Genomic DNA, 55,787 nt, shown 5'->3' on the forward strand with positions numbered 1-55,787 from the left:
ACCAGCCCGAGCCCGACCGGGACCCCACAGGAGATCACGTCGAACAGGCTCCAGACCGGGATTTTACGCCGCCAGGCGAACAATATCATGGCAAGGATGGTCCCGAGCAGGCCGCCATGGAACGACATGCCGCCTTGCCACACCGCGATGATGTCCTGGGGGCGAGCTAGAAAACGCGGCAAATCATAGAAAAGGACGTAGCCCGTGCGACCGCCAAGGACGATGCCGATTGCTGCCCAAACAAGGAAATCGTCAATGTCCTCCGGCCGCATGGGGCTTCTGCCTTCCGGCCAAAGTCTCGTGTCGGCGACAAGGCGCTTCGAATACCACCAGCCGAAGAGAATACCGACGATGTAGCCGACGCCATACCAATGGATCGCGAGCGGCCCGATGCGGATCAGCACCGGGTCGATGTTCGGGAAGGGCAGCGCCGTCAACGGCAGCATCAAATCGGAAAGCAACGGGTCCTCCGCGCCAGACACGCGCGGACCATGCGGCAGCGGCTTGGCATGGTCAAGCCGGGTCAGGTGGCGACCCGCAACAGTCTCGCCTTGCATTCGGCATGGTCGCCTATTACTTCGAGTTCAAGCCCGCGGAGATTTCGCCATGCCGACATCAGGACCGAACCGCATCCTCGACGATTTCGCCAAGCTGCTGACCGACGCAGCGGGTGCGGCCCAGGGTGTGCGGCGCGAGGTCGAGCAGGCTTTCCGCGCGCAGGCGGAGCGGCTGCTGAACTCGATGGAAGTCGTGCAGCGCGAGGAGTTCGAGGCGGTGCGAGAAATCGCCATCAGGGCGCGCGCCGAGAACAAGGCGCTTGCCGCGCGTCTTGAGGCGCTGGAAGCCAGATTGTCGGAAAAAACCGACGGCGAGGCGGGCGAAGGCGCGTCTGAGGCTGCCTCGAAGGGGCGCGCCAAAAAATAATTCGCTGCCTTTTTCCACAAAGCGCCACCGCGAAAATCGCTTTTCGGTGAATCGCTTAACGGGCAACAATGAATCTTCGTGACAGTTGGTTAATGCCCGCTTAAGCCCCGTTGCAGAAAAAAGGGGCTGGTCACGCGACTCGTCATCAATACACTGAATTTGTTGAATGATTCGGGACGGCCGTTCTGGATCTGGCGCTGGATGTTGGGGTTCGGCGGGGGAGTAATAGCGCCAAGCCCAAAAGCCCGGCAGCCATAGTACCAAGTTTGTCACGCGTGCGATTCCGCGGGGCGCCGGACCGCGCTCCCAAAACGACAGGAAGCATTTCATGGAACTCGCTGAAATCGATCTCGTCCGCGAATCCCACCCGGTAGACGTGATCGAACAAGTCGCGCACACGAACGACTGGTCCTTCGAACGCAACGGGGATGACGAAATCTCGATCTCCGCGGCCGGCAACTGGACCGATTATCATATCTCCTTTTCGTGGATGGAGGATTTCGAGGCGCTGCATCTCGCCTGTGCCTTCGACATCAAGGTACCCGAGAACCGCACTCTGGAAGTGTTGCGGCTGCTGTCGCTCATCAACGAACAGATGCTGTTCGGCCATTTCGATCTGTGGGAGCAGGAGGGCGCGATCATGTTCCGCCAATCGCTCCTGCTTGCCGGCGGCGTTGAGCCGACCAGCCAGCAGGTCGAGGTGCTTCTCTCGAGCGCGCTCGAAGCCTGCGAATGCTATTTTCAGGCCTTCCAATTCGTCATCTGGTCGGGCGTCTCGGCGAAGGACGCGCTGGCGAGCGTGCTCTTCGAAACTTTCGGTACCGCTTGAGATCTCGCTCATGCAGGCTAGCAAGGGGCCACATCCCGAGATCGGCTATGCCGATTTCGAACGCGTCGACATCCGTGTCGGCACGATTGTCGAGGCGGAGCCCTTTCCCGAAGCACGCAAGCCCGCCATCAAGCTGAAGATCGATTTCGGCCCCGAAATCGGCGTCAAAAAATCGTCGGCTCAGGTCACCAAACACTATACGCCCGAGACGCTTATCGGCCGGCAGGTCATGGCTGTCGTGAACTTCCCGCCGCGCCAGATCGGCAAGTTTATGTCGGAAGTCCTGACGCTTGGCTTTCCCGACGCCGACGGAGACGTGGTGCTCGCCGCGGTCGAGCGAAAAGTCCCCAACGGCGGGAAACTGTTCTGATCCCACACTTCCGCCGGGCGGCCGGCCGTCAGGTGGGTCAGGAAGGCGGCGAACTCTCGGCCTCAGGGAAGAATTTCCAGATTCCGCTGTGCTTGCCGAACATAACGTCGTACTGCAGCAGACGAAAATCATTGATCGCGGGATCGATCGGCTTTTTCCTGGCCCAATCCGGAAAATCTTTCCCGTCGGCCGAAATCAGCATGTTGCGGTCGACGACATGGAACTGGCTGTGCATGCGGCCGAGGAAACCCGTGTAGTAGGGATGCATGATCCCGGCTGTCGTCAGAACGTGCAACGGAATGAAGGCCGGGCTCACCTCGCCGATGTCCTTGACCGCTCCGGCCCAATTCGACCAGATGACGAGCGGCGTGTCGTGCTCCCTGGCCATTTCGGCGGCCGGCGCATGACGGTTCGCCACCTTGTCCTTCATGAAACCCGTTTCGACGTAAACGGGGCCGAGCGGCGGCAGGTGGTCGCCGAAGAAGGCGACGATGGTCTTTCTCTTGCGCTTCGAGGCCCAGTCAAGCAGCCGCTTTAGACTGGCATCCGCATCCGAGGCCCCTTCCGCATAGGTGGTGATGGAGCCGCTCGACCAGGCACTCAGCTGCCCCTTGGCGACATGCATGGCATCCGGATAGCGGTTCGGCTCATAGGGGCCGTGGCCCTGCAGGGTTACGGCGAAGAAGAAGAGCGGCTCCCTGATCTGCTCAGCCTGGCGGATAATCTCGTCGGTGAAGGCCATATCTGACGCCAGCTGGCCGCGCTTCCTGAGCGGCGGCAGCTTCTCTTCCGAAAGGAAGCCATCGAAGCCCATGAACTGGTAGACGGGACTGCGGTTCCAGAACCATCCGCTGAAGGGATGTAGCGCGCGGGTCGCGTAGCCTTCACTTCGCAAGAACCTGGCGAGCGACGGCAGCGGCCGCCTGATATATTGCTGATACGGGATGCTGCCATACGGCAGGAAGGCGTTCGAGAAGCCGGTCAACGCCTCGAATTCGATGTTGGCCGTCATGCCGCCGAACTCCGGCGAGAACATCGAGCCGGAACGGAATTCGCGCACGGTCGGAAGCGGGTCGGGAGTGATCGTCACACCTGGCAGCTGCGTCGGGTCCCAGAAGGATTCGCTCATGACGATGATTATGTCGGGCTTGTCGTCCGGCACAGTTGCCGCGGGAAAGCCGGGGATCTTATCGATGGTCTCGGCGGAATAGCCCGCCGGCTTCGTGACTTCGGCCATCGGGAGATTGAGCGCGAAGGCCAGCGTGAAGCCGTTGACGGCATAGTTCTCCTTCTGATCCCACATGATCGGAACGATCCGCAGGCGGTCGCGGGCCCATGAGAAGGTCGCGTAATCCATCATCGAGACGAAGGCAGTCAGAGCCGGCACTGCCAGCACAAGCCGCATGAAACGGCCTTTACGCGAGAGCCTCGGTGCTCTGCGCCGCCAGGCGACGACGGCCGCCACGAACAGGATGACGCCGCATATGGCTGCCGCGGCAAGCGCGACAGCCGACTTGGGCCGCTCGGCGACGAGCAGCGGCAGAAGGTCGAAGATCTGCCGGGCGTAAAGGAAGTCGGTGGGGTAGAACGGATCGGAGAGATAGATTCCCTTCTGGCTGTTGATCCATGCCGGGATCAGGGCCAGCGGAGCAAGCAAGAGCAATCCGGCATGAGCCCGCCCGAGGAACGCGTCGATGGCCAACGCCGCCAACACGAACACGCCGACCGTCGCCAACGCAGGCCGGTGGATGTCGCTGAAGAAGGCAAGCGCGGCCGACAACGAGTCGCGCGCGATCAGCTCAACCCCGAACGCCAACCCGGCCGCGAGCACCAGAGTGATCATCAGCGAGATCGAAGCGCGGACCGGGGGCTTTGAGAACCAGTTCCTGAACCGGCCACGTGTGGAATCATCAATCCAGTGGTCGTCGTCTGCGGGGGCCGCGACGCTCAGCACCAACTCTGGCAACACTAAACTCCAACCCTGAAACGACTAAATGTCATTGTGCTGTCACTAAACTGTCATTGATACACTCGGTTGCGGTCCAAACAACGCGAGTGGGCCGCTTGGCGGTCACGCGCCGGACAAAATTTGTTGCAAAGTGAATCAGGAAAGGCGGGCAGCGTCGGTTTTATCGCCAGGCCGAGCTCGACCCTGCCGGGTGGCGGCCCCGCCTCATGCCGGAACCCGGATGATAGCCCTCAGGCCGCCCAGCGGGCTGGTGTCGAGTGTGATGTCGCCGCCATGGCTTCTGGCGATGTCGCGCGCGATCGAAAGGCCCAGTCCAGTGCCGCCGGAATCCTGGTTGCGCGCCGAATCCAGCCTGTAGAAGGGGCGGAAGACATCTTCGCGGTGCTCCGCCGGGATGCCCGGTCCGTCGTCATCGACCGTCACGGTGAGCTTGTCGCGGGAGTGCACGGCTTTGATGTCGACCTTTGGGGCGTAGCGGAAAGCGTTTCCGACGATGTTGCCCAGGAGCCGAGAGAAGGCATCCGGCCTGACTTGCACCTCGGGATCGCCGATGATCGATGTCTTGATCTTGCGGCCGCGTAGTTCGGCTTCCTCCTCGAGCTTCTCGAAGAAGGATTCCAGGTCGAAGCTGCCCGTGTCCTCCGCCGCTTCGCCCCGGGCGAAGGCCAAGTAAGCTTCAAGCATCGACTGCATATCGTCGACGTCCTGGTTCAACGTCTCGGCATGCTCCTTTCCTAGCAGCGCGAGTTGCAGTCTGAAGCGCGTCAGGATTGTTCTCAGATCATGGCTAACGCCTGAGAGCATCGCCGTGCGCTGTTCGATTTGCCGTTCGATGCGCTCTCGCATCTGGATGAAGGCAAGGCCGGCGCGCCGCACCTCTTCGGCGCCGCGCGGCCTGAAGTTCTCGGGCGGCGGGCGGCCCTTGCCGAAGCTCTCGGCAGCCGCGGCCAGCTGCAGGATCGGGCGGATCTGATTGCGCAGGAACGGAATCGCGATCATCAACAGCACCAGTGAGGTGCCGACCATCCACACTATGAATTGGTGGGAGTTCGACGGGTAGGCGCTGCTGCGGCGAGCGAAGACCCGCAGCACCTTGTCGTCCAGCTTGATGCGGATTTCGATCATGTTGGAATTGCCGACGGTGTCAAGCCAGAAGGGCCGGCCGATCCTGGTGGTGATCTGGTCGCTCAGCGCATCGTCGAGCACCGAGAAGAACGGCTTCTGGCCTGGCGGCGGCAGCGGGTCCGGCGGCAATATGTCGATCTTCAACCCCATCCGGTCCTGAGCGATCCGGATCGCGCTGCCGTAATCGTCGCCTTTGGGATAGGTCTCGACCATATCGACGATTGCAGCGATGTCACGGACCACCGACTCGGAGAGGCGCTGGGTCACGGTCTGCCACTGCCTCTCCATCCAGACGAGGGCGATGACCGATTGCAGCAAAACGATCGGTGCGATCACGATGATCAGCGAGCGCGCATAGAGCCGCTTCGGCATGTAACGGGCGACGAGCCGCCAGAACCAGGTCCAGTTCCTCTTGGCCTGCTGGTAGATCGGGTTGGTCCAGATCCGTTTGGCCAGTGCCGACACCATTACCCCGGCGCGCGAAACGCGCACGGCGTCAACGGCCTTCGCTGGCGAGAAAGCCTGTGAAAGCCGCGTGTAGAAGGTCGGCCTTGCGTCCTGGCTCGTATCGGAAGCGGCCATCTATCCTTTCCATCGCGCCACCCGGATCGCTCCGCAACTGGCGCATCATGCCGACCAGGCAACTGGACATGCATCCACCGGTTTCCGAAGGATGCTTGCCTGGTTCCTTTCTGCCCCGAGCAGATCCTTATCGCAAAGCCGTGGACCAGTTTTGCGGAACCTGCTTAGCCGTTTCCGACAACATAGTTTCTCGGGCGCCGCCAGAAAAGCTTTTGGGGCAGGGCTGCCCGCGGGAGCGGCTTCATGCCAGACCGACGCCTGACGCGAACGCCTACACCCTTATGCGTCTGCCTGCTATTCGACGCTCAGGCGGTAACCTATGCCGCGCACCGTCTGAAGCCAGACAGGGTTTGCCGGGTCACGCTCGATCTTGCGGCGAAGCCGGTTGATCTGCACATCGATCGTACGCTCGCCGACCTCGGAAGAGTTGCCGACCAGTTCATGGCGCGGGATGGTCTCGCCGGCGCGCTCGGCGAAGATCGCCAGAATCTCCTGCTCGCGGTCGGTGAGCTTCAACGGCTCGCCGCCCTTCTTGAGCTCTCGCCTTGCGATCTGGAAGGTATAGGGGCCGAAGACGATCTGCTCGACCTTGGGAACGGACTGGGGTCCGCCGCGGCGCAATATGTTGTTGATCCTCAGGATCAGCTCGCGCGGATCGAACGGCTTGGGCAGATAGTCGTCGGCGCCGGCTTCCAGCCCGCTGATGCGGCTCTCCACCTCCGACAGCGCCGTCAGCATCAGGATCGGCACCTGCTTCTCGGCCCGCAATGACTTGGTGAGGTCGACTCCATTCTCGCCCGGCATCATCACGTCGATCACAAGGAGATCGAAGTCGAGCCCCTCCAGCCTGCGCCGTGCCTCCGCTGCCGTGCCCGCCACCGTGACGCGGAAGCCGTTCTCGGTGAGATATTGCTTCAGCAGGTTGCGGATTCGGGTGTCGTCGTCGATGACGAGCAGATGCGGAGCGTCGTCGCCGGGCGACGCCGAACGGTTGGGAAGCTCACTCGTTTCCATGCCTCTCCCCATGCTCATTCGCGGGTAGACTATCTATCTGCGGCCTCAATTCCGGGTTGACCATCGCCTTCAGGAAATGCTCGATCCTATCACGCTCGGCCAGCCCTGTTTCCTCTAATGCACGACGGATACGGCGCGACTGTGGCCGCGCAAGTGCCAGCGCCAGCGCCCGCCCCTTTGCCGTCGGGTAGAGTTCGCGCTGGCGACGATCGCGCGGTCCCTGAACCTGGACTATGTGGCCTGTGTCGATCAGCTGCTTCAAGACCCGGGCCAGGCTTTGCTTGGTGATCTTGAGCACCTCCAGCAGCTCGGCCACGGTCAGCCCCGGCATACGGTTGACGAAATGCAGCACCCTGTGATGGGCGCGTCCGAACCCGTAGTCAGCCAGGATCTGATCAGGGTCTGAGGTGAAATCCCGATAGGCGAAGAACAGAAGCTCGATAATCGAGAAGTCGATCTCTTCGTCGCCCGTCAGCGCCGTGCGGATGGGCTTCACCGCGACTCCATTTCGTTCTGCCACCATCAGTTTCCGCTTCGCCCGAAAATGTCAGTCCTAATTTATGTCAGCCTTGTTGACTTAATTTATTGCGGCTGGTAATTTTCGACAAGCTTTTCGACCGATTGCGAACGAAAAGGCAAGGGAAAACCGATTTTTCGGAATTTCCTCCGAATTTGCGTTTGCCCGTTTGCAGCCCTACTTTGGTCTGCAAATGCGCCGTTTTTCGGCGGTTAGCTGCAACAACCAACGACATGCGGGCGGGCCGCCCGCGGGAGGTCACCATGGCATCTGTTCCCTTCGATCAGCTCGATGGCTTCATTTGGATGAACGGCCAGTTCGTCAAATGGGCGGACGCCAAGATTCACGTACTGACCCACGGGCTTCATTATGCGAGCGCAGTGTTCGAGGGCGAACGCGCCTATGGCGGCGAGATATTCAAGCTTACCGAACATACCGAGCGCCTGCACGAATCAGCCCGTATCCTTGGCTTCAAGATACCCTATAGCGTAGCCGAGATCGACGATGCCTGCCGCACCCTGTTGAAGAAGCAGGGCTTCACCGACGCCTATGTGCGGCCGATTGCCTGGCGCGGCAGCGAGCAGATGGGCGTCTCTGCGCAGAACAGCCGAATCAACTGCGCGATCGCCATCTGGCAGTGGCCGAGCTATTTCGATCCGGCGCAGAAGCTGAAAGGCATCCGACTGGACATCGCGGAGTACCGCCGACCCGATCCGAAGACGGCGCCATCGCGAGCGAAGGCGGCCGGACTCTACATGATCTGCACCATCTCCAAGCATGCTGCGGAAGCGAAGGGCTATGCCGATGCGCTGATGTTCGATTGGCGGGGGCAGGTCGCAGAGGCGACCGGTGCCAACGTCTTCTTCGTCAAGGACGGCAAGCTTCACACGCCCGCCGCCGACTGCTTCCTCGACGGCATTACGCGCAGGACGGTGATCGATCTCGCGCGCAACCGCGGCATCGAGGTGATCGAGAGGGCGATCATGCCGAACGAGCTGGAAGGATTCGAGCAGTGCTTCCTCACCGGCACGGCCGCAGAGGTGACGCCGGTTGCCGAGATCGGACCCTATCGCTTCGAAGTTGGCGAGATCACCCAGAAGCTGATGAGCGACTATTCGGCGGCAGTGCAGCCGAGTCACGCAATCGCAGCCGAATAGCACTTTCCACTATCGCAATTGTGACTGTGACGGGCGGCCTCGAGCCGCCCGTCACATTTGTATTCACGAACAGTAATATTTGACTTTCTCCGTATTCGGCGTCTCCATGTTCTTGACCGACTCGCAAAAGATGTCGGCCGATACGGAGGGAAAGACCAATGGACAGTAATGTGCTACTTCAGCTTGTGGTGCAGATTGTTACCGGTGTCATCGGTGGTCAGGCGGTCGGTGCTGCGATCAAGAATGCCGCGATGACGCAGCTGCCCAAGATCCTTGCTGGCGGCATTGGCGGCATTGCCGGGGGCCAGATTCTCACCAGCCTTGTCGGCGGCGGCGATCCGGCGACTGCCGGTGCCCTCGGCGGGATGCTCGGCGATGTGGTCGGCGGTGTCGGCGGCGGCGCCATACTCACGGCGATCGTCGGCGCAGTCATGAACAGCATGAAAAGAGCCTGAGCGCTGAATTGTCGTTCTAGCGGGCGGTGGCTAGGCCGCCCGCTTCTATTGGCGGGCAACCGGCTCCGGCATCACACTTGGTTGTCTAACGTCGGATTCATCTGAAAACCGGTTCGCCTTTTCGGTCCGATGCACTAGAAGTTCGGCATGGGTCAGTTGAATGCCGGCATAGTTCCCGTCACGCCGTTCCAGCAGAATTGCGCCATTCTGTTCGACACCGCGACCAGAGAGGGTGTGGTTGTCGATCCAGGCGGTGACATAGATCAGATCCTTGAAGCCGTTCGCGCCAGCAAGATCGACGTCCAGCAGATTTGGATCACGCACGGCCATATCGATCATGCGGGCGGAGCGATGGAACTCAAGGATGCGCTTGGCGTGGAGATCATCGGCCCGCACGAGGCAGACCTGCCGCTCCTGTCAAATCTGGAAAATCAGGCTCTGTACTTCGGGCTTAGCAACTCGGTCCGCAACTGCACGCCGGACCGCTTCCTGACCGAGGGCGAGACCGTTTCGTTCGGCGGCCATCAGTTCGAGGTTCTTCATTGCCCGGGTCATGCGCCGGGGCACGTCGTCTATTTCAACCGTGCCGCACGCTTCGCGCATGTCGGCGACGTTCTGTTCCGCGGCTCCGTCGGGCGGACCGACCTGCCGGGCGGCGATCATGCCGCGCTGATCCGCTCGATCAAGGAGAAACTCCTGCCTCTCGGCGACGACATCGGCTTCATCTGCGGTCACGGTCCTGGCAGCCGCTTTGGTGACGAGCGGCGCGACAATCCGTTCCTGGTTTAGAGCGTCGTAGGATCAAATGGATCGCCACACCGCTCTATCTCTCTGTTGAGCACTGGATCTGTCCGAAACCGCTACGCATCGGTCTGGCCGATGCGAAAAAAAGGGCGCCGCCATTGCTGACGGCGCCTCGCGCTGAACGGGAGGCAGGTTCAGTTCGCGACGCAGAAATGCTCGCGCCCATCGTAACCGACGAAGGTGCCCGAATTAGGATCGAAACTGCGGTAACGATCGCCGCAGTAGCGGTACCATTCGGGGCTCCATGGCTCGAGGCCCGCCCGATAATACGCGGCGCGCGGTTCAGCGTAATAGCGGCGGACCGGGGGCGGCGGCGGAGCAGCGTAGACCGGCCCATCATAGTAGTCGTAGACCGGCCGATAGGGAGGGCTCAGTGCGCCGGCCGCAAGCGCACCTACAGCGAGGCCGAGCACACCGGCCGCAACGACATTGCCGGAATTGTTGTGATGATGCCACCCGTCACCGGCTTCGGCTGGCGCCAGCGCCGTCAGCGTGGTCGCGGCAAGCGCAGCCGAAAGTATGGTGGACTTCAAAAAGCGGTTCATCTTGTTCTCCTTCACGCCAGACCGGCTCAAGGGGAGGGCCCGCCGGCATCGGCGCCAAGGAATAGCCCGGCTTCCCTGAACCCAACCTGAACGAAAAATGAGGCGGAAATCGCGCCAATTATGCTCGGACCAATGTTCCGCAGGCTAGTGTCGCGAAGCGCGAATTCCGCCAAATGGAAGGAATTGGAGCGGTTGATTGATCCCGCCCCAGCTCCCTGTTTTTGCAGATTGCGCTGTCCGAAAGGTCTGCAACTTTTCGGGATCATGCTCTATCATCCGCAAAGAGTCGCGCGAGCGACGAGCGATAGAGAGTTCCAGGGAAGCTTGGCGGGCATGGGCAAAGGCCTGACGACCATCGGCTTCGACGCCGACGATACGCTTTGGCAGAACGAGCAGTTCTACCGGATGACGGAAGCGCGTTTTGTCGAGCTTCTCGGGGAGCACCTGGATGCGCCAGGCATTTCGGCGCGACTGTTGGATGCCGCAAGGCGCAATCTCGGCGTCTACGGCTTCGGGATCAAAAGCTTCACGCTGTCGATGATCGAGACCGCGATCGAGGTGACCGGCGGTAAGGTCCAAGGCGATGCGATCGGCCGGATCATCGCCATGGGCCGAGAAATGCATTCGCATCCGATCGAGACGCTTCCGGAGGCGCGACAGGCAGTCGAGGCGCTGAAGGATCGCTATCGTATCGTGCTCGTCACCAAGGGAGATCTGTTCGATCAGGAACGAAAGCTCGCGCAGTCGGGGCTCGGCGAACTGTTCGACGCAGTCGAGATCGTCAGCGACAAGAATGCCGACACGTACCGGCGCGTCTTTTCACGCCACGGCGACGGACCGGAACAGGCGATGATGATCGGGAATTCGCTGAAATCGGACGTGATCCCAGCGATCGAGGCCGGCGGCTGGGGCATCTACGTCCCGCACGAGCTCACCTGGGCTGCAGAACATGCGGATGCTCCGGAGAGCCACCCTCGCTTCCGGCAGATCGAACGGCTCGGCGAACTCGAGCGGATGATTGCCGATATCGAGGGGCAGTGACTCCCCGGGACGACGAAGCGGTCGCGAACGGCCTCAGCCGAGCGTGAGATTGACCGCCTTCGGGCCCTTGCCGCGCTTGTCCGGCTCGGTCTCGAATTTCACTTTCTGCCCATCTTCGAGGCCCGGGAGGCCTGAGGCCTGGACGGCTGAAATGTGGACGAAGACGTCCTTCTGACCGTCGTCCGGCGTGATGAAGCCGAATCCCTTGGCATGGTTGAAGAATTTGACAGTGCCGGTCTGCGGCATGGGGAACTCCTTTTCTCCCATTGATTCATCTGCGCGAAAAGTTCCGGATCGCGCAGGTTCGGTCGTTTACTGGAGGAGAAGAAACAGTCTGAGATCGCAACGAGACGGCGCAGAGCCGTCTCTCGAGCGATCGCTCCAGGGCGCCTTTAGGTCTTGTCCCCGGCCTTGCTATTCCGGTCTCCGGGCCCGCAAATGCCCGAACCGACAGTTTGTCCTTTATTTTCTGCGAGCGGGCAAGAGAAACTTTTCGCTGCGCGGCAGTGACGGGAGAACAAACATCGCGCGAAAAAAGCGCCCCAAGTGGAAAAAGGGCGCTGCAAGTGACTGCAGCACCCTTTTGTGCATTGTACCTTCCGAACCGCCCCCCGACGGCAGCCGGTCAGACGACGCGGAGATTGACTGCCTTTGGGCCCTTGCCCATGCGATCCGGCTCGACGTCGAACGTCACCTTCTGGCCATCGACCAGCGTGCGCAATCCGGACTTCTCAATCGCCGAGATGTGGACGAACACGTCCTTCGCGCCGCCGTCGGGCGTGATGAATCCGAAGCCCTTGGTGGTATTGAAGAATTTCACGGTACCAGTCTGCGCCATTGGGGAAGCTCCTTCGCCCGATTAGTCTAAAAAGACCTTCGCCCGTTGGCGGCGTGCGGAGGTCCGGTGGTTTTTCTTGGCGGTCGTGCGTCGGATGCACGGTTATACCCCCCGCCAAAGCGGGGCCGTCAGATATTCACAGTGTCGGGGAAAGGTTCGTCCAAAACGTCCAGTCTCCGGGACAGCAAATGCCCGAACACAAAATTTATCGCATGGAAATGTGAAGGTTTCAAGTAAAGTGAGAGGGGGCTAAAATTCCGGCCGTTTTCAACGGATCCAAGCGCGCCGGCTGACGGCATCGGTCGCGTGGCTCAGTCCGGCATTCTTGCACCCGGAAAGATCGCAGCGAACCTGCGGCGCGCCTTGTTCGAAAGAGAGCCCGTCTTAGCCTCAAGCGGGACGAGCCTTTCGCGCCGGCCGAGGCGCTCACGCAGGAACGGCACAAACCGGTAAGCGGCGACACGGCCCCTTGTCGAAGGATCAAGGCTGACCTCGACGACGAGAACTGCCCCGAGCCGGGCGGGCCATGGGATACGGGGCAGGGCAGTGCCCAGAAAATCGCCGAGACCGTAAGCCGTCAGGGTCTGCCCAATTCGGTGCGCCGGTTGCAGCACATGTGCGTGGTGCCCTACGATCAAGCCGGCGCCGGCCTGAGTGAGGCTCCGTGCAAGCTTGCGCGTCGCGCGTTGCGGGAAGTGCCGGAACTCGCGATCCCAATGCGCGACGACGCATACGAGATCCGCCTTGGCCCCGCGCAGGGTCGCAAAGTCCCGCTCCGCGAGGTCGGCGAGCATCGTCACCCGGCCTGCAAAGGCTTCGCGACCGGTGTTGCGCCATTCGGTAAACGCCGCGAAGGCGACGGTCACGCCTCCGAGTTCGATCTCGCGCAACAGTCGATCCTCCGCCGCGCCGATCGTTGCGATGCCGGCGCTTGCCAATGCCTCGCGGGTCTCGGCATAGCCGTCTTGGTCCTGATCGAGCATGTGGTTGTTGGCGAGCGAGAGGAGTAGCTTTGATGGGGCCATCCCCGCAGCCGCCATCGTCTCGGCGAGAAAGAGAGGCGTCATGGCATGGCGCGTGCCTGCGGCGGTTCCGAGCGGCCGGCGTATCTTCTCGACGACCGGGCTTTCACAATTGCCGATCACCAGGTCGGCCGAAGAAATCACCCCCCTCAGCTGCCCTTCGATTTCCGGCGCCTCGCGATTGGCCACTGCCGAAATGTCGCCCAGGAAGACGAGCCGTCTCGTTCGAACGGGCATTGGCGACAGCAGCGTAGCTTGCGGCGGAAGGAAGCCCTGCCGATCGCCAGCGAGGGATGGCTTCAGGAGGCGAGGCAGCCAGGAAAGCTTGTAGGTAAGCGGGAAGTTGGACACGGAGCCTCGATGGCGACAAGTGCTAGGGCTGGTTCGATCACCGGATATTCCACCCATAGTAGGCTACCGGATCTCCGGTTCGGGGATGCACATCGTGGCGCAGAAAAACAAGCCCCGCTTTCTCGTAGAAGCGGCGAGCTCTCGTGTTCGCTGACCGTGTGAACAGCGTGAACCCGTTTGGCATTGCCGCCATTGCTTCCGAGAGAAGGGCCCGACCCAAACCATTGCCAATTGATCCGGGTCGTACAAACAATTGGTCGAGCACCGCTTGGCTACGCTTGATCGCTACAAAGCCGACGACATTGCCGCCGCGCACGCCAACCGTCACGCTCCAGCCGGCTGCGAACTCCAGATCAACCCATTTTCGCAGCTCGCCCAAGGTCGGCATGGTGGGTGGACCGACCCCCGGCAGGCTCGCGCTGCTATGCCAAACCTCGGCGATCGCATCATAGTCAGATTCGACTGACGGCCGCAGTTCATGTGCCTGAGTTCTTGTCTTCATGCTACTCGACGGACGTGCCAGAAAGCTTCGCTCGCATGTTAGTTGTGCCTTGCTCGACCGCTACTCCGCCAGTGCGGGGTAGACCCTGACTTGAAACGAGAACAGGCCGCTCCAATTCCCTTAAACAAATTCAACTTGTTTTCCGAGCGCTCCGATGGACGTCTCTTCCGGCAAGTCCGAATTTCTCCCGACCGGATTTCTTTCGCTGGCCTCGATAGCGATGGTTGTATGGGGGATGGTTGTCGGTCCGGGCACCGCGCGCGCCGAGCTTCTCGCCCGCATTCCGGGCGCGCGCCAAATGGCGGTCTGCGGCGACACCCTATTCGTGGGCACCCTAGGCTCCTCGGTCTATGCCGTGCCGGCGTCCGGCGGTCGCGCCAGGCGGGTCGCTTCCGGCTTCTCGGTTGCCAACGGGGTCGCATGCGCCGGGCGCCGTCTGTTTGTGGCTTCGAGCGATGGCGTAGCCGCTTTCGACATCGGGCAGGGGGGCGAACTCGGCGGCAGGCGCGAAATTCGCCGAGGGCTGCCCAATTCGGGAGTGCATAATCGGCGCTATATCGCGGTCGGCCCCGATTCCCGCCTCTATGTCTCATTGGGCTCGCCCTGCAACATCTGCTCTCCGCGCGGGCTGCAAGGCACCATCGTCAGCATGAACCAGGACGGCTCCGATCTGCGGCGCGTGGCCTGGGGCGTGCGCAATTCGGTCGGCTTCGACTGGCGCGGCGGCACCATGTTCTTCACCGACAATGGCGCCGACCGAATGGGCGACGATATCCCGCCCGACGAGCTGAACGAGCTTCAATCGGGCGGTTTCTACGGCTTTCCCTATTTCGGAGGGCGGATCAGGCTCAAAGGGTTCGAGAGGGCACAGCCGCCCGCGCAGCAGATCCCGCCCGTTTACGAATTCCAGGCCCATGTCGCAGTCCTCGGAATCCATTTCTTCCGCAGCCTGGGCGGCGATGCGCTGGTGGCCGAGCACGGCAGCTGGAACAGGACGGTTCCGGTCGGGCGCCAGGTCGTGCGCGTGCGCTTTCAGGGGGGCCGTCCGGTCTCGGCGATGACCTTCCTCAGAAACGTCGGTCGGCCCGTCGACGTCAAGGAGGCGCCGAATGGTTCTGTCCTCGTATCCGACGACACTGGCGGCGCGATTTACGTCTTCAAGCGATGATGCCTGAGACAGATGATGGCTCCCCATGCCGATATTGCTGACGCGAGTTGATAGGGTCCTTGCCTGGGCCGCTGCCATTCTCGTTCTGACGCTCGGAGGCCATCGGTGAACTCCGTAGCTCAGGAGAAGGATAAGCCGGGCAACCCGGTCACGGGCACACTCAGGAATGGTCTCGCGCGTCTCGGGCCAGGGTTCATCGCGGGCGCTTCAGACGACGACCCGTCAGGGATCGGGACATATAGCCAAGCGGGGGCGCAACTCGGGTTCGGCATCAGCTGGACGATGTTGCTGACATATCCCCTCATGGCCGCAATCCAGGAGATCAGTGCGAGAATCGGGCGGACCACAGGGCATGGCATTGCTGGAAATCTATGCCGCCATTATCCCAACTGGCTGCTGCAGTTCATCGTTCTCCTGCTGTTCATAGCCAACACGATCAATATCGGAGCAGATTTGAGCGCAATGGCAGATTCCGCAAGGCTTCTGGTCGGGGGGCCAAGCACCCTTTTCGTTATCGCTTTTGCATCGATCTGTGTGCTCGGGATTGTCTTCATGAACTACAGCCGTTATTCGCGGGTTTTGAAATGGATGACATTGAGTTTATTTTCGTACGTCGTCGTCGTATTTTTTGTGCAAGTCCCATGGCAGCAGGCAGTCGGCGGACTGTTGATTCCGCGCATCATCTGGAGCAGCGAGTTCTTCACGACGCTCCTTGCAATATTCGGCACCACGATCTCACCGTACCTTTTCTTCTGGCAAGCCTCGCAGGAGGTCGAGGACCTGCATTCCAATCACGGGAGAAGGCGGCTCTTGCGGGCACCGCGGCAGGCGCTCGATGCGTTTTCGCGGATCCGCGCCGACACCCTGATCGGGATGGCCGTCTCAAACGTGATTGCCCTGGCAATCATCGTTGCAACGGCGGCCACATTGCATCAGTCCGGCATCACCAACATCGAGACATCGGTACAGGCGGCCGACGCGCTGAGGCCGATCGCCGGTGATTTTGCCTTCGCCGTCTTCGCGTTAGGCATCGTCGGCACAGGTTTGCTGGCGGTGCCGGTTCTTGCCGCCTCTGCCGCCTATGCGATTGGCGAGGCAAGGCGATGGCCTGTCGGCCTGTCGCGGCAGCCGAGGGAGGCCGTCGCATTCTACTCTACCTTGGCAGCAGCGACAGGACTTGGGGTGGCGATCACGCTGAGCCCGATCGACCCGATCAAAGCGCTCTACTGGACTGCAGTCATCAACGGCGTCGTTGCCGTCCCAGTCATGACGGTGATGATGTTGATGACGGCACAGGCAAAGATTATGGGCGAGTTCACGATCAGAGGCTGGCTGCGGTGGTTGGGGTGGGCATCGACGGGCGCGATGGCCATTTGCCTCGTGGGGATGCTCATAGGCTGGATCTACTGACTAGCTTTCGATTCTGGTTAACCACACGCCAGCCCATCTGATGATGGGCCGGCGAGGCAGGCAACGAACCATGGCCAGCCGCGTTTGGAACGGTTGCGGAAACTCGGACGTGACGACAGCTCAGCTTCTTTCAGTCGGCATTATCACGCTGATGATGATCGCCTTGGTGTGGGGTCGGCTGCGGTACGATATGATCGCCGTGTGCGCGCTGCTCCTCGCGGTGGCTGCCGGTATCGTTCCCTTTGCCAAGGCCTCCGAGGGGCTTCAGCGATGACACCGTGATCATCGTCGGCAGCGCCTTGGTTGTTCGGCCGGTGTCGGACGTTCGGGAGTCATCGAGATGCTCCTGCAGCGCATACCGGGCGCTTCTACGATCCGGCGATCTGATTGATTTTGGCGGCCATGATGAAATCGTTCTCGTGCAGGCCCTTGATCTTGTGGGTCTGCAAGGAGACCGTCGCATAGCCCCAGCCGAAGCAGATGTCGGGGTGGTGGCCTTCTTCCTCAGCCAGCCGGCCGACCTCGTCGACGAAGGCCTGAGATCCACGGAAATCGGCAAATTTGAAATCGCGGCGCAGCCAGCGGGAGTCGTCCTGAAGCTCCCAGCCGGGGATTTGGGGAAGATAGGTCGCCGTTTCTTCCGGCGTTAGCGGCGGCACGCCGCCGCGGCAGGGCGTGCAGGTTTTCTGGGCAATGCTGTCGGTCATGAGAATCTCCCTTCATTTCACCCGATATTTGTTCGCATAATGTTTGGCGAGGAACTTACGGGTCTGCTCGGCAAGGCGCTTGTTGACGGCGGTCGCCGGCGTACTGTCGCCACGCCTGGGCGGCTTCGGTGGTGCGGGGCGCGGACCTGCTCTCGTGGGTTTGCGCATGGCGTCCTATCAACGCGCTGACGCGGGCTTTCGTTCAGCGGGCGAACTGCAATCAGCGATAATGGGAGGGCACAGGAAAGACGCATCTGATGCTTATACGACATCGCCTTCTGGAGGACCCCTCATCCGTCTCGGCGCTGCGCGCCGAGCCACCTTCTCCCACAAGGGGCGAAGGGGGAGCCTGGCATTCAGCTCGCCGCAAATCTCGAACGTCAGAGATTGGCGGAGACGCAAAAGCAACGCTCCCCCTTCGCCCCTTGTGGGAGAAGGTGGCTCGCTTCGCCTATGTCGCGGCTGTCAGGCCGCGACATAGGCGAGGCGAGACGGATGAGGGGTCCTTCAGAAGGCGATGTCGTATCAGTCCACCCCGACTCTAGTTTCCCGGCTTGCCTGTCTTCCTCGAGCGTCGGGAACGCTGGCGTTCATCAGCAGGTTCCTCGTAGGAGCCAAGGCCGATCTGCTCTCGCTTGACGGGCTTAACACCTTCTACGGGCTTTTCGGTGTGGCGCACCGTCATCTCGTCGAGCGTGTTCTTGCGGAATAGCGATTTGCTGGCGTCATCCGGCACGCCGAAATCCGAACCGTGGGCTTCCTGGTGCGTCTGCTTCTTGAACAGCGAGCGCGAGATTGCGCCGGCCGGCTTGGAGATGTCGGTGCCGGGGCCCATGTCGTCGAGCGACGGTTTCTGGAACAGCGGCTTGGACGGCGCCTTGGCCGGCTCGGCATAATCGCCGGCCCGTCCCATGTCGTCGAGCCGAGGCTTTGCGAAGAGCGAAGCTTTGCCGGACGTGCCATCATCTACGGTCCTGTGCCGCTCGCGGCCTTTGTTGTGGCGGCCCTTCTCGCGGCCGGAGGACGGGCTCTCGCGCTCCACCTCGCGCGCCAGCGGATCGTCCGAGATCGCGAGTTCCATCTCGGTGAGCCGCTTGATCTCGTCGCGCAGCCGCGCGGCCTCCTCGAAATTCAGGTCGGCGGCGGCGTCGCGCATCTTCTTCTGCAGGAACTCCAGATGCGCCTTGAGATTGTTGCCCATCATCTGGCCGGCATCGTCGACGAACTGCGAGATATCGGCGCGGACGTGATCCTTCTCGTAGACAGAGTCGAGGATGTCGGCGATACGCGACTTCACGCTTTCCGGCGTGATGCCGTTGGCGCTGTTGTATTCCAGCTGCTTCTCGCGACGGCGGTTTGTCTCGGCCATCGCCCGCTCCATCGAGCCGGTCACGTTGTCGGCGTAGAGGATCACCTTGCCGTCGACGTTGCGCGCGGCGCGGCCGATCGTCTGGATCAGCGATGTCTCCGAACGCAAGAAGCCTTCCTTGTCGGCGTCGAGGATGGCGACGAAGCCGCATTCGGGGATGTCGAGGCCCTCGCGCAGCAGGTTGATGCCGACCAGGCAATCGAATGCGCCAAGGCGGAGGTCCCGGATGATCTCTATGCGCTCCAGCGTGTCGATGTCGGAATGCATGTAGCGCACGCGGATGCCCTGCTCGTGCAGGTATTCGGTAAGGTCCTCCGCCATGCGCTTGGTGAGCACGGTGACCAGCGTGCGGTAGCCCTTGCGGGTCGTGTCGCGGATTTCGCCGAGCACGTCGTCGACCTGTGTCTTGGCAGGTCGCACCTCGACCGGCGGATCGATGAGGCCGGTCGGGCGGATCACCTGCTCGGCGAAGACGCCGCCGGACTGGTCGAGCTCCCAGCCGCCCGGCGTGGCCGAGACGGCGACGGTGAGCGGGCGCATCGCGTCCCACTCCTCGAAGCGCAGGGGCCGGTTGTCCATGCAGGACGGCAGGCGGAAGCCGTATTCGGCGAGCGTGGCCTTGCGGCGGAAGTCGCCGCGATACATGCCGCCGATCTGCGGTACGGTCACGTGGCTCTCGTCGATGAAGATCAGCGCATTGTCGGGGATGTATTCGAACAGCGTCGGTGGCGGTTCGCCGGGCTTGCGGCCAGTCAGGTAGCGCGAATAGTTCTCGATGCCGGCGCAGGAGCCGGTCGCCTCGAGCATCTCGAGATCGAAGCGCGTGCGCTGCTCGAGGCGCTGTGCCTCCAGCAGCCGGCCGGCGCGCTCAAGCTCCTCGAGGCGGAACTTCAGCTCCTCGCGGATCGACTTGATGGCCTGGTTGAGGGTAGGCCTCGGCGTCACATAGTGCGAGTTGGCGTAGATCTTCACGCTCTTCAGCTCGCCCGTCTTCTTGCCTGTCAGCGGGTCGAATTCGGTGATCGCCTCGATCTCGTCGCCGAACATGGAGATGCGCCAGGCGCGGTCCTCCAAGTGAGCGGGGAAGATCTCGATCGTGTCGCCGCGCACGCGGAACGAGCCGCGCACGAAGTTCACCTCCTGGCGCTTATATTGCTGGGCAACGAGGTCGGCGAGCAGCTGCCGCTGGTCGAGGTGGTCGCCGACCGTCATCTGGAAGGTCATCGCCGTATAGGTCTCGACCGAGCCGATACCGTAAATGCAGGAGACCGAGGCGACGATGACGACGTCGTCACGCTCCAGCAGCGAGCGCGTCGCCGAGTGGCGCATGCGGTCGATCTGCTCGTTAATGGAGGATTCCTTCTCGATATAGGTATCGGTGCGCGGGACGTAGGCTTCGGGCTGGTAATAGTCGTAATAGGAGACGAAATACTCGACCGCGTTTTCAGGGAAGAACTGCTTGAACTCGCCGTAGAGCTGGGCGGCGAGCGTCTTGTTGGGCGCAAGGATGAGGGCAGGGCGCTGCGTCGCCTCGATCACCTTGGCCATGGTGAAGGTCTTGCCCGAGCCGGTGACGCCGAGCAGCACCTGGGTGCGGTCGTTCTGGCCGACGCCTTCTACCAAATCCTTGATGGCGGTCGGCTGGTCGCCGGCCGGCTCGAATTCGCTGACCATCTTCAGCGCTATGCCGCCCTCGGACTTCTCGGGCCGCTCAGGCCGGTGCGGTGTCCAGATCTGGCCGTTCTTGTGGAGCGGGTTGCCGCTCTCGATCAACTTCGACAGCGCCTCGACGGTTGCGGTGACGCCGCCGCTGGGCAGTGCTTCGGCATCTTCAAGCCCGATGTCCAGCCCGGGAATCGGGTTGAGACCGGCCGCAGCACGTTCGCGCGCCGAGGCAGCGCCACCCATCGAAGTGCCGCGCGCAGTCTTGGTAGGTGCGGAGGAGCGCTCGGGAACCTTTTTGGGTCCCTTGGGCGGCTTTCGTCCCTCCTTCTCGGCCTCGCGCGTGATCTGCTCGGCCCAGCTCGAGACAGGTCCGCCGAACGGCGTGCCGGCGAACTCCGCCTGTGGGGCTTCGGAGAAGCCGCCAGGCTCGAGCGGCTCGGAGGCATCGAGGAAATCGGTCAGCGGGCTGCGCCGCTTGCGCGAGCCGAATGTCTGCTCGTCCGCCTTCTTCGTGGCGGTCTTTTTCGCGGGGGATTTGGCCATGGGGTCAATATGGGCGGAGTCCGCCCGGATGGAAAGGGTCGATGTGGAGCGGGTCCGGCGTGGCGACAGGCTGCTGACAGCAGGTTGTCAGGATCGGAGCGCTGGACGGCTCGACCGGCGAGCGTTCCTCCGATTACCAACGAGCTCGTTGAACGCCCCGAATGCGGGCAGCCGAACAAGGAGGAGCAAGGAGTGGCGATCGATCGGAAACAAGTTTCATGGCACTCCCCGATCATTGAATTGCGGCAATACGATCTGCTGCCCGGCATGCGTGAGACGCTGATCGATGTTTTCGACACGCATTTCATCGAGGGACAGGAGACCGAAGGCATGGCGGTCATCGGCCAATTCCGTGATCTCGACAACCCGGACAGCTTCGTCTGGCTGCGCGGCTTCGCCGACATGGACGCGCGCAAGAAGGCGCTGGAGGCTTTTTACAGCGGGCCTGTGTGGATGAGGCACCGGGATGCCGCGAACGCCACCATGACCCGCTTCGACAATGTGCTGCTGCTGCGCCCGGCCACGCCTGCCGGTGGCTTCGCGCTCGACGTCACGGACCGGCCAGTGCCAGGCGCGGCCGGTGAGGCAAAGAGCCTCATCACGATCAACATCATTGCCGTGCGCGGCGATGTGGCTGAATTCGCGGCCTGGCATCGCGACAACATGCTCCCGATCCTGAAGGATGCAGGGGCGGACGTGGTCGCGGTCTTGGTTACCGAAAATACGGAGAACAATTTTCCAGCCCTTCCTGTCCGGACGGACAAGCAGGTCCTCGTCATTCTCACGCGCTTTGCCGACGTGGCCGGGTTGGATCGATTCCGCGCCGACCTTGCCGGGACGGCCGGGTGGATAGCGGCGTCCAAAGCGGCCGCCGCTTATGTCGAAGGGCCGCCGCACACGCTCAGGCTGACGCCGACGGCCCGGTCGCTGCTGCGGTGAGTTTTCCAACTCTCGGCCGCGTCGAATGAAACGAACGCGTCCAGAGGTGGGTTCCAATAAATATTAGCCCGACGGGCGGAACTCTTTCGAACCCCAATTGCGTTTATGCTGCGGTCATCAAAGTCACAGCATGGAGTAAAAAATGGGTCGCGGAATACTCTTGTGGTTGCTTGGGATTCCAATCCCGATAATCATTCTGATTTGGCTGCTGGGCGGCTTGCATTGACGTCGATCGCGCGTCAGGCATTGTCGAGCATATCGCCATGCCAGGCCCGCCGTCATGTGAGGCGGCGGGCCAATTGTTTGCCGAATTCCGGCCTTTGGGCTTCATAGGGCAGCTATCGGCTGCGTGCCCCGGCTCCTCGTATGCATGGACGGCGTAGCAGTGAGCGGCTCTGCTGGTCGTGGTCCAACTGGCTGCGCGCCAATAGCGGCTGACGCCCGGATAGATCCGGGCTGCCGCTCTATCTGGTGGTTTTTGCCGCATTTGTGCAACGCCAAGTGATTCCACTTGGCTGCAAAATGCTCCAGCGGCCGGAACTATTGAGCGCGTGCAGTCTTGAATGAAAGGCGCGCTAGCGCGAGCAAACATGCGAGCTTTTAGGACAGCTTGGGTCTTAACGAAGGTCAGCGTTACAGGCTTCATCGAAGACAACGCGTTGAGCCATGGGGCGGCCATGGCGTTTTATGCGGCGACATCGCTCGCTCCAATCTTGTTGATCGTCGTCGCGATCGCCGGCCTTGCGGTGGGGCATGATGCTGCCGAGGTTGCACTTTCTGCGGAAATTTCAGGGCTGATGGGACCCCAAAGCGCGACCCTGTTACGGGCAGCGGTTGAAGGCGCGTCAAATCAGACGAGTGGGACGATGGCCGCAATTGTCGGTACCGTCACGCTTCTTGTGACGGCCTCCGGCGTGTTTGGGGAGATGCAGACCGCCCTCAACGCTATCTGGAAGATCGAACCGGGAGGAAGCTCCCTCGCCAGGATCGTGCGTGCGCGTGCCGCAAGCCTGGGTCTCGTTGCGGCGCTGGGCTTCTTGCTGCTGGTTTCTCTGGTGGCAAGCACCGCCATTTCGGCTCTGGGCAATCTGCTCAATAGCTATCTGCCATTTGGGGAAGTCATCGCGAGCAGCATAAATACCGTCTTTTCCTTTGCCCTGATTACGGTGCTGTTCGCGGCGATCTACAAGGTTCTGCCCGACAGGTCTCTCTCATGGAGAGATGTCGGGCTCGGTGCAGTGGTGACGGCGGCGCTGTTTACGGTGGGGAAGTCCTTGATCGGCTGGTATCTCGGAACCAGTGCGACGGCGTCTTCGTACGGCGCTGCCGGCGGGCTGATCATCACGCTTCTGTGGGTATACTATTCCTCGCAAATCTTTTTGCTGGGCGCCGAGTTCACCCGCGCCTATTCCCTCTGGAGGGCCCCTGGCCGAACCTCCCGTTGATCGCTCCCTCGGCTTTCAAAGCTGTCCTCGCCGAGTGTCCCGCCCCCTGAACAGCTCTTGATACCGACCGCACGGTCGCTGCTGCGGCGATCAAGCCGCTCTGGAGGAGGGTTGCCCCAACGAAGTTGCCGAGGGCTGACACCTTCCATCCCATTCGTCCCAAAGCCTCATCACGAGCTCGAGGTCGCTCAGCAGCTTGGTCAACTCGACAATTGCGCCAGGCGACTGGATCCCCGCCCGGTGCACATCCAGCATGCGCGAAATAAGGTAATTGTGCGCGCGGGCGAGCTCTTCCGGGACACTTGGCCGCTTGGTGGCCACGGCATGCTCGGTAGATTTTTCCCAAAGGCTGCGGCCTGCCAAGACGGCACCGCCAACCACCAGGCAGCCTGACCAAAGCAGGCTCAACTGCAGTGCCGCTCCCGCAAGCAGAGCCACCAGCAGCGCGCCGATGAACGGCTCGACATAGGAGAAGGCCCCCAATGCCTGGATGTCCCCCTTCTTCATCCCATAGTCCCAGAGGAAGATCGCCAGACCCATCGGAAGCATTCCAAGAAGAGCAATGGCGAGCCATTCCTGGGCGGAAGGTTGGACCCATTGCTCCAGCAAAAGGTGAGCGAGGCCGGCCAGGATCGCGGACGCTGCGTAAAAGGTCCCCATCACCGATGAAGGGACATCGGCGAAACTTCTCGACAGCAGCGAGTAAAGGCCCCAGAGCGCCGCTGCGACGCCGATGAGACTGAGATAGAACACCGCATGTCCATCCGATCGGGCAGCCTCACCGCCCTGCTCAACGAGGAGGAGGACCCCGCACAGGCCGACCAACGCACCGGCGACATGCCACCAGCGTAGCCGCTCGCCTGGCAGCAACGCCGATCCGAGTACGATCATGAGCGGCGTGGTGCCCTGGAGCAGCGCGGCTGCCATGGGAGGCGCTTTCTGGGTCGCGTAGTAGATGCAGGCGTGATAGCCGACCAGCGCAGTGACGGTCACCACCCAGACCAGAACCGGCTGCCTGAATGCGGCGAGCGGGTGAGTCCCGGTTGTCCAGCACACGAATGGTGTCAGGCACGCGGCGAACATGAAGGCGAGCGCGACCGTCTGAAGCGGCGGCAGCGCAGTAGTGAAGGTGATGAGGGTCGTTTCTGTTGCCCACAGAACAACGCCGATGGCTCCTAGAACTGAAGCCAAGAGCTTGTTCGATCCCAAAGCGCTACTCATGATGAGTGCTTCTGAATAGCTATTCGGCGCTCAGTTTGTCACGGCGACGATCTTGTCGGCATGGAAGCCGTTGAAACGGGTTCGCATGGAAAGGCTATAGGCGCCCATCATACCCACCTCGATCCAGTCTCCTTCCCGGACATCCGCCGGCAACAGGAAAGGCGCTCCGAGCACGTCGTTCGAATCGCAGGTCGGTCCATACACCTTAAACTGGGCCAATCGGGCCGAGAGCGATCCGACCTTTCGAATGACCCGCGTCGGGCGGCGTTCCTTGGGGTGGCCGAGTTCCTGCAACGTGCCGAATACACCGTCGTTCAGGAAGACGCAGTCTCCTCGCCTGACGACAACCTGCAACACGGCGGTTCCGGCCGTTGCAACAAGGCTGCGCCCCGGCTCGCACAGGAGAAGGCATCCCGACGGCAAATCCAGCTTCCGGCGTCCGATCACAATACGGGAGAAATAGTGCTCGATAGTCTTCGGATCGTCGCCGGGGTAGGGCGCAGGAAACCCGCCGCCGACATTGAGGACATGAAGCGGCACGCGGGCCTTGCGAGCCACGCTGCCCATGAGTTCGATCGCCTTCTCGAAAGCTGAAGGAGACAGGCACTGAGATCCCACATGGAAGGATATACCGGCCCTTACGCCGGCTTGGCCGATCTTCTGCAGCAGCCGTACTGCGTCCGCCGGCGCGGCGCCGAACTTGGTCGACAGCGCATAGCGTGCATCACCCGACTGGGTGGCGAGCCGCACGGCAATGACCAGGTCGCTGTCACGTTCGGCCTCTTCGAGGATCTTGTCGATCTCCCCCTCGCAATCGACCGTGTAGAAGCGGATCTGATGCTCCTGGCTTGCGATGCGGATAGCGGGCCGCGTCTTTGCGGGATTGTTGAAATATTGCCCGGCCTTGCCGCCGAACAGGCCGTGGATGAGTTTGATTTCGTCCAGCGACGCCACGTCAAAATCGGTGATGCCTTCGTCAAACAGGGTCTCAAGGACGGCCGGATGAGGATTGCACTTCACGGCATAGAGTACGCGCCCTGGAAAGGCCCGGAAGCGCCGGGCCGCAGCCCTGAGCTCTGACGGGTGGATGCAGAAAACCGGTTCGGAGGGCTCCAACTCCTGAACCACTGCGTCCACGCTGGGAAAATTGTCCAGCTCCCGCCCTTTCTGCCGGGCACGTTCAAGCGAAGGAAGGGCCTCCTTCACACGATCGAAGAGCTGTGCAGGCGTAGGGGCGCCCGCAGCGGCCAAAGCGCTGTTCATGATGACAAACCTCTCCTCGTATATTGCTGTTGTTATGCCGCGTTCGTGCGGGCTGGAGCGGGCAGGCCAAAGCCCTGCCAATTGCCCAGGAACGAAGTCATCTCCAGTGCAGGCACAGGGCGCCCAAAGTAAAAGCCTTGCCCCTGCTTGCATCCTTCGCCCAGCAGAAGTGTCGCCTGCTCCATCGTTTCAACGCCTTCGGCAGTGGTTGCCATGCTGAGGCTCTCGCTCAGCCCGATAACTGATCGGACAATGGCAAGCGATTTGGCCTTGGCCTGGAGCGTGGTTACGAAGGACTTGTCGATCTTGATCTTGTCGAATGGGAAGGAATTCAAATAGCCGAGCGAAGAATAGCCGGTGCCGAAGTCGTCCATCGCAATCTGCACGCCGATGCTCTTGAGAGCCGTCAATATCTCAAGGGCAGTCTCGGTGTCGTTGATCAGCACACTTTCGGTAATCTCGAGTTCGAGGCGGTTCGGCTCCAGGCCGGTGGCCTGGAGAACCTGCCGCACCGTGTCCACCAGCTCGCGATGGCGGAACTGGACGGGAGACAGATTCACGGCGACCCGCAGTCCAGGCCAGGAGAGAGCCTGCCGGCAAGCCGTCCGCAACACCCACTCCCCAATCGAAATAATGAGACCCGTTTCCTCAGCGAGCGAGATGAACTCGCCCGGAGCAACGAGCCCGCGGCTTGGATGGCGCCACCGCAGAAGCGCCTCCACCGCCGTGACCTTCTGCGATTCAAGGTCAATCAAGGGCTGATAGTGAAGCTCCAACTCGTTCTTCAGCAGTGCCTGCCGGAGATCATATTCGAGCGCCTTGCGTGCCTGCAGTTCGACATCCATCTGAGGCTCGAAATGCCGAACCGTTCCGCGGCCGGCCTGCTTGGCGCGGTAGAGTGCGATATCGGCGTTCTTCAGGAGTTTGTCAGGGTCATTGGCATGATCTGGGAAGGCCACGCCGATGCTGACCCCGATATGGAGCTCATGTCCTTCGACATTGAAGGGCTGCTTGACGATCTCGATGATCTGGCGGCCAAGCACGCCCGCATCCGCGGGCTGGTTTGAGCTTGACTGGATGATTGCGAACTCGTCACCGCCCAACCGCGCGACAGTGTCACCGGAACTCACGCATGCCTGAAGGCGGGCCGCGAATTGCCGCAGCAGAACGTCGCCAGCTCCGTGGCCGAGCGTATCATTGATCTCCTTGAAGTGATCGAGATCCAGGCAAAGGACCGCGAGATCGGCATGATCGCGACGATTGTCGCTCAGGGCATAGATCAGCCGCTCCCGGAACAAGAGCCGGTTTGGCAGCTCGGTCAGGGCGTCGTGAAGCGCCAGATGATTGGCGCGCGCGTGCGCCTCCACCTCCTCCGTGATGTCGGTGGCTGTTCCCCTGAATCCGGAAAACTCGCGTTTGCCGTTCACGATCGGCCGGCCGGCCAATCGGCATATTCTTATGTGCGACGCTGCATCACTGTATCTGCATCGCACGTCACGGAAGGCGACGTGATCTCGCGCGCTTTCATGAAGACGAGACCAGCCCTCCGTATCGCTGTCCTTCATAAAGAACTGTTCAAGCTGCTTGCCGAGAACACTGGCGGCGGCGATCCCAGTGACTTCCGAAAAGCGCGCCGACAGATAGACCAGCCGCATCTCGCCGTCGCATTCCCAGATCCAGTCGGAGGAAGCCTCCGCGACGTCGCGGAAGCGGGCCTCGCTCTCCTCGATGGTCTGGGCATAAGTTTCCACCGTACGAGCAGACTCTTCCAAGTCCTCGGTGGAACGGCGCACCTTCCGGATCACCTGATGGGCAAACAGGCCGAGCAACACTATGGCTGCGGCCAATGGAGGCAACTGCCATTTCAGAAGCTTGTAGCCGGGAGTAGCCGGCGTCCATGTGATGTAGGACAATATTTTTCCGGAGGGATCAAGCAGCGGCAGCATGGCGCCGTCGGCCTGTCTTTCACTCCCGATGACCTTGAGACCATCCAGGAGGTAGTCGCTGCTGATGCGCTCAACAAAAATCTTATCCAGAGCCTTCGCGAAGATGAGGCTTGAGCGCTCCTGAGGAGGGATCGTCGAGGCGTCGATGGAGGGCGGAAGGATTGCCGTGGCCGCGACGAGCAGCACTTCGTGATCCGAGCGGAGGAAGCCGACAGCTGGCTTTCCTTCTGAGCCCGCCTTGACCAGGGTCTGCAGACCTTCGGGAATGATCGAGAACGCGTCGGCAGTCTGCGGAACGCCTTTCAGGACCGAGTAGACCGTCTCGCCATCCGGCCTCAATACGAAGGCCATATCATAGCCCAGTCCCTCGTACAGATTGGCGCCCACATTGCCGTTGGTGGACGCCCACTCGAAATCCAGCGTCTGGTGCAGATTCTTGAAAACGTCTTCCCAAACCGCATAGTCTTGGAGATTTCGAGCGATCTCGCGCTTCTTTACCGCGAGCGCCGTCTCTGCCAGGGCAGTCGAGGAATCCACCTCGAGCCTGTTCTGCCCGTTTGCGCTAATGATTGCGAAGCCGAAAACAAGCAAAATGCCCAGAATGACCATGCCTGCCATGGGCACAACGACACGGCGCGTAAAGGTCTCGCCGGAAAACGAAGCTGCTTTGGGTGCTACGGTTCCCATGTTTTTCCCCACTACCCTGGGGGGAAGCCTGCGCGAGATACATAACTTAAGTGTTTACGCTTACAGCCAGACTCTATGACGGTTATTATTGGGTAAATATTTGGCATGAAGACGTAAACTTGTGTACTGTTATTGAGAACCCCAATCTCTCGAAATTGAGCGCACATCGTCGCACTATCATCTACATGCAAGAAAGAATTGTCGCCCTGCGCGACATCGCTTGAATAGGATAGAACGGGGTCGCATTGGGGCGGCTTCTAGTAGCCGAGGGCTGTGGAGTTGTTGTTACGGACGCGTCCTATCTCGAGGAAGGAATGCCCGCTCATAGATCTGTGAGGCGATCTTGTGGTCCATCTCCCACATTGGAGAGTGGCGTGATCGAGTCCTTGCAACGGGCAAACGGTGGCTAAAGGAATCCTTCCCGGAATGCGAAGGAAGAAGCCAAGCAGTCTTCACAGGCGCGCTACCCGTCCGTTGCTAGGGATAGGAATGCAGTTGCTTGGCAGCTGGTAGCATCGAGGTCGGCACTTTAATCATGGCCGCACTACCTGCAAGGTCTCTTGCGACCGCCAGTCTGAAACAAGTGCGAAAGCAGCGGGGCGCGAGGCCGCACTGTATCTTCTATGTAACAGTCTGAGAAAATTCTGCGCCGCGGCGCTTCACGGCGTTAGCTTTGCGCTTCGTCGTTGGGGCCATTCATGGAAAGTTAACATCTAGTTCTGCCGGGGATGGCAGAGAGATTGCTTTTGGAGGTGGGGGAATAGAACAGGCCCGGAGAGGGTGACAACATAATTTGGTGGGACATCATCAATGTCGGCAGCCGTCTGTCTGCTCGCTTCGCTGCTGAGCTGTCCGTACCCATATACTGAGGCACGGCTCCAACCCTCAAGCGAATACGCGCAATCGATGAAGCGCGAGCGATTGGTGTTAAAGCGCGAGCGATTGGCCGACCCACCCACGCCCATCGCCGCCAGGTTCGGTCCAGACGAACCAATCGGCATAGCCGACCCCCAGTTTCCAGCCCCAGTCATCTTCACGAAGGTGGATGAAAATCAGGAACCTGATGATCCGGCCCCGCCTCAGAAGAAGCGCGAGAAAATAAAAGCATCCGACGAGCCGATACGAAAGCTCAAGACCAGAACCAAGATCATCTTGGAAACGAGAACCAAGAAGGTCGAGACGGCTTATGTCGAGCCGACCCCAATCGAGCAACAGTGGCGACTGTCCTCTCTTTTCGGTATCAGCAACGCCAGCAGCGCCGCTCTATCCCAATCTATATCCGGTGTGTCCAATATCGACATGGGGAAATCCGGATATCAGGAAGTCATTCGTGCTGCCAGGATGCACCAAGTACCGGTAGATCTGGCCTTGCGAGTGGCCAAACAGGAATCAGGCGGTGATTGTGGTGCCATATCATCTGCAGGTGCCCGTGGTGTGATGCAGGTCATGCCAAAAACCGGCGCCAAGCACGGTTATTCAACCAGGCAACTAACTAACTGTCGGACCGGGGCTGAGGCTGGCGTCAAGGAACTCAAACATCTTCTTCAGCTGGCAGGCGGTGATGTCAAACAGACCCTGACCGGTTACAACTGCGGCGAAGATTGCATGTTCGGGCGGCGTAAGAAACTGCCGCTAGAGACAGTGAACTATATTCAGGCCATCACGCGAAATTAGAGCGTGTGCTCAACAAGTATCTGACGCAACCACGTCGTTGCAGCGGCCGGCCAAAGACCTGAAACCTCCCCGGCCGCCGGGCCTCACGCGTCGAGTGCCAGCTGCCGAACCAGCTCTTCGTTTACCGTGATGCCTAGGCCGGGTCCCTCCAGCGCGGCAATCGAACCGTTCTTCTGGACGATCGGCGTATCGACGAGCTCATTCTGCACGGAGACAGGGAATGGCTTCAACTCCAGAAGCCGCGCGTTCGGCGAGGCGAGCGACAGATGCAGGCTCGCGGCGGTGGTAACAGCCGTGCTCCAGGCATGCGCATTGATCGTCAGGCCGGCACGGCCGACAAGCTCGTCGATACGCAGGAAGCCGCTGATCCCTTCGACGCGGCCGGGGTCGACACCTAGAACATCCGCGACGCCGGTTTCGATGAGACGCGCATAATCCGTCACGGTGAATTCCCGTTCCCCCATCGCGACGGGCACGTTGACTGCGGCCTTCAGCGCGCGATGGGCCTCGATCTTCGACGGATAGAACGGTTCCTCGATCCAGCCGATATTGTATTCCGCCATCCGCTTGACCGTGTTTATGCCGGTAGAAAGGTCCCAGGTCACGCCATGGCCGGCGTCGACCAGGATCTCGAAATCATCGCCCACAGCCGCCCGCAGGTCGCGGATGAAGACGACATCGTTGGCCGGGTCGCGCCCGATGTTGGACAAGCCCTTCTTCGCGAAGCCCAGCTTGACGCCGCGATAGCCGGCCTTCTTGAAGCCGACCACTTCGTCGATGTTTTCGGCGTTGGTCGCCTTGTTGACGTGGATGGAAGCATAGGCAGGCATGGTCTCGCGGACCTTGCCGCCGAACAGCTTGTAGAGCGGCTTGCCCTGAAGCTTGCCTTCAATGTCCCAGAGCGCCATGTCGAGCGCGCTGTAGGCGAAGCAGGCGATGCCGCCCTCACCATACCACCAGCAATGAGCGCGCATCAGCCGCCATGCCTCAGCGACGGTTATCTCGCCTGCATTGATCAGCAGCGGTGCGAAGGCTTCGTCGATGAGAAGCTTCGTTGCGCGACAGGCTTCCGGCCACATGGCGATGCCTTCGCCCCAGCCGACCACCCCATCTTCAGTTTCGACACGGGAGAGGACCGTAAGCCGCCAGGCACCGTGATCGTTGGCATCCGGATATCTCAGCACAGTCGCGAATACCGATCTGATGCGCATCTCGCTCCTCCCCGGCAGGTGCCCGGAGTCCATAACATCGGCCAATCGAGCAGTCAATGAGTGGTCATACCACTTGACAACCAGACCAGTTTTCTGGATCAAATCTGTCCAGGAGAATTGAATGGCTCGAGCGAGTGTGATCGAGGTCGAACCGATCCGGCGCGAAGGCGCCTCGAACATCGTGGTCGACCGTCTGCTCGGGCTGGTTAAGGCGGGTCGCCTCTCGTCAGGCGATCGGCTGCCTTCCGAACGCCAATTGGCCGAAATGTTCGGCGTAAGCCGACCGACCGTTCGCGAAGCCTTGCGCGGGCTTTCGGTGCTCGGTGTCGTCGAGATCCGTCATGGCGGCGGCGTGTTCGTGTCGAGACTGAGTGCGGCCGATCTGCTGCAACCGCTCACCTTCTTTCTCTCGCTCGAGGACGTCCCGGTCGAGAAACTCTACCATGCGCGCCGTGTCATCGAAGGGGAGATCGCTGCGCTGGCGGCCGGTCATGCGGGCGATGATGATGTGGCGATGCTGGAGGCGCTCGTCGAGAAGCAGAAGAGGGCGCTTGCCGATGCGCCCCGCTACCGCGATGTCGATACGGAGTTCCATCGCAAGCTCGCGGAGCTGGCTGACAACCCGTTCCTGGCGCGCGCAGCGCAAAGCCTGAACATACTCGGCCTGCAGTTCCGCAAGATCGCCTCCGAAACGCCGAAAGTCCTCTCCGCTTCGGTGCGCGACCACCTGCGGATCGTGGACGCGATCCGCGCCGGCGATGGCGAGGCCGCCCGGCGCGCGATGGCCGACCACATGGACTGCGTGCTCAGAACCACGCGCGAAGCAATGGAGGGTATCGATGGCTGAGCAGCGCCACGGCCTCACCCGGCCGACGATCGACGACATACTGAAGAGCGGATTTTCGACGCCATGGGATGCACCGACGGTGCCGCCCTTTCCCTTCCGCTTCCGCAACGCCGAAATCCTGACGCTGTTCTACCGGACCGACGCCGACGCGATGCGTTTCCTCCTGCCGCCACCGCTCGAGGCGCAGGGCGACGTGGCGGCGATTCATATCTATCGCATGAACGACACGGACTGGCTCGGCCCCTATTTCGAGTCGAACGTCATGTTCGGCGCGAGAATGCCCGGCGGACCGCAAGGCGGATATTCGCCTTACCTGTTCCTCGGATCGGATGCCGGCGTCAGTCACGGCCGAGAGGTCCACGGCCAACCGAAGAAGTTCGCGCAGCCCAAGCTCGAATTTCGAGGCGACCTCATCGTCGGCACCGTGTCGCGCAACGGCATCGACGTCATCACCGGCACGATGGCCTATAAACAGCTTGCGGCAGATCCCGCCGTGCTTCGCCGGCATTTCGACGTGTCGGTCAATCTCAATCTCAAGGTCATCGACCACATCGACGGCCGGCCGGCTATTCGCCAGATCACGTCCCGCAAGCTGGCCGACGTGACCGTGCATGAATGCTGGGAGGGGCCGTGCACCGTCGAGCTCAGGCCGAACGCGCAGGCACCAGTTTACCGACTGCCGGTGCTGGAGGCGCTCACGGGTTGCTTCTGGCGCGCCGACTTCACGCTCGTGCCCGGCGAGATCGTCCATGACTATCTCATGGATACGGCTCGATGATGAGGAAAGTCGTCGTGACCCGAGTACACGTCAATGACTTGGGGGGCGAGGCCGTCACGCGGGTCGGTTTGAGGCTCGATTTGACCGTTCCGGGGAGGATGTTCGGAGCGCACCAGGGAGGTAAAAGATGGACAAGGTGGAGATCGGCGTGATCGGTGCGGGCTGGTGGGCTACCACCAGCCATATACCCAACCTTCTCACCAATCCGCATGTCGGGGGTGTGGCTGTCACCAGGCCTGACCGGGAAAATCTCGATAAGGTCATGGAGCGGTTCGGCCTCGCCCATGGCTTCACGGATGCCGAGGAGATGCTGGATTCGCGGCCGCTCAGCGGTGTCGTCATCGCCTCGCCGCATGTCATGCACTTCAACCATACGATGATGGCGATCGGGCGCGGCCTCCACGTCCTTGTCGAGAAGCCGATGGCCACTTCGGCCGGCGACGCACGTGCGATGGTCGAGGCGGCGAACGGCAAAAGCGTCGAGCTGATTATGCCCTATGGCTGGAACTACAAGCCGATGACCGACGCGGCGCATTGCCTGGTCAAGGAGGGGTGGGTCGGCGAGATCCGCCATATCAGCGCACAGATGGCTTCGGCGCTCGCCGACCTCTTTGCCGGCGAGCCCATGCTCGAAACATCCGAGCACCTTTTCCGGCCGCCACCTTCGACCTGGGCCGATCCGGCGCGCGCCGGAGGCTACGGATGGGGGCAGCTGACCCACGGTCTCGGGCTGCTGTTCCGCCTGGTCGATCTCGCGCCTGCGCGGGTCTATGCGCGTCTCGGACTGTCGCCGGCCGAGGTCGACTACTACGACGCGGCGATCGTCGAGTTCGAGAACGGCGCCACGATGGCGCTGTCCGGCGCCGCCACCGTCCCGAAGAGCCGAGGCTTCCAGGTCGATATCCGGATATTCGGCACGGAAGGCATGTTGCTGTTCGACATAGAGCGTGCCCGGGTGGAAGCCGTACGTCATGACGGCAAGGTGCATGTCGAGCAGCTTGCGCCGGACGCCGGAGAATATGATACGGCCTCGGCCATCAGCAGGTTCGTCGATATCTGCCGCGGCGCGGGCGCGGAGAATCCGGCCAATGGCTTGATTGGACAGCGCGCGACCGAAGTGCTGGACGCGATGTATCGTTCGGCAAAAAGCGGCCGGATGGAGGAAGTCTGATGAGGCTCAGCGTCACGAGCTGGTCGTTTCCCCAATGCACGCTGGCGGAAGCGGCCGGCATAGCGAAGGCATTAGGCATCGACGGCATCGATGTGGGGTATTTCTATGCGGCATCGCTGGATCGCGCTCGCGTGCTCGCCGAGCCGGACGCCTACGGGGCGGAAATCCGCGAGTCCTTGCCTGTCGCTGTCGCGAACCTCTACCACCTCTTCGGCGCCGACCTCACCGAGCGCAATCTGGCTCGCGGTCATGACCCGCAAAATCTTGCCGACCTCAGGCAGGTCTTGCGCTTCTGCAAGGCCGCGGGCGCGCCGACCGTGTTTCTGCTTCCCGGCATGCTGGGTCCCCGGCAAGGACGCAAGGAGGCGCTCAACGGCACCATCGCGGCGCTCAAGCCAATGGTCGAGGCGGGGCGCGAAGCAGGTGTGACGGTCGCGATCGAGGCGCATGTGCATTCCTATGTCGAGAGCCCGGATCTGGCGCATCGACTTGTGGAGGCCGTGCCCGGGCTGAAGCTCACTCTGGACCCGGCGCATTTCGCGGTGATCGGCTACAGGCAGGACGAAATCGAGAGGCTTGCCCCGCATGCAGGTCACGTGCACCTGCGCCAGGCCCGGCCCGGAGCGCTGCAGGCCAAAATGGAGGAAGGAACCTTGAACTTTCCGGCGTTCTTCGCCGCGCTTCGCGACGCCCGCTATGACGGGTGGCTGGCAATCGAATATGTCAACCAGAACTACATGGCGACGCTCTATGACGACGTGCTTTCCGAAACCGTGAAGATGCGCGATTGCTTCCGCGCCTGGAGCGGCAAGCGATGAGCGGCGCCATTCTCGTCACGGGAGCGGCACAGGGCCTGGGCTACGCGATCGCAAAGCGGCTTGCGGGCGGCGAACGCAAGGTCATCATCGCGGATCTCGATCCCGCGAAAACCGAAAGTGCGGCGAAGGGCATCGGCGCCGATTGGCGGCAGCTCGACGTGACCGACGAAAAGTCGGTCGTCGAGACCGTTCGCTCGGTTGCCGAAGGTCCGGGACTATGGGCGCTGGTCAACAATGCAGGCGTGCACCGGACCATGTCCGTCCTGGCGACCGAGGCAAGCGAGTGGGACCGCATCCATTCCGTCAACGCCCGCGGAACGTTCCTCATGTGCCGGGAGGCAGCTCGCCATATGGTGCCTGCGCGGGAGGGGAGGATCGTCAACATCCTGACCCGGCTCAATTTCGGCAATCCCTTCTCGGCAACTTACATGGCTTCGAAATCGGCCGCGCTTGCGCTTACCCAGTGTCTCGCCGTCGAGGTGGCGAAAGCGGGCGTTCGGGTCAACGGCGTCGCGCCAGGTCATGTCGGTCCCGGCACCGGAATGGAGGCTGCGTTCCGCGAAAAGGCGGCAAGCCTCGGTTTGGCCTGGGAGGATTTCGAGGCGCAGGTTCACAAATCCATCCCGCTCGGCCGCTGGTGCCGTCCCGACGACGTTGCCGGTGCGGTTGCCTTCCTGCTGGGGCCGGAAGCCGATTTCATCACCGGGGAGGTCATATACGTGACCGGAGGATTCCAGGCATATGGCATCGCACCCGAGCCCAGCCAGTTGGAGAATCCGTATGAAAGCTCTTGAGGGAAAGAAGGCGCTCGTCACAGGCGCACGCCATGGCATCGGCGGTCGAACGGCGGTGGCACTTGCCGAGGCCGGCGCTTCCGTCGCTGTTTGCGGACGCAACGCCGGCGATTGCGATGCCGTCGTCGAAGAGATCTCGGCGTCCGGCGGGAAGTCATTCGACCATGCGCTCGACGTCGCTGACCTTGCCGCGGTCGCCGGCCGAGTAGCGGAGGCCGCAGAGAGGCTCGGCGGGCTGGACATCGTCATCAACAATGCCGGCGTGATAGAGCCGATGGCGACGATCGATCGTCTCGATCCTCTCGCATTCGATCGGACCTGCCGGATCAACCTGTCCGGACCGGCTGCCGTTACGGTAGCGGCTTGGCCGCACCTGAAAGGAGGCGGGCGCGTCGTCAATCTCCTGTCAGGCGCGGGAATCCAGCCAATGGAAGGCTGGGCGGCCTACTGTGCAAGCAAGTGCGGCCTCCACATGCTGACTCGTAGCATCGAGCTGGAAGGCAAGCCGCATGGCATTCGCGCCTTCAGCTTCGCGCCTGGCGTCGTCGACACCGAAATGCAGGTCGCGATCCGCGCCGCCAAGATCAACCGTGTATCCGACATCCCGCGAGCGGCCCTGGCGGCGCCGGAAAAGCCGGCGGCGATGATCGCGTGGCTTGTGTCGGGTGCGGCCGACGACCTTGCCGGCGGGATGGTCGATATCCGCGATCCGGAAGTGCTGAAACGGATCGGATGGGGAGCCTGAAATCATGACGCAATACGCATGGGTGCTCGAAGTGCGCCCCGGCTACGAGGACGAGTACAAGCGGCGCCACGATCAGATCTGGCCGGAGATGATCGAAACGCTGCGTTCTGCGGGAATCCGCAACTACTCGATCTTCAGGCACGGCCTGACGCTGATCGGCTATTTCGAGACGGACGACCTCGATGCGACGATCGCCGAGCTTGGCAAGAGCGAGGTCAACCGGCGCTGGAGCGAGTACATGGCACCGGTCATGAAGATCGAGGTCGACGAGCAGCGAGGCTTCCCATTCCTGCTGCCCAGGCAGTGGCACATGGATTGAAGGGGTATCTAGTTCGCCCACAGTGCGAAGGTCAGGAAGCCGACGCGGCCGAATTGCTGCTGGAGCGCCGACCATTCCGCGCTCGAGATGATCGGGCCCTTTTCGAGATAGGGCACGATGCCGGGGCCCGTGATCGACAGCACCAGGTCGAAGGTCCGCGGCTCGTCGAAGAAGCGCTTCATGTTGATGCCTTTGTCGGCAAAACGGAAATGCGGCAGTAGCTTGCGGCCCTCGAGCAGGTCCTCGGCCATCTGTAGCGCGGTGTGCCAGGCCCGCACCTCCTGTTCCGTAACCTTGAGGCCGGTGAGCTGGTTGGTGCCGTCCTGCTGAGGGCCGGGCAGCCATTCCCGGTCGTTGTCCTTTTCGGCCCGGATCGCCTTCCAGTCTTCGCGCGACAGCCGGATCGTCTCGAGCAATTCCCGACGGGCGGCCTTGCGGCGCTCCGGTTCGACCACCGGCCAGTTGATCAGATGGACGTAGGAAATGAAATCGGCGATGCGCCATTCGCTGGCGAATATGCTGCTGGCGCCGTTGTCCGGCGGCACCAGCGTGTCCTGCATTGGCAGTTTCGCCTTCGGAAAGAGCATCTGGAAGCTTTGGTCGAAGGCAAGATGGAAATCATGTGCCAGCCAGAAATCGGTCTGCGCCATCAGGAAATTCGCATAGCCCTGCAGCCAATAGCCATCGGCGCGGTCGAAGCGGAACACGAGCGCCGGCGGGGCATCCGGCGGCGAAGTGCCGCCATTGGCGAGCGAGGCGATGATTGCCGCGATGGTCTCGTCCGGCGCGATGCTTCCGTCCTCGTTGAGGTCGATGCCGACATTGGCGAGATCGACCACCACGCCGATGTCGGCGTCTTTGGGGACCATGGCAAGGCTAGCTGCCGACTGCGCCATCGCATCATGGAAATCGACAAGAATCTGGCGGAAGCTTTCGTAGGTCAGCGGCTCGGGATTGGGGTTCTCAGGGATCGGGAGGCGCATCAACGGCACTATGAAGGATTGAGGGCTCTCGAATCCGTGGCGGTGAAGCCCGGCGCCGAGCTTCTCCAGCGCGACCAGGAACTCCACGGCGCCTGCCGCATAGGCCGCGAGCGGATCTACGGCCTTCTGTGATTCCAGCTCGGAGAGCGCCTTGCTGCGGGCGGCTACCGTTTTCGCAGAGAGAGCGGCGGCCGCGACGCCGGGCGCGTCGGCCTCGGCGGGCAACGCGAAGGCGAGAATCGCGAGCGGTGCCAGAATCGCAAGCACTTTCCTTATCATAGCGTTCCCACATCGCGCCTTCTGCGCGCGCATCAATGTTCTGGCGTGAAGGAAATCACCCATAGCCTACTCCTTCTACGGCACGAACGCTTGGGAGAGCATCTACGGCACGTCGTCGCACGGCGTGAGCAGGGGATTCCCGCTTGCATCAGCTTTGAAGGGACGGACCATATGTGACCTCGTCAACACCGCGGATACGGTGCTTGCCAGCCCCGAACTCTCTCATAACGGAACGGGTCAGCGCCTTGGCGAGGCGCCTGAGCCGCCGCCCACGGGATACTGGGACGCTCAGGCCGCAGCCACCCTTTCTGCAAGGCGACGCGACAACCAGAAGCCCGCGAAGACCGCCAGGCCGCCGATCGCCAAATGCGGAGCGTTGGCGACGAAACGTGCGGGGAAGTCGATATCAGCAACGGGACGGAAGCCGCCCATGAGGATGCCGCCGTCGAAGCAACCGGAGCCGGTGATCAGCCCGAGCAAGCCGTCGAAAACATAGACCGAGCCGAACAGCTTGAAATAGAGCACCGACTGGCGATGTGAGACCAAACCTGCAAGAAGTGCCCACAACCCGGAGAAGCCGTGGAGCAGGCCGTCATATCGTTGCAGCCTGTACAGGCCAAAGAGATATCCATCGGCATCGTTCAAGGCCGACACATAGCCGATCGCCACCAGGGCGAAGAACATGAACGCGTATGCGACCGCCAGCTTCCGGATCAGCGTCATGACGGTCCCCTCCTTTTCGACGGATACCAACCGGGTCTCGGCGATCAACTCTTGGCGAAGCGGTTGACGATACCCACAGTTACTATTGTATACCGAGTATACGATGATAACTGCTAAAAGCTGGAGAGCCTATGATGGCTTCCCCGAACGGAAACGGACTTCACGAGCACAACTGCACCGCAGTCAACGATATCCTCTCGACCATCGGCGACAAATGGACCGTCCGAATCGTGATGACGCTGGCAAGGGGACCGATGCGATTCAACGAGCTGCGCCGTACGGTCGGCGATATCTCGCAGCGGATGCTCACCTTGACCTTGCGCGGACTGGAGCGGCACGGGCTCGTGGTGCGTACCGTCTATCCGACCGTGCCGCCGCGCGTTGACTATGCACTGACCGGGCTAGGGAAGACGCTGATCGGACCGATCACCAGCGTCGCGGACTGGGCCATAGAACATCGCGAAGAGGTGGCGGACGCGCGCGCCAATTTCGATAACGCGAGGGCTGCTGCGCCGGACGTGAGCAGATTGATCAGCATCGGAGCGAGGTGACAGTCGGAAACCGAGCCTTTCGGCAGCCACTGTAATTCATTCTGCCTCGCCATCCGCGCGGCGGGTGGCCGAGTTTGTGCCGTCATCGCCGTTCGGCGGCGTACCGAGCACGCCGAAATCACGTGACCGGCTGCCTGGACTGGCACCGAGATAGCCCTCGGCGGCGAGACCGCGCCTGAGTAGCTCGCGTACTGCCGCGGCCCGGCTAGGCATCCTGTTCTCAAATCGCCAGTTCTCGAGTGCCATCAACTCATCGGCGCTCAGCATGATCTGCAACCGTTCCGGCCGTTCCAGGTCAGCCATCATCGTCTCCCGGCAATCTTGCCGATACGAAAATGAGTAAGCGGCGTATTCAACTCATATATCATCCTATTAGTAACGCGCTGCAAGAGCGTTAGTTGCTCCAACTCCATAGGCAGCGCTCAATGTGGAATGCACGTGTTCATAGTATCCTACTAACTAATTGATTATAATGGGAAAATTTCGAGAAATCAATTGCGCTCGCAGTGCCGCGAGGCCTATAGTGAGTGCTGGAGGGAAATACCCAGTGAGGTGATGCCATGCGTCTGGCATACTCATCCAAGTTCAAAAGCGATCTCTCGAGAAGCGTCCACTCGGCGCTCGGAAAGTCGGGAATCATCAACGTCCCACTGGTCGCGGAAGAAGTCCGGAAGCTCAATGAAATCGAGAACATAGCTCTCGAGGACATTGAATCCATGGTGCTGGACCTTGCGCAACTTCTCGGCGCGCCGATCGAGTTCGACAGCTTGGCAATCTATGTGCCGGCTGCTGTATGACGAAGCGAACCGTCAGCATCTGCTGCTTCATCGGCCTTGGCCGTAAGCACTCCAAAGCGTTTCAACTTTCGGCACCGAAGCTCGAAATCACAAAGCGGCGCCAGCCTGGATGTTCTGCCCGGCTGTGGTAGCCGACGTCGTCTTGCTCAGGGAAACAGCGGGTCCTGCGCCATCTGCAGATGTAGCGCGGCTCCGTCATAGGGATGCGCCTCGCAGACGGCCTCATCCAGCTCGACACCGAGGCCCGGCTCCTTCGAGGGAATCACCTTGCCGTCCTGCCACTCGATCTTCTTCTTCAGGAGCTTGGCGTGGAAGCCGTCCCACTGCTTGAGAGATTCCAGGATGAGGAAATTGGGGAGCGTCACCGCGAGCTGAATGTTGGCGGCGCCGACGATGGGTCCGCAATAGCAGTGCGGCGCGATCTGGATGTGGTAGGCTTCGGCCATCGCCGCGATCTTCTTGGTTTCGAGAATGCCGCCTGAGCGGCCGAGATCCGGCTGCAGGATTGTAGCGGCGCGAGTCTCGATGATGCGGGCAAACTCGAACTTCGTCGTCAGCCGCTCGCCGGTGGCGATGGGAATGGAAGTGCCGCGGGCAACCTCGGCCATCACCTCCGGCATGTCCGGCGGCACCGGCTCCTCGAACCACAGCGGATCGTAAGGCTCGATGGCGCGGGCCATGCGCAGCGCTCCCGATGCGGTGAACTGGCCGTGCGTGCCGAACAGGATGTCGGCCTTGTTGCCGACGGCCTCTCGGATCGCCTTCACCATGCGCACCGAAAGATCGATGTCGCAGAGGCGCGGCTGGTGGCCGTCGAAGGCTGTGTAAGGTCCGGCCGGATCGAGCTTCACCGCGTTGAAGCCCTGGCTGACATAAAGGCTGGCGCATTCCGCCGCGAGGTCCGGGTCGTTGTAGACGTTCCTCGGCCCGACATCCTCGGTATGCACGCTGCCCGCGTGCGGGTAGAGGTAGGTATAGGAACGCAGCGCTTCGTGCACCTCCCCACCGAGCAGCTTGTAAACCGGCTTGCCGGCTTCCTTGCCGATGATGTCCCAGCAGGCGATCTCGAGCGCTGAGAAGCAGCCCATCACGGAGATATCCGGACGCTGGCTGAAGCCCGACGAATAGGAACGGCGGAAAAAATTCTCGATGTCGTGAGGGTCGCGGCCGACGAGGTACCGCTCGGCAAGATCCTCGATCATCCTGGCAGTGACATGCGGGCCGAAGGTGGCGCTGTAGGCTTCGCCATACCCGACCACCCCGCCGTCGGTCGTCAGGCGCACGAAAATGAAATACTTGCCGCCGATGCCGGGCGGCGGATTGCCGACCACCCATGTCTTGACGTCGGTGATCTTCATGGGATCCTCCGTTGCAGCCAAGCTGGAGTACCCCTCAACCGTCTCGGCGCTACGCGCCGAGCCACCTTCTCCCACAAGGGGAGAAGGGGAAGCGCTGCATCTGCGGCTCTGCCGATCTCCGACGTTCGAGATTTGCGTCGGGCAAAATGCCAGGCTCCCCCTTCTCCCCTTGTGGGAGAAGGTGTCGCCGAAGGCGACGGATGAGGGGTGCTCCAGCTTGGCGCCCAACTGCCGATCATTCTAACTCCAATCTCTCAATACAATTTCCGCACCCTTCCAGCCGGTCATGATCGTCGGTGCGTTGGTGTTGCCGCTGATGTTGGTCGGAAACACCGATGCGTCGATCACACGCAGGCCCTCGAGGCCATGGACCTTCAGGCGCGGATCGACGACCGAGGCCGCGGGATCCGGGCCCATGCGGCAGGTTGCGACAGGATGATAGACTGTGCCGCTACGCTTGCGGAAATCCTGGATCAGCTCCTCGTCCGACTGCACGGAGGGGCCGGGAACGATCTCCTCCTCGATGAATTCGGCGAGCGCCGGCATGGAGGCGATTCTGCGCACGAATTTCACGGCCGCGAGCATCTCGGCCACATCCTGTTCGGTCGACAGCGCGTTGGCGACGATCTTCGGATATTCGCGGGGGGTTTTCGAGCGGATCATGATCTCGCCGCGGCTGGTCGGGCGGCAATTGGAGAGGCCGATCGAGAATCCCGGCCAGGGGTCAGGCGTCAGGATCGGCCGTTCGCCGTTCTTCGGGATGACCGTCGAGAAGGCCTGGAAATAGAGCTGCATGTTGGGCCGCGGCCGCGACGCATCGGTGCGAAAGAAACCGCCGGCATTGTTGAGGGAAAGGGAGAGCGGGCCGCTGCGCAGGAAGACATACTGCATGCCGAGAAGCAGCTTGCCCCACCAGGGCCTGAGCAGCTGGTTAAGCGTCGGCCCTCGGCCCTTGTAGGTATAGTTGAGGCCGACATGATCCTCGAGATTGCGGCCGACATTCTCGTTGGCCTCGACGATATCGATGCCGAGCGCGGAGAGGTGGGCCGCGGGGCCGACCCCGGAAAGCTGCAGCAATTGCGGCGAATTGATCGAGCCGCCGCAGACGATCACCTCGCGGGAAGCGCGGACGGTATGTCTTGCGCCCTTCTGCTCATACTCGACGCCGATGGCGCGCTTGCCTTCGAACAGGATCCTCGTCGCCAGTGCTTTCATCTCGACCCGAAGGTTCGGGCGCTTCATTGCGGGGCGCAGGAACGCGCGCGCGGCCGACATGCGGCGTCCACCGGCGGTATTGATCTGGTAGACGCCGACGCCCTCCTGGGTGGCGCCGTTGAAATCCGGATTAAACGCGAGTCCGGCCTGTTCGGCCGCGGCAAGGTAGCGCTTGGTCGATGCGTGAATGGAGGGGAAGCAGTCGGTGACGCGAACCGGCCCGCCTGTGCCGCGCCATCTGTCAGCTCCGGCAGCGTTGTCCTCGATCGCCTTGAAGGCAGGCAAGACATCGTCATAGCCCCAGCCCGGATTGCCGAGTTCGCGCCAGTAGTCGTAGTCGGCGGGATGGCCCCTGATCCAGACCATGGCATTGATCGAGCTCGACCCGCCGAGCACCTTGCCGCGCGGCCAATGGTCGGCATTGCCGGCAAGCCCGGGATCGGGCTCGGTCCTGTAGTTCCAGTTCACCGCCGGGTCGTAAAAGGTCTTGCCGTAGCCGAGCGGCATCTGGATGTAGAAGCGGCAGTCGGAGCCGCCTGCCTCCAGAACCAGAACGGAAAAGCGACCGCTCGCCGACAGGCGCTCGGCAACCACCGAGCCGGCCGAGCCGGAGCCGACGACGATGAAATCATAAGTCTGCATGGAGCGCGCCGGCCGAGATGAGAATTCATCCTCAACCTAAATAGCAGAAGGGCCTTCCGGTATCCGGGCTTCCGGCATGGCTTGTGAAAAATGCGACTGAGATGTGGGGTCAGTCAATCGCGAGACAGGATGGCTTCGTAATCCTGCCCGGCGGAGAAGATGCGCAGAATGTCGACATGGTTCTCGGGCAACTCATAGGCGATCACGATCCGCCGCCAGAGCGGAAAGATACGGAGGCTCGGCCGCAGGTCGGGACGACGCACCCCCATTTCCGGTGTGTCACAAAGATTGCGGCAGGCCTGTTCAATCTCGGCGACATAGCTACGAGCCCGACGCGGGTTGTCGGCGGCAATGAACCAGAAAATCTCTTCGAGGTCGGCTCGCGCTGCGGGCGTGAAGACCAACTCACGCATCAGGCTTTCTGCTTCTTCTCGGCCTCAGCGAGCAGCCGGTCAAAGTGTTGGCGTAGCTCGCTCTCTGAATATCTGACAGGATCGGCGGCCGCCTGATTCAACGCATCACGGATCGAATGAAGTCGCTCTTCCCGTTCCTCTTCTCGTTGCTGCCAGACGCGCAGCGCGTCTCTGATAACCTCGCTGTTGGAGGCGTAGCGCCCGCTTTCCACCCGCCTCCGGACCATTTGCGCCATGTCCACAGGCAGGCTGATGCTAAGTTTCTCAGTTTGCATGTCATCTCCCGGTGGCAGTAAATACTACTTCATAGTACCGGGTTGGTTCTGGCCGGTCAAATTCGCGCGCATTTGACGCCTTGGTTGCCGCCCGCTACCGAGACTCCACTGGAGTCGGGATCACGGCATGGACGAGAAACAGCAAAAACCTTCCGGCGAGCTCACCTTGCGCACGCTTGCCATGCCGTCCGATGCCAATGCGGCCGGCGACATATTTGGCGGCTGGGTCATGGCGCAGATGGACCTTGCCTCCGGCATTCGCGCCGCCGAGCGCGCCAAGGGGCGCGTGGTGACTGCTGCGGTCAAGGAAATGTCCTTTGCCAAGGCGGTGAAGATCGGCGACACGCTCAGCGTCTATACGCATGTCACGCGCGTCGGCCGCACTTCGATGACGCTCAAGGTCGAGGCCTGGGCGCAGCGCTACCTCACCGAGCTGTTGGAAAAGGTGACGGACGCCGATTTCATCATGGTCGCGCTCGACAAGGAGGGCAGGCCGACGCCGGTGCCGCAGGAAGGCTAAAAGACCTCAGCAACCCTGGCGCTCGCAATTTGCCCGAGCGGCCTTGATGCGGTCGAGGTTCGCGCGCGCCCAGTCGCCCAGCGCATCTACCGGGACGAGCAACTCTCGGCCGAGCGGCGTCAGTGCGTAGTCCACCCGCGGCGGGATCGTCGCGTAGGCGGTGCGCGTGACGAAGCCGTCGCGCTCGAGATTGCGCAGCGTCGTCGCCAGCATCTTCTGCGAGATGCCGCCGATGATGTGGCGCAGCTCGTTGAAGCGCATCGGGCCCTTGCCCAGCCGGCTCACCACCAGGATCGACCATTTGTCGCCGATGCACTGCAGCACTTCGCTGACCGCCCGGCAGTCCTCGGTTACATGCATGTGCCCCGGTGTCATTTCTGTGCCTTCTTGCACGGTGTTATCGGTTTCATATGTAGTGTCGGTCACCATTGGTAACCAACGCTCTCGAAAGGATAATAGCATGGCCAAGCCGAAAATCGGCATTATCGTCGGCAGCACAAGGCCGAACCGGTTTGCCGACAAGCCCACCGAATGGATCGAGAAGATAGCGCGCGCCCGCGGCGATGCCGAAATCGAGGTTCTCGACCTGCGCGATTATCCGATGCCGTTCTTTAATGAAGCCATGTCGCCGGCTTGGGGCCCATCGCAGGACGAGACGGCGCAGAAGTGGCAGAAGAAGGTCGCCGAGCTCGACGGCTTCATCATCATTGCCGCAGAATACAACCGCGGACCGACCGCGGTGCTGAAGAACGCGATCGACTACGCCTATAATGAATGGAACAAAAAGGCCGTGACCTTCGTCGGCTATGGCGGCGTCGGCGGCGCGCGCGCCGTCGAGCAGCTCCGGCTCCACGCCGTCGAGCTGCAGATGGCGCCGACCCGGGCCGGCGTGCACATCCTGTTGCCGGACTATCTGGCTGTGGTGCAGCAGGGCAAGAAGCTTGAGGAGCTGGCGCATCTCAACCAAAGCGCCGAACAGACGCTCGACCAGCTCGTCTGGTGGACCAAGGCGCTCAAGGCTGCCCGCGAAAAGGACGCTCAGGAGGCCGAAGTCCGCGCGGCCTGACCGAAGTATTCTCCTCCATCAATCCGGGGGAGCAGGGCGGCGAAAGCCGCCCTTCCTTAATGCTGGCGTGGGCTGTTTTTGTCCGCCGGCCTATTCTGCCTTGCAACCGCAAGGCGAATGCTCTCGACAAGGTCCTTGTCGTTGAAGGGTTTGTTGATGAGCGGGACGTCGGCTGGCCGGTCGACGATCTTTTCCGCATCGGCGTAGCCGGTCACGATGACAGCAGGCCAACCGGCACGCAGGTTGCGCGCGAAGCGGATCACGTCGATGCCCGACACCAGCGGCATGGCGAAATCGGTGACGATCACGTCGAACCGGTCGGGTTCGTTCTCTATTGCGGCGAGGGCTTCGGCACCGCCAGCAGCGACGGTGACCTCGAAACCGAAATGTCGAAGCGACATTGCCGTCAGTTCCCTCAAAGGAGCACTGTCGTCGACCAGAAGAACGGTCGGCAATCGCATGTCAGCCTCTTCGATGAGCCCTCGATCGGCCGTGTTCTCCTTCTTGCCTGGCTTGCTCGGCGATTGGCGCGACCGCGGCAGCCAAAGCTCCATGGTGGTGCCTCGACCGACCTCACTGTCTATCCGCAGGGTGCCTCCGGATTGTTTGGCGAACCCATAGACGGTGCTGAGGCCAAGGCCTGTGCCCTTTCCCGCCGGCTTTGTCGTGAAGAAAGGTTCGACCACCTTGGCAATCATGTCGGCGGGAATGCCGGTTCCCGTGTCTTCGACAGAAAGAATGACATAATCGCCTGGCGTGAGATCTTCGGTTGCATGAGGCACGTCGCGGTTCTCGGCCCGTAAGGTGATCGTCCCGCCCGACGGCATCGCATCGCGCGCATTGAAGACGAGATTCATCAACGCGAGCTCCAGCTGGCTCGGGTCGACATGCACCGGCCAAACGTCCTGATCGACATCCCACTCGAGGCGGATCAGTCCGCCGAGCACCGGGGCCACAAGGCCGTTCATGGAGTCCCAGATTGCGGAGAGCTCAACGGGAAGGGGCTTCAGGTTCTGACGGCGAGAGAACGCCAGCATCCGGTCGACCAGATCCGTTCCCTGTTTCGCCGAACGGCGCGTCATTTCCAGGATTCGAGCGGCCTTTTCGTCGAGTGTCGAGTAGCGCTCGATCAAGTTGAGGCCGGACAGGATGGTGGCCAGCAGATTGTTGAAGTCATGCGCCAGCCCGCCGGTCAGCTTGCCGATAGCGTCCAGTCGCTGAGCCTGCAGAAGCTGGTCCTCCAGCCTTCGCTGCTCGGTGATGTCCAGCATGGTGCCGAGAATTTCCGGTCCGGCTCCGTCCTCTGAAACAATGCCTTTGTCGAGAAATATGCGGTACTGGCCGTCGGCGCAGAGCCAACGAAACTCGCAGGCGTACGAACCCGTGTGGCGCGCAGCAATGAGCGCCTCCTTGACGGTGTCGAGGTCCTCCGGATGGACGCGGCTGAGCCCGAAGTCCGGATCCGAGACAAAACGCGGAGGCGCAAAGCCGGTAAGCCGCTCGACACCCCTGGAGACGTAGCGCGCCGCAAAGGGCGGATCGACGGACCGCGCATGGAAACTGACGGGCAGAGAGCTCAGCATCGCCTGCTGCCGCGCTTCGGAATCGCGCAATGCGCGCTCGGCTTCCAGCTTCTCCGACTGGGCTTTCAACGCCTGCTCGAGCAGCCGTTGCTCTCGCGCCGCCTTGCGTTCGATTTCCTGCTTCTTTTCATAGAGATCGACAAAGACCGTGACCTTGGAGTGCAGCATGACCGGGTCGAACGGCTTGAACACATAGTCGACGGCGCCGGCGTCGTAGCCGCGCAGCATATGTGCCTCCTCCTTGTTGATGGCCGTCAGGAAGATGATCGGCGTGTTTTTCGACCGCTCGCGCTTGCGGATCAGCGCGGCGGTTTCATAACCGTCGAGGCCCGGCATAAGCACATCGAGCAGGATGACGGCGAATTCATCCTTGAGCAGGCAGCGTAGGGCTTCCTCTCCGGAGGAAACGCATACGACATCGCCGATCCCGTCGAGCACCTCTGCAATAGCGAGCAGATTGCGTTCGTCGTCGTCGACGGCGAGAACGCGCGCCCCCGCAGCCCTGTCAATCAGCGACTGCTCGGCTTGTTCTACCTGTATCTCCATCATATGGCTGAATTTCCTGCGGCGAAGGCCGTGGTCGTCGCAGACTTTCCAGAGCCTTCCGTCCGCGATCGCGAGCGGCCGACCCAGACGCGCAGCAAGGCAAGCAGCAGGTCGAGGTCCACAGGCTTTGCGATATAGTCGGAAGCGCCGGCGTCGAGGCACTTCTGGCGGTCGCCCTTCATCGCCTTGGCCGTGACGGCGATCAGCGGGATATGAGCAATTGACGGCGTGGCCCGGATCCGGCGCATCGTTTCATAGCCATCCATTTCCGGCATCATGATATCGATCAGCGCAACATCCACATCGGGCGTGTCTTCAAGCAGTGCGATGCCATCCTGGCCGCGTTCGGCATGCTGCACGTGGATGTCGTAGGTCTCCAGGACGCTGGTCAGCGAATAGATATTGCGGATGTCGTCGTCCACGATCAGAACCCTTGCGCCAACCAAATCTGCATTGTCGAGTTGCTCGGGCGCGGCAAGCTCGACGCCGCCCTGTTCGCTTGGGAGAACAGCGGAAATGAGGGATGCAAGCTGTGGGAAATTGTCGGCGCGGGGAACATCGGTGAGCACCGGATGAAGGGCGATCTGCTGGGCGACTGCATCCGGATAGGGCGTAAAGAACAACAGCCGCGGCAATTTCTCGGCGAATTGGGAAATGATCTCGTCGAGCATCTGCGCGTTTTCCTTTGCAGAACGCCCGAAACCGAAAACGACTGCATGATAGGCTGAAATGCCAGTCTCGTCCGTGTTGCCCGCAATGCGGCTGATGGCGGTGACCGAGGTAATCCCGTCGCGGATCGATTCGACCAGCGCGAGGCGGCGCTCCGGATCCGGATCGGCGATCAGGACATTGCGCTGGACCCTCAGGTTCGTTGAACGAATGTCATCGAAGACCCGAGCAAGCTCGCCCGCCGAAACCGGCTTGGTGGATACGCTGGAGGCCCCCTTGCGGATCAGCACGTCAGTGTCTTCGGCGCCCGATATGACGTGGATTGGAACGTTCCTCGTCTTCTGGTCATGCCGCAGCAGGTCGAAGAGGACCCAGCCGTCGATGTCGGCCAGTCCGAGATCCAGCGTGATGGCATCGGGCATCAGCTTGCGCGCGAGCGCCAGAGTGCCCGACCCGGCGGTCGAGAGAACGCCCTTCAATCCGGCGGATCGTGCCAGGCCGAGCAGCAACCCACCGAAGGTCGGGTCGTCCTCGACGATGAGAACCACCCTGTCACTCGGCAGGATGGAGTCGCGGTCGTCGCTCAACTCCGGCGTGCCGCTGCCCGGCTGAACCGGCACGAGCGCCTCGGCGGTCGGCAATATTTCGATTTGAGGCGCGAGGCTGACGCTGCGCGGGCCGTCCAGGGGAATGACCAGCGTAAAGGTGGAGCCCTTGCCGGGATCGCTTTCCACACGCAGTTCGCCGCCGAGCAGGCGGGCGATCTCACGGCTGATCGAGAGACCCAGGCCGGTGCCGCCATATTTGCGGCTGGTGGTGCCGTCCGCCTGCTGGAACGCTTCGAAGATGAGCTTCTGCTTGTCCTCGGGAATGCCAATGCCGGTATCGGTCACGGCAATCGCAAGAGCCGGACCCAGCACGACAGCCGCACCGTTTCCGCGCCCTGTCTTGTCGGCATGAATGCTCAAGGTGACCTCGCCCTCGGACGTGAACTTGAACGCGTTCGACAGGAGGTTGAGCACGATCTGCTGGAGCCGCTTCTCGTCGGTGCGGATCGTTTCCGGCAATGTCGGGTCGATCTTGATGGTGAAGCGAAGTCCTTTGTCCGCGGCCAACTGCCTGAAGGTCCGTTCCATGTGCTGGCGCAGATGCACCAGCGGCACGTCGTTGATCTCGATCGAGACTGTGCCCGACTCGATCTTCGACAGGTCAAGGATATCGTTGATGAGACTGAGCAAGTCTGTTCCGGCCGAGTTTATGGTGCGCGCGAACTCGATCTGCTTGTCATTTAGGTTGCCCTGCTGGTTGGTGGCGAGCAGGTTCGACAGAATCAGCAGCGAGTTGAGCGGGGTGCGCAGTTCGTGACTCATATTGGCCAGGAACTCGGATTTGTATTTTGATGTCAGTGCAAGCTGCTCGGCTTTCTCTTCGAGCGCCCGCCTGGCCATTTCGATCTCCAGGTTCTTGTTCTCGACCTGCTTCTTCTCGTTTTCGAGAAGCTGCGCCTTCTCCTGCAGCTCCTCATTGGTCGCGTGAAGCTCTTCCTGCTTCTTGGTGAGCTCGGTCTGGCGCGCCTGCAGTTCGGAAGTCAGCAGCTGCGACTGCGTCAACAGCCCTTCCGTGCGCATCGTGGCGGCGATCGTGTTCAGCACGATGCCCACCGACTCCATCAGCTGGACCAGGAACAGACGGTGCGTGTCGCTGAACTTGCTGAACGAGGCGAGCTCGATGACGGCCTTGACCTCTTCCTCGAACAGCGCCGGCAGGATGATCACGTTCGCCGGGGGAGCCTCGCCGAGCCCCGAAGTGATGCGCAGGAAGTTAGGGGGGACGTTGTCGAGCATGATGGCGCGCTTGTCGGCTGCGCTTTGACCGATCAGCCCCTCCCGGAAGTCCAGGCGCTGGCGGATCGCGGCCTTGCTCTCGGCGCCGTAGGATGCCGCAAGCTCGAGATAGGATTCTTCCTCATCGCGGTTGGTGACATAGAACAGGCCATATTGCGCGTTCACCAGAGGCGCCAGCTCCGAGATGATCATGCGCGATACGGTGGCAAGATCCCGCTCGCCCTGCAGCATGCGCGAGAAGCGTGCGAGGTTCGTCTTGAGCCAGTCCTGCTCGGCATTTTTCAACGTCTGATCCTTGAGGTTGCGGATCATCTCGTTGATGTTGTCCTTGAGCGCGGCAACTTCGCCGGAGGCTTGCACGCTGATGGAGCGCGTAAGGTCGCCCTTCGTCACGGCGGTCGAGACCTCGGCAATCGCGCGCACTTGCGTCGTGAGGTTCGCAGCGAGCTGGTTGACGTTGTCGGTCAGGTCACGCCACAGGCCCGCCGCACCGGGCACCCTGGCCTGGCCGCCAAGCTTCCCTTCGATGCCCACCTCGCGGGCGACGTTGGTCACCTGGTCGGCGAAGGTGGCAAGTGTCTCAATCATGCCGTTGATGGTATCCGCCAGCGAGGCGATCTCGCCCTTGGCGTCGACCGCCAGCTTGCGCTTCAGATTCCCTTGCGCGACCGCAGTGACGACGTCGGCAATACCTCGCACCTGGTTGGTGAGATTGGTCGCCATGAGATTGACGTTGTCGGTGAGGTCCTTCCAGGTGCCCGCCACGCCTTCCACCCGCGCCTGGCCGCCGAGCTTGCCTTCGGTGCCGACCTCGCGGGCAACGCGGGTCACTTCGGAAGCGAAGGAGTTCAACTGGTCCACCATCGTGTTGATGGTATCCTTGAGCTCCAGGATCTCCCCCTTCACATCGACCGTGATCTTCTTGGAGAGGTCGCCGCGCGCGACGGCGGTCGTCACCTCGGCGATGTTGCGCACTTGGCCGGTCAGGTTCTCGGCCATCGAATTGACGTTGTCGGTGAGGTCTTTCCAGGTGCCGGCGACGCCACGCACCTGCGCCTGGCCGCCGAGCTTGCCTTCGGTGCCGACTTCGCGGGCGACGCGCGTCACCTCGGAGGCGAAGGAGTTCAACTGGTCCACCATCGTATTGATGGTGTCCTTGAGCTCGAGGATCTCGCCGCGGACGTCGACCGTGATCTTCTTGGACAGGTCACCGGAAGCGACGGCGGTCGTCACCTCGGCGATGTTGCGAACCTGGCCGGTCAGGTTGGCGGCCATCGCGTTGACGTTGTCGGTGAGGTCCTTCCAGGTGCCGGCGACGCCACGCACCTGCGCCTGTCCGCCGAGCTTGCCGTCCGAACCCACTTCGCGGGCGACGCGGGTCACCTCCGAGGCAAAAGAGTTGAGCTGATCCACCATCGTGTTGATGACGTCCTTGATCTGCAGGATCTCGCCCAACGCAGCGACGGTGATCTTTTGGGTGAGGTCGCCGGTCGCGATCGCGGTCGCGACCTTCGAGACGTCGCGCAGCTGCACGGTCAGGTTCCCGGCCATGGCATTGACGTTGTCGGTCAGGTCCTTCCACGTGCCGGCGACGCCTTCGACATGCGCCTGGCCTCCGAGCTTGCCTTCCGAACCGACCTCGCGGGCGACGCGCGTCACCTCCGATGCAAAGGAATTGAGCTGGTCCACCATTGTATTGACGGTGTTCTTCAGCTCCAGGATCTCGCCCTTCACGTCGACCGTGATCTTCTTGGACAGGTCGCCGCGCGCGACGGCTGTCGTCACGTCGGCGATGTTGCGCACCTGACCGGTCAGGTTGGCTGCCATCAGGTTGACGCTGTCGGTCAGATCCTTCCAGGTGCCGCCGACGCCACGCACCTCAGCCTGCCCGCCGAGCTTGCCTTCGGTGCCCACCTCGCGGGCGACGCGGGTCACTTCGGAGGCGAAGGAGTTGAGCTGGTCCACCATCGTGTTGATGGTATTCTTCAGCTCGAGGATCTCGCCCTTCACGTCGACCGTGATCTTCTTTGAAAGATCGCCCAGCGCCACGGCCGTAGTCACGTCGGCGATGTTGCGCACTTGGCCCGTCAGGTTGGCCGCCATCAGGTTGACGCTGTCGGTCAGGTCCTTCCAGGTGCCGCCGACGCCCTCGACGCGCGCCTGTCCGCCGAGTTTGCCTTCGGTGCCCACCTCGCGGGCCACGCGGGTCACCTCGGAGGCGAAGGAGTTGAGCTGGTCCACCATCGTGTTGATCGTGTTCTTCAGCTCGAGGATCTCGCCCTTCACGTCGACGGTGATTTTCTTGGAGAGGTCGCCGGAGGCGACCGCCGTGGTCACCTCGGCAATATTGCGGACCTGACTTGTCAGGTTCGTCGCCATCGCGTTGACGTTGTCGGTCAAATCCTTCCATGTGCCGGCGACGCCCTTCACGCGGGCCTGGCCGCCGAGTTTGCCCTCGGTGCCGACTTCGCGCGCTACGCGGGTGACTTCGGAGGTGAAGGAGGCGAGCTGGCCAACCATGGTGTTGACGATCTTGCCGATGCGCAGGAATTCGCCACGTAATGGCCGCCCGTCGATCTCCACCATCATGGTCTGCGAGAGATCGCCCTTGGCGACCGCCCCGATGACGCGGGCCACCTCGGCGGTCGGCTGCACCATATCCTCGATGAGATCGTTGACCGATCTGACGCTCGATTCCCAGCTTCCGGTGGCGTTGCGCACATGGCCGCGTTCGCCGATGCGGCCGTCCTTGCCCACGACGCGGCTCAGCCGCGCGAATTCGCGGGTGACCTGCTCGTTCAATTCGACGATCTGGTTGAATGTGTCTGCAATCTCGGAATCCAGCCCCTCATAGACATTCTCGATCCGGACGGAGAAATCTCCGTTCCGAAAAGCCTTCAAGGCGCTGAGAACCTGACGACGATCGAGCTGTTCCTTGTTCGAAACAACTGCGCTCACGAACCCCCTCCTGTCGGCGATGCCAGCCGACGCCTATGGCCGCTCCTAGACTAAGCCGGACGCAATAATGCGCGGCAGAGCTTTTGGTTCCACCTGAGGGTGTGAACGTACGATTCCATTCTGCCCCTGATTCTAAGCAGGCGAACATCAGTCGTGACCCGTTCCAGTGCCGCCGTACCTGCCGAACGATGGCTGTGCGCCTTCATGTCGGTCATGGAGTTACTAAGAGACGGATCTGGTTGCGGGCTGCTTAGGTCGGGCTGCGCTCGCAGCTCATTTCCGCGCGATCATCGGCCCGGCAGTCGCGACAAAGACCATCGCAACGGCGAGGGCGATCAAGGCAGTGCCGAGGCTCGAGTGCTGCGCGATAAAGCCGATAACCGCCGGACCGAGCAGGATGCCGGCATAACCAAGCGTGGTGATCGCGGCGATGGCGAGGCTCGCGGGCATACTGTTCTGGTTTCCCGCAGCGGTAAAGAACACAGGCACGATGTTCGAGGCGCCAAGCCCGACAAGCGCAAACCCAGCCAGGGCCACGATCTGGTTCGGTGCAACGACAGAAAGCAGGAAGCCTCCGGCCGCCAGAGCTCCGCTGACGATCAAAATCCGTGTTCCGCCGAGGCGCTTGACGATCCAGTCGCCACAAAGCCTGCCGGCGGTCATTGCGATGGCAAAGGCGGTGTAGCCAAGGCCCGCCTGCGCTGGATCGGCAGCATGGGCGGAGATCATGAACAGGGCGCTCCAGTCGAGAATCGCACCCTCACTCAGAAAAACGAGGAAGCAGAGCAGGCCTATGAACATTACGATGCCCTTGGGTACCACGAACAGCGGTGCGCCGTCGGACTCGTGATTGCCGTAGGGCAGGAGGCCCGAATAGGAGAAGAACAACAGCGCGATCAGCACCACGCTGGCGAGGAGCGTCGCGTCCAGCGGCGACAGGCCTGCGCCGAGGAGCAGGCTGACGCCGCCGGCACCGAGAATGCCGCCCAGGCTGAACAGACCATGGAAGCCGCTCATCATGCTGCGACGGCTATCCTTCTCGACCATAACCGCCTGGATGTTCATGGCGACGTCCACCGTCCCGACGCTGGCTCCGAACAATGCCAGAACGACAGCGAGTTCGAGCATCGAGTTTGCGAGGGCGAGGAAGGGAAGCACGAGTGCCAATGCGACCGATGCCACCGAGATGATGCGCCTACAGCCGAAGCGGCTCGTCAGGATACCAGTAATGGGCATAGCTATGATCGAGCCCAGCCCGAGGCATAGAAGCAGCAGGCCGAAAGTCCCATCCTCGACGCCCAGACGGGCCTTTGCAAATGGCACGAGAGGCGCCCAGGCGGCCATGGCCGTGCCGGCTACCAGGAATACTGCGCGGGTAGCAATCTGCTCGCGTCGGCCGGCGATCTCTCGGGTATTGCGGTGAGCGGATGTGACAGACGACAATTCGGTATCCTATCGGCAGGCGTATTTCGCGGGGAGGAGGGGCCGAGCTAGACTGTGAGCTCGATGGCTAAATCGCCCGGGCTACGCACCAAGGCTGCTCCATCCAATCGGGGTGGGGGCAGATCGGCTCGCATCCAAGCACATCCACATCGAACGACAGAGCTCTGCTTCATGTCGTCGGTCACGACGACGACACAGTCGAAGCCAGGCATGGAAAAAGGGATGTTCTCGCTCATGCATGCTCGTCAGCTGCGCAGATGTGTGAATGCACGCTGTCGCCTGTTTCGGTAGCACTGCATCGTAAAACGTGCAAGAATGTGCAAAACGAATCTTGGGTCGATTGCGAGCATGCTCACTGAAGAACGTCACGATCGTATTCGGACCAAACTTGCGGCTGATGGCCGTGTACTGGCTTCGGACCTAGCCGCCGAATTCGGCGTCTCCGAAGACACGGTGCGCCGCGACCTTCGCGAACTGGCGCGTGCTGGAGCGTGCCGACGGGTGTATGGCGGCGCACTGCCGCCGGCGCCTGATCTGGGGACCATGACGCAGCGGCAGGAGGTCATGGTCGAATGCAAGCTCAAGCTCGCCAGCGCTGTGGTGAAGCTCATCTCGCCCGGGCAGACTGTATTCGTGGATGCAGGATCGACGAACCTGGCTGTCGCCCAGTCGCTTCCGAAGGATCTTTCAGTGACCATCGTCACCAATGCACCGGCGGTGGCTTTGGCGCTGGCCGATCATCCCTTGTGCCGCACCATTCTGATTGGGGGGCAATTCGATCCAGCCAAGGGTGCCTGTCTCGGCAGCCAGACAGTTCGGGATATCGAGCGCATTCACGCTGACGTCCTCGTCCTTGGCACCTGCGGGATCGACACGCGGGTTGGTGCATCGGCCCTGGATGCGGAAGAGGCAGAAATCAAGCGGTGTATGGTCGAGCAGAGCCGGACTGTGATCGTCCCCGCGACAGCGGACAAGATCGGCACCGTGGCGCCGTTTGCGGTTACCGGAGTGGACCGGCTCGACCATCTGGTGATTACTCCGGACGTGGGTCTGGAGGCGGTCGATGCGTTTGCCGCGCTGGGCGTTCACGTTCACCGTACGCCATGATTGGTGACAAGGGTGAGTGAGGCGATCAAGTCAGCCTGCTCACGCAAACG

General features: G+C 61.6%; 52 protein-coding genes (1 of these 52 running past the window's edge). 25 read left to right on the top strand and 27 right to left on the bottom strand.

What is annotated here, in order from left to right; genetic code table 11:
* Positions 1-446 carry the 5' portion of a prolipoprotein diacylglyceryl transferase gene (lgt, locus tag SAZ10_RS11185; protein WP_318609638.1) on the bottom strand. Its footprint begins 391 nt before the window's first position, so the window shows 446 of its 837 coding nt (coding positions 1-446); it begins with the start codon at positions 444-446; the stop codon falls past the left edge of the window.
* A 160-nt stretch (positions 447-606) separates the two neighbouring features.
* Between lgt and SAZ10_RS11190 the strand changes: the two genes are divergently transcribed.
* From SAZ10_RS11190 to SAZ10_RS11200, 3 genes are all read left to right on the top strand, one after another.
* Complete coding sequence (locus SAZ10_RS11190; protein WP_318609289.1) at positions 607-924, top strand: accessory factor UbiK family protein; 318 nt, start codon at positions 607-609, stop codon at positions 922-924.
* Positions 925-1,252: 328 nt separating this feature from the next.
* The gene (locus SAZ10_RS11195) at positions 1,253-1,753 is read left to right on the top strand and encodes a YbjN domain-containing protein (RefSeq protein WP_318609290.1); all 501 of its coding nucleotides are present in this window, start codon (positions 1,253-1,255) and stop codon (positions 1,751-1,753) included.
* A 10-nt stretch (positions 1,754-1,763) separates the two neighbouring features.
* Positions 1,764-2,123 (top strand): tRNA-binding protein, encoded by a 360-nt coding sequence (locus SAZ10_RS11200; protein WP_318609291.1) that lies wholly within the window; start codon positions 1,764-1,766, stop codon positions 2,121-2,123.
* Positions 2,124-2,160: 37 nt separating this feature from the next.
* Here the strand turns inward: SAZ10_RS11200 and SAZ10_RS11205 are convergent, their stop codons facing one another.
* From SAZ10_RS11205 to SAZ10_RS11220, 4 genes are all read right to left on the bottom strand, one after another.
* Positions 2,161-3,966, bottom strand: a complete 1,806-nt coding sequence (locus tag SAZ10_RS11205) for an LTA synthase family protein (RefSeq protein WP_318609639.1) — start codon at positions 3,964-3,966, stop codon at positions 2,161-2,163.
* A 330-nt stretch (positions 3,967-4,296) separates the two neighbouring features.
* Entirely contained in the window at positions 4,297-5,685 is a 1,389-nt protein-coding gene (locus SAZ10_RS11210; RefSeq protein WP_412535207.1) for a sensor histidine kinase, read from the bottom strand.
* Positions 5,686-6,093: 408 nt separating this feature from the next.
* On the bottom strand, positions 6,094-6,813 hold the full coding sequence (locus tag SAZ10_RS11215; protein WP_318609292.1) for a response regulator transcription factor: 720 nt from the start codon (positions 6,811-6,813) through the stop codon (positions 6,094-6,096).
* Entirely contained in the window at positions 6,800-7,333 is a 534-nt protein-coding gene (locus SAZ10_RS11220; RefSeq protein ID WP_318609641.1) for a MarR family winged helix-turn-helix transcriptional regulator, read from the bottom strand. The genes SAZ10_RS11215 and SAZ10_RS11220 overlap by 14 nt, the downstream gene beginning before the upstream one ends.
* 260 nt (positions 7,334-7,593) lie before the next feature.
* On the opposite strand from SAZ10_RS11220, the gene SAZ10_RS11225 reads away from it, so the two are divergent.
* The 3 genes from SAZ10_RS11225 to SAZ10_RS11235 all read left to right on the top strand — a co-directional run bounded on the left by SAZ10_RS11225 (position 7,594) and on the right by SAZ10_RS11235 (position 9,731).
* On the top strand, positions 7,594-8,487 hold the full coding sequence (locus SAZ10_RS11225) for a branched-chain amino acid aminotransferase (RefSeq protein WP_318609293.1): 894 nt from the start codon (positions 7,594-7,596) through the stop codon (positions 8,485-8,487).
* A 158-nt stretch (positions 8,488-8,645) separates the two neighbouring features.
* Positions 8,646-8,942, top strand: a complete 297-nt coding sequence (locus SAZ10_RS11230) for a hypothetical protein (RefSeq protein WP_318609294.1) — start codon at positions 8,646-8,648, stop codon at positions 8,940-8,942.
* A 147-nt stretch (positions 8,943-9,089) separates the two neighbouring features.
* Positions 9,090-9,731, top strand: coding sequence for an MBL fold metallo-hydrolase (locus SAZ10_RS11235; RefSeq protein ID WP_318609295.1), 642 nt, complete (start codon positions 9,090-9,092; stop codon positions 9,729-9,731).
* 149 nt (positions 9,732-9,880) lie between these two features.
* Here the strand turns inward: SAZ10_RS11235 and SAZ10_RS11240 are convergent, their stop codons facing one another.
* A complete protein-coding gene (locus SAZ10_RS11240) occupies positions 9,881-10,291 on the bottom strand; it encodes a BA14K family protein (protein ID WP_318609296.1) in 411 nt (136 codons plus the stop codon).
* Positions 10,292-10,624: 333 nt separating this feature from the next.
* Here SAZ10_RS11240 and SAZ10_RS11245 point away from each other — a divergent pair, with 333 nt between their 5' ends.
* Positions 10,625-11,332, top strand: a complete 708-nt coding sequence (locus SAZ10_RS11245; protein WP_318609297.1) for an HAD family hydrolase — start codon at positions 10,625-10,627, stop codon at positions 11,330-11,332.
* 33 nt (positions 11,333-11,365) lie between these two features.
* Here the strand turns inward: SAZ10_RS11245 and SAZ10_RS11250 are convergent, their stop codons facing one another.
* The 4 genes from SAZ10_RS11250 to SAZ10_RS11265 form a co-directional block, all read right to left on the bottom strand.
* Positions 11,366-11,578: a cold-shock protein gene (locus tag SAZ10_RS11250; protein ID WP_318609298.1), complete on the bottom strand. Its 213-nt coding sequence runs from the start codon at positions 11,576-11,578 to the stop codon at positions 11,366-11,368.
* 379 nt (positions 11,579-11,957) lie between these two features.
* Positions 11,958-12,170, bottom strand: coding sequence for a cold-shock protein (locus SAZ10_RS11255; protein WP_192689626.1), 213 nt, complete (start codon positions 12,168-12,170; stop codon positions 11,958-11,960).
* A 311-nt stretch (positions 12,171-12,481) separates the two neighbouring features.
* Positions 12,482-13,543: a CapA family protein gene (locus SAZ10_RS11260; protein ID WP_318609299.1), complete on the bottom strand. Its 1,062-nt coding sequence runs from the start codon at positions 13,541-13,543 to the stop codon at positions 12,482-12,484.
* A gap of 37 nt (positions 13,544-13,580) precedes the next feature.
* Positions 13,581-14,045: a GNAT family N-acetyltransferase gene (locus SAZ10_RS11265; protein ID WP_318609300.1), complete on the bottom strand. Its 465-nt coding sequence runs from the start codon at positions 14,043-14,045 to the stop codon at positions 13,581-13,583.
* Between the two features lie 154 nt (positions 14,046-14,199).
* Here SAZ10_RS11265 and SAZ10_RS11270 point away from each other — a divergent pair, with 154 nt between their 5' ends.
* The 3 genes from SAZ10_RS11270 (at position 14,200) to SAZ10_RS11280 (ending at position 16,897) form a co-directional block, all read left to right on the top strand.
* Entirely contained in the window at positions 14,200-15,213 is a 1,014-nt protein-coding gene (locus SAZ10_RS11270) for a PQQ-dependent sugar dehydrogenase (protein WP_412535198.1), read from the top strand.
* 105 nt (positions 15,214-15,318) lie between these two features.
* Positions 15,319-16,623: a divalent metal cation transporter gene (locus SAZ10_RS11275; protein ID WP_318609302.1), complete on the top strand. Its 1,305-nt coding sequence runs from the start codon at positions 15,319-15,321 to the stop codon at positions 16,621-16,623.
* A 70-nt stretch (positions 16,624-16,693) separates the two neighbouring features.
* Entirely contained in the window at positions 16,694-16,897 is a 204-nt protein-coding gene (locus SAZ10_RS11280) for a hypothetical protein (protein WP_318609303.1), read from the top strand.
* A gap of 94 nt (positions 16,898-16,991) precedes the next feature.
* Here SAZ10_RS11280 and SAZ10_RS11285 read toward each other — a convergent pair whose 3' ends face one another.
* Together SAZ10_RS11285 and uvrB are read right to left on the bottom strand one after the other, a co-directional pair.
* On the bottom strand, positions 16,992-17,330 hold the full coding sequence (locus SAZ10_RS11285) for a 4a-hydroxytetrahydrobiopterin dehydratase (RefSeq protein WP_318609304.1): 339 nt from the start codon (positions 17,328-17,330) through the stop codon (positions 16,992-16,994).
* A gap of 541 nt (positions 17,331-17,871) precedes the next feature.
* Entirely contained in the window at positions 17,872-20,907 is a 3,036-nt protein-coding gene (gene uvrB / locus SAZ10_RS11290) for an excinuclease ABC subunit UvrB (protein ID WP_318609305.1), read from the bottom strand.
* Between the two features lie 192 nt (positions 20,908-21,099).
* Between uvrB and SAZ10_RS11295 the strand changes: the two genes are divergently transcribed.
* Positions 21,100-21,846, top strand: coding sequence for an NIPSNAP family protein (locus SAZ10_RS11295; protein WP_318609306.1), 747 nt, complete (start codon positions 21,100-21,102; stop codon positions 21,844-21,846).
* A gap of 563 nt (positions 21,847-22,409) precedes the next feature.
* Positions 22,410-23,291, top strand: a complete 882-nt coding sequence (locus SAZ10_RS11300) for a YihY/virulence factor BrkB family protein (protein ID WP_412535199.1) — start codon at positions 22,410-22,412, stop codon at positions 23,289-23,291.
* Between the two features lie 90 nt (positions 23,292-23,381).
* Here SAZ10_RS11300 and SAZ10_RS11305 read toward each other — a convergent pair whose 3' ends face one another.
* From SAZ10_RS11305 to SAZ10_RS11315, 3 genes are read right to left on the bottom strand one after another with little or no spacing between them, the layout of a single operon-like run.
* Positions 23,382-24,512: a DMT family transporter gene (locus SAZ10_RS11305; protein ID WP_318609307.1), complete on the bottom strand. Its 1,131-nt coding sequence runs from the start codon at positions 24,510-24,512 to the stop codon at positions 23,382-23,384.
* A 30-nt stretch (positions 24,513-24,542) separates the two neighbouring features.
* On the bottom strand, positions 24,543-25,775 hold the full coding sequence (locus tag SAZ10_RS11310; RefSeq protein ID WP_318609308.1) for a type III PLP-dependent enzyme: 1,233 nt from the start codon (positions 25,773-25,775) through the stop codon (positions 24,543-24,545).
* 32 nt (positions 25,776-25,807) lie between these two features.
* The gene (locus tag SAZ10_RS11315; RefSeq protein WP_318609309.1) at positions 25,808-28,408 is read right to left on the bottom strand and encodes an EAL domain-containing protein; all 2,601 of its coding nucleotides are present in this window, start codon (positions 28,406-28,408) and stop codon (positions 25,808-25,810) included.
* Positions 28,409-29,218: 810 nt separating this feature from the next.
* Here SAZ10_RS11315 and SAZ10_RS11320 point away from each other — a divergent pair.
* On the top strand, positions 29,219-30,082 hold the full coding sequence (locus SAZ10_RS11320; protein WP_318609310.1) for a lytic transglycosylase domain-containing protein: 864 nt from the start codon (positions 29,219-29,221) through the stop codon (positions 30,080-30,082).
* 83 nt (positions 30,083-30,165) lie between these two features.
* Here the strand turns inward: SAZ10_RS11320 and SAZ10_RS11325 are convergent, their stop codons facing one another.
* Positions 30,166-31,293, bottom strand: coding sequence for a mandelate racemase/muconate lactonizing enzyme family protein (locus SAZ10_RS11325; protein WP_318609311.1), 1,128 nt, complete (start codon positions 31,291-31,293; stop codon positions 30,166-30,168).
* A 121-nt stretch (positions 31,294-31,414) separates the two neighbouring features.
* Here SAZ10_RS11325 and SAZ10_RS11330 point away from each other — a divergent pair, with 121 nt between their 5' ends.
* From SAZ10_RS11330 to SAZ10_RS11360, 7 genes are all read left to right on the top strand, one after another.
* Positions 31,415-32,140 (top strand): FadR/GntR family transcriptional regulator, encoded by a 726-nt coding sequence (locus tag SAZ10_RS11330; RefSeq protein ID WP_318609312.1) that lies wholly within the window; start codon positions 31,415-31,417, stop codon positions 32,138-32,140.
* Positions 32,133-32,918 carry an acetoacetate decarboxylase gene (locus SAZ10_RS11335; RefSeq protein WP_318609313.1) on the top strand — a complete coding sequence of 262 codons (786 nt, stop codon included), beginning with the start codon at positions 32,133-32,135 and terminating at the stop codon, positions 32,916-32,918. Before SAZ10_RS11330 ends, SAZ10_RS11335 begins: the two co-directional genes overlap by 8 nt.
* Before the next feature lie 127 nt (positions 32,919-33,045).
* Positions 33,046-34,089: a Gfo/Idh/MocA family oxidoreductase gene (locus SAZ10_RS11340; protein WP_318609314.1), complete on the top strand. Its 1,044-nt coding sequence runs from the start codon at positions 33,046-33,048 to the stop codon at positions 34,087-34,089.
* Entirely contained in the window at positions 34,089-34,907 is an 819-nt protein-coding gene (locus SAZ10_RS11345) for a sugar phosphate isomerase/epimerase (protein WP_318609315.1), read from the top strand. Before SAZ10_RS11340 ends, SAZ10_RS11345 begins: the two co-directional genes overlap by 1 nt.
* Positions 34,904-35,701 carry an SDR family NAD(P)-dependent oxidoreductase gene (locus SAZ10_RS11350; RefSeq protein WP_318609316.1) on the top strand — a complete coding sequence of 266 codons (798 nt, stop codon included), beginning with the start codon at positions 34,904-34,906 and terminating at the stop codon, positions 35,699-35,701. The genes SAZ10_RS11345 and SAZ10_RS11350 overlap by 4 nt, the downstream gene beginning before the upstream one ends.
* Positions 35,688-36,446 carry an SDR family oxidoreductase gene (locus SAZ10_RS11355; protein WP_318609317.1) on the top strand — a complete coding sequence of 253 codons (759 nt, stop codon included), beginning with the start codon at positions 35,688-35,690 and terminating at the stop codon, positions 36,444-36,446. Before SAZ10_RS11350 ends, SAZ10_RS11355 begins: the two co-directional genes overlap by 14 nt.
* 4 nt (positions 36,447-36,450) lie before the next feature.
* On the top strand, positions 36,451-36,765 hold the full coding sequence (locus SAZ10_RS11360) for an L-rhamnose mutarotase (protein WP_318609318.1): 315 nt from the start codon (positions 36,451-36,453) through the stop codon (positions 36,763-36,765).
* Between the two features lie 8 nt (positions 36,766-36,773).
* Here SAZ10_RS11360 and SAZ10_RS11365 read toward each other — a convergent pair whose 3' ends face one another.
* Both SAZ10_RS11365 and SAZ10_RS11370 read right to left on the bottom strand, forming a co-directional pair.
* On the bottom strand, positions 36,774-38,024 hold the full coding sequence (locus SAZ10_RS11365) for a hypothetical protein (protein ID WP_318609644.1): 1,251 nt from the start codon (positions 38,022-38,024) through the stop codon (positions 36,774-36,776).
* Between the two features lie 291 nt (positions 38,025-38,315).
* A complete protein-coding gene (locus SAZ10_RS11370) occupies positions 38,316-38,750 on the bottom strand; it encodes a hypothetical protein (protein ID WP_318609319.1) in 435 nt (144 codons plus the stop codon).
* 131 nt (positions 38,751-38,881) lie between these two features.
* Between SAZ10_RS11370 and SAZ10_RS11375 the strand changes: the two genes are divergently transcribed.
* Positions 38,882-39,301, top strand: a complete 420-nt coding sequence (locus tag SAZ10_RS11375) for a helix-turn-helix domain-containing protein (protein WP_318609320.1) — start codon at positions 38,882-38,884, stop codon at positions 39,299-39,301.
* A gap of 36 nt (positions 39,302-39,337) precedes the next feature.
* On the opposite strand, the gene SAZ10_RS11380 is transcribed toward SAZ10_RS11375, so the two are convergent.
* Positions 39,338-39,604, bottom strand: coding sequence for a hypothetical protein (locus tag SAZ10_RS11380; RefSeq protein ID WP_318609645.1), 267 nt, complete (start codon positions 39,602-39,604; stop codon positions 39,338-39,340).
* A 257-nt stretch (positions 39,605-39,861) separates the two neighbouring features.
* On the opposite strand from SAZ10_RS11380, the gene SAZ10_RS11385 reads away from it, so the two are divergent.
* On the top strand, positions 39,862-40,098 hold the full coding sequence (locus SAZ10_RS11385) for a hypothetical protein (RefSeq protein WP_318609322.1): 237 nt from the start codon (positions 39,862-39,864) through the stop codon (positions 40,096-40,098).
* 146 nt (positions 40,099-40,244) lie between these two features.
* On the opposite strand, the gene SAZ10_RS11390 is transcribed toward SAZ10_RS11385, so the two are convergent.
* The 4 genes from SAZ10_RS11390 to SAZ10_RS11405 form a co-directional block, all read right to left on the bottom strand.
* On the bottom strand, positions 40,245-41,456 hold the full coding sequence (locus SAZ10_RS11390) for a mandelate racemase/muconate lactonizing enzyme family protein (protein WP_318609323.1): 1,212 nt from the start codon (positions 41,454-41,456) through the stop codon (positions 40,245-40,247).
* Positions 41,457-41,696: 240 nt separating this feature from the next.
* Positions 41,697-43,313 carry a GMC family oxidoreductase gene (locus SAZ10_RS11395; protein ID WP_318609324.1) on the bottom strand — a complete coding sequence of 539 codons (1,617 nt, stop codon included), beginning with the start codon at positions 43,311-43,313 and terminating at the stop codon, positions 41,697-41,699.
* 113 nt (positions 43,314-43,426) lie between these two features.
* Positions 43,427-43,726 carry a type II toxin-antitoxin system RelE/ParE family toxin gene (locus SAZ10_RS11400; protein ID WP_318609325.1) on the bottom strand — a complete coding sequence of 100 codons (300 nt, stop codon included), beginning with the start codon at positions 43,724-43,726 and terminating at the stop codon, positions 43,427-43,429.
* A complete protein-coding gene (locus SAZ10_RS11405; protein ID WP_318609326.1) occupies positions 43,726-44,001 on the bottom strand; it encodes a type II toxin-antitoxin system ParD family antitoxin in 276 nt (91 codons plus the stop codon). Before SAZ10_RS11405 ends, SAZ10_RS11400 begins: the two co-directional genes overlap by 1 nt.
* 127 nt (positions 44,002-44,128) lie before the next feature.
* Between SAZ10_RS11405 and SAZ10_RS11410 the strand changes: the two genes are divergently transcribed.
* Positions 44,129-44,521, top strand: a complete 393-nt coding sequence (locus tag SAZ10_RS11410; protein ID WP_318609327.1) for an acyl-CoA thioesterase — start codon at positions 44,129-44,131, stop codon at positions 44,519-44,521.
* 6 nt (positions 44,522-44,527) lie between these two features.
* Here the strand turns inward: SAZ10_RS11410 and SAZ10_RS11415 are convergent, their stop codons facing one another.
* A complete protein-coding gene (locus SAZ10_RS11415) occupies positions 44,528-44,896 on the bottom strand; it encodes a helix-turn-helix domain-containing protein (RefSeq protein WP_318609328.1) in 369 nt (122 codons plus the stop codon).
* 85 nt (positions 44,897-44,981) lie between these two features.
* Between SAZ10_RS11415 and SAZ10_RS11420 the strand changes: the two genes are divergently transcribed.
* Positions 44,982-45,587: an NADPH-dependent FMN reductase gene (locus tag SAZ10_RS11420; RefSeq protein ID WP_318609329.1), complete on the top strand. Its 606-nt coding sequence runs from the start codon at positions 44,982-44,984 to the stop codon at positions 45,585-45,587.
* Between the two features lie 56 nt (positions 45,588-45,643).
* On the opposite strand, the gene SAZ10_RS11425 is transcribed toward SAZ10_RS11420, so the two are convergent.
* The 3 genes from SAZ10_RS11425 to SAZ10_RS11435 all read right to left on the bottom strand — a co-directional run bounded on the left by SAZ10_RS11425 (position 45,644) and on the right by SAZ10_RS11435 (position 54,630).
* Positions 45,644-47,719, bottom strand: coding sequence for a response regulator (locus SAZ10_RS11425; protein ID WP_318609330.1), 2,076 nt, complete (start codon positions 47,717-47,719; stop codon positions 45,644-45,646).
* A complete protein-coding gene (locus SAZ10_RS11430) occupies positions 47,716-53,187 on the bottom strand; it encodes a HAMP domain-containing protein (protein WP_318609331.1) in 5,472 nt (1,823 codons plus the stop codon). Before SAZ10_RS11430 ends, SAZ10_RS11425 begins: the two co-directional genes overlap by 4 nt.
* 273 nt (positions 53,188-53,460) lie before the next feature.
* Entirely contained in the window at positions 53,461-54,630 is a 1,170-nt protein-coding gene (locus tag SAZ10_RS11435; RefSeq protein WP_318609332.1) for an MFS transporter, read from the bottom strand.
* A gap of 348 nt (positions 54,631-54,978) precedes the next feature.
* On the opposite strand from SAZ10_RS11435, the gene SAZ10_RS11440 reads away from it, so the two are divergent.
* Complete coding sequence (locus SAZ10_RS11440) at positions 54,979-55,737, top strand: DeoR/GlpR family DNA-binding transcription regulator (RefSeq protein ID WP_318609333.1); 759 nt, start codon at positions 54,979-54,981, stop codon at positions 55,735-55,737.
* Positions 55,738-55,787: the final 50 nt, after the last annotated feature.

Source organism: Mesorhizobium sp. BAC0120, assembly GCF_033542235.1.
Lineage (GTDB): Bacteria > Pseudomonadota > Alphaproteobacteria > Rhizobiales > Rhizobiaceae > JAWRCU01.

What these genes read in the sequence shown, in the direction of transcription:
- SAZ10_RS11330 (WP_318609312.1), top strand. Translation starts at nt 31,415, where the DNA reads ATGGCTCGAGCGAGTGTGATCGAGGTCGAACCGATCCGGCGCGAAGGC.
- SAZ10_RS11215 (WP_318609292.1), bottom strand. Translation starts at nt 6,813, where the DNA reads ATGGAAACGAGTGAGCTTCCCAACCGTTCGGCGTCGCCCGGCGACGAC.
- SAZ10_RS11195 (WP_318609290.1), top strand. Translation starts at nt 1,253, where the DNA reads ATGGAACTCGCTGAAATCGATCTCGTCCGCGAATCCCACCCGGTAGAC.
- SAZ10_RS11265 (WP_318609300.1), bottom strand. Translation starts at nt 14,045, where the DNA reads ATGAAGACAAGAACTCAGGCACATGAACTGCGGCCGTCAGTCGAATCT.
- SAZ10_RS11395 (WP_318609324.1), bottom strand. Translation starts at nt 43,313, where the DNA reads ATGCAGACTTATGATTTCATCGTCGTCGGCTCCGGCTCGGCCGGCTCG.
- SAZ10_RS11305 (WP_318609307.1), bottom strand. Translation starts at nt 24,512, where the DNA reads ATGAGTAGCGCTTTGGGATCGAACAAGCTCTTGGCTTCAGTTCTAGGA.
- SAZ10_RS11190 (WP_318609289.1), top strand. Translation starts at nt 607, where the DNA reads ATGCCGACATCAGGACCGAACCGCATCCTCGACGATTTCGCCAAGCTG.
- SAZ10_RS11355 (WP_318609317.1), top strand. Translation starts at nt 35,688, where the DNA reads ATGAAAGCTCTTGAGGGAAAGAAGGCGCTCGTCACAGGCGCACGCCAT.
- SAZ10_RS11205 (WP_318609639.1), bottom strand. Translation starts at nt 3,966, where the DNA reads ATGATCACTCTGGTGCTCGCGGCCGGGTTGGCGTTCGGGGTTGAGCTG.
- SAZ10_RS11415 (WP_318609328.1), bottom strand. Translation starts at nt 44,896, where the DNA reads ATGACACCGGGGCACATGCATGTAACCGAGGACTGCCGGGCGGTCAGC.
- SAZ10_RS11405 (WP_318609326.1), bottom strand. Translation starts at nt 44,001, where the DNA reads ATGCAAACTGAGAAACTTAGCATCAGCCTGCCTGTGGACATGGCGCAA.
- uvrB (WP_318609305.1), bottom strand. Translation starts at nt 20,907, where the DNA reads ATGGCCAAATCCCCCGCGAAAAAGACCGCCACGAAGAAGGCGGACGAG.
- SAZ10_RS11320 (WP_318609310.1), top strand. Translation starts at nt 29,219, where the DNA reads ATGTCGGCAGCCGTCTGTCTGCTCGCTTCGCTGCTGAGCTGTCCGTAC.
- SAZ10_RS11325 (WP_318609311.1), bottom strand. Translation starts at nt 31,293, where the DNA reads ATGCGCATCAGATCGGTATTCGCGACTGTGCTGAGATATCCGGATGCC.
- SAZ10_RS11390 (WP_318609323.1), bottom strand. Translation starts at nt 41,456, where the DNA reads ATGAAGATCACCGACGTCAAGACATGGGTGGTCGGCAATCCGCCGCCC.
- SAZ10_RS11440 (WP_318609333.1), top strand. Translation starts at nt 54,979, where the DNA reads ATGCTCACTGAAGAACGTCACGATCGTATTCGGACCAAACTTGCGGCT.
- SAZ10_RS11280 (WP_318609303.1), top strand. Translation starts at nt 16,694, where the DNA reads ATGGCCAGCCGCGTTTGGAACGGTTGCGGAAACTCGGACGTGACGACA.
- SAZ10_RS11250 (WP_318609298.1), bottom strand. Translation starts at nt 11,578, where the DNA reads ATGCCGCAGACCGGCACTGTCAAATTCTTCAACCATGCCAAGGGATTC.
- SAZ10_RS11400 (WP_318609325.1), bottom strand. Translation starts at nt 43,726, where the DNA reads ATGCGTGAGTTGGTCTTCACGCCCGCAGCGCGAGCCGACCTCGAAGAG.
- SAZ10_RS11255 (WP_192689626.1), bottom strand. Translation starts at nt 12,170, where the DNA reads ATGGCGCAGACTGGTACCGTGAAATTCTTCAATACCACCAAGGGCTTC.
- SAZ10_RS11200 (WP_318609291.1), top strand. Translation starts at nt 1,764, where the DNA reads ATGCAGGCTAGCAAGGGGCCACATCCCGAGATCGGCTATGCCGATTTC.
- SAZ10_RS11270 (WP_412535198.1), top strand. Translation starts at nt 14,200, where the DNA reads ATGGACGTCTCTTCCGGCAAGTCCGAATTTCTCCCGACCGGATTTCTT.
- SAZ10_RS11375 (WP_318609320.1), top strand. Translation starts at nt 38,882, where the DNA reads ATGATGGCTTCCCCGAACGGAAACGGACTTCACGAGCACAACTGCACC.
- SAZ10_RS11350 (WP_318609316.1), top strand. Translation starts at nt 34,904, where the DNA reads ATGAGCGGCGCCATTCTCGTCACGGGAGCGGCACAGGGCCTGGGCTAC.
- SAZ10_RS11315 (WP_318609309.1), bottom strand. Translation starts at nt 28,408, where the DNA reads ATGGGAACCGTAGCACCCAAAGCAGCTTCGTTTTCCGGCGAGACCTTT.
- SAZ10_RS11310 (WP_318609308.1), bottom strand. Translation starts at nt 25,775, where the DNA reads ATGAACAGCGCTTTGGCCGCTGCGGGCGCCCCTACGCCTGCACAGCTC.
- SAZ10_RS11235 (WP_318609295.1), top strand. Translation starts at nt 9,090, where the DNA reads ATGGGTCAGTTGAATGCCGGCATAGTTCCCGTCACGCCGTTCCAGCAG.
- SAZ10_RS11240 (WP_318609296.1), bottom strand. Translation starts at nt 10,291, where the DNA reads ATGAACCGCTTTTTGAAGTCCACCATACTTTCGGCTGCGCTTGCCGCG.
- SAZ10_RS11245 (WP_318609297.1), top strand. Translation starts at nt 10,625, where the DNA reads ATGGGCAAAGGCCTGACGACCATCGGCTTCGACGCCGACGATACGCTT.
- SAZ10_RS11340 (WP_318609314.1), top strand. Translation starts at nt 33,046, where the DNA reads ATGGACAAGGTGGAGATCGGCGTGATCGGTGCGGGCTGGTGGGCTACC.
- SAZ10_RS11425 (WP_318609330.1), bottom strand. Translation starts at nt 47,719, where the DNA reads ATGATGGAGATACAGGTAGAACAAGCCGAGCAGTCGCTGATTGACAGG.
- SAZ10_RS11360 (WP_318609318.1), top strand. Translation starts at nt 36,451, where the DNA reads ATGACGCAATACGCATGGGTGCTCGAAGTGCGCCCCGGCTACGAGGAC.
- SAZ10_RS11410 (WP_318609327.1), top strand. Translation starts at nt 44,129, where the DNA reads ATGGACGAGAAACAGCAAAAACCTTCCGGCGAGCTCACCTTGCGCACG.
- SAZ10_RS11335 (WP_318609313.1), top strand. Translation starts at nt 32,133, where the DNA reads ATGGCTGAGCAGCGCCACGGCCTCACCCGGCCGACGATCGACGACATA.
- SAZ10_RS11380 (WP_318609645.1), bottom strand. Translation starts at nt 39,604, where the DNA reads ATGGCTGACCTGGAACGGCCGGAACGGTTGCAGATCATGCTGAGCGCC.
- SAZ10_RS11420 (WP_318609329.1), top strand. Translation starts at nt 44,982, where the DNA reads ATGGCCAAGCCGAAAATCGGCATTATCGTCGGCAGCACAAGGCCGAAC.
- SAZ10_RS11300 (WP_412535199.1), top strand. Translation starts at nt 22,410, where the DNA reads ATGAAAGGCGCGCTAGCGCGAGCAAACATGCGAGCTTTTAGGACAGCT.
- SAZ10_RS11345 (WP_318609315.1), top strand. Translation starts at nt 34,089, where the DNA reads ATGAGGCTCAGCGTCACGAGCTGGTCGTTTCCCCAATGCACGCTGGCG.
- SAZ10_RS11370 (WP_318609319.1), bottom strand. Translation starts at nt 38,750, where the DNA reads ATGACGCTGATCCGGAAGCTGGCGGTCGCATACGCGTTCATGTTCTTC.
- SAZ10_RS11230 (WP_318609294.1), top strand. Translation starts at nt 8,646, where the DNA reads ATGGACAGTAATGTGCTACTTCAGCTTGTGGTGCAGATTGTTACCGGT.
- SAZ10_RS11210 (WP_412535207.1), bottom strand. Translation starts at nt 5,685, where the DNA reads ATGGTGTCGGCACTGGCCAAACGGATCTGGACCAACCCGATCTACCAG.
- SAZ10_RS11225 (WP_318609293.1), top strand. Translation starts at nt 7,594, where the DNA reads ATGGCATCTGTTCCCTTCGATCAGCTCGATGGCTTCATTTGGATGAAC.
- SAZ10_RS11385 (WP_318609322.1), top strand. Translation starts at nt 39,862, where the DNA reads ATGCGTCTGGCATACTCATCCAAGTTCAAAAGCGATCTCTCGAGAAGC.
- SAZ10_RS11285 (WP_318609304.1), bottom strand. Translation starts at nt 17,330, where the DNA reads ATGACCGACAGCATTGCCCAGAAAACCTGCACGCCCTGCCGCGGCGGC.